Source organism: Rhodovulum bhavnagarense (assembly GCF_004343505.1).
In the GTDB taxonomy this organism is placed as follows: domain Bacteria; phylum Pseudomonadota; class Alphaproteobacteria; order Rhodobacterales; family Rhodobacteraceae; genus Rhodovulum; species Rhodovulum bhavnagarense.
Genome location: NZ_SLXU01000013.1, coordinates 1 through 55,783 on the forward strand (window position 1 = coordinate 1; position 55,783 = coordinate 55,783).

58 protein-coding genes (1 of these 58 cut by a window edge) are annotated in these 55,783 nt (G+C 65.0%); 34 read left to right on the plus strand and 24 right to left on the minus strand.

The genetic code is table 11. The features are described from left to right. Window positions 1–308 precede the first annotated feature (308 nt). From EV663_RS11785 to EV663_RS11810, 6 genes are all read left to right on the plus strand, one after another. Window positions 309–521: a hypothetical protein gene (locus EV663_RS11785; RefSeq protein WP_132952087.1), complete on the plus strand. Its 213-nt coding sequence runs from the start codon at window positions 309–311 to the stop codon at window positions 519–521. A gap of 110 nt (window positions 522–631) precedes the next feature. After that, window positions 632–2,002 carry a chromosomal replication initiator protein DnaA gene (dnaA, locus tag EV663_RS11790; RefSeq protein ID WP_132952089.1) on the plus strand — a complete coding sequence of 457 codons (1,371 nt, stop codon included), beginning with the start codon at window positions 632–634 and terminating at the stop codon, window positions 2,000–2,002. Between the two features lie 116 nt (window positions 2,003–2,118). Next, a complete protein-coding gene (gene dnaN, locus EV663_RS11795) occupies window positions 2,119–3,237 on the plus strand; it encodes a DNA polymerase III subunit beta (protein WP_132952091.1) in 1,119 nt (372 codons plus the stop codon). 76 nt (window positions 3,238–3,313) lie between these two features. Further along, the gene (recF, locus tag EV663_RS11800; RefSeq protein WP_132952093.1) at window positions 3,314–4,432 is read left to right on the plus strand and encodes a DNA replication/repair protein RecF; all 1,119 of its coding nucleotides are present in this window, start codon (window positions 3,314–3,316) and stop codon (window positions 4,430–4,432) included. Between the two features lie 81 nt (window positions 4,433–4,513). After that, on the plus strand, window positions 4,514–6,931 hold the full coding sequence (gyrB, locus tag EV663_RS11805) for a DNA topoisomerase (ATP-hydrolyzing) subunit B (RefSeq protein WP_132952095.1): 2,418 nt from the start codon (window positions 4,514–4,516) through the stop codon (window positions 6,929–6,931). 108 nt (window positions 6,932–7,039) lie between these two features. Beyond that, window positions 7,040–7,471 (plus strand): CBS domain-containing protein, encoded by a 432-nt coding sequence (locus EV663_RS11810; protein ID WP_165910189.1) that lies wholly within the window; start codon window positions 7,040–7,042, stop codon window positions 7,469–7,471. Between the two features lie 39 nt (window positions 7,472–7,510). Here the strand turns inward: EV663_RS11810 and EV663_RS11815 are convergent, their stop codons facing one another. From EV663_RS11815 to EV663_RS11825, 3 genes are all read right to left on the minus strand, one after another. Further along, the gene (locus tag EV663_RS11815; protein WP_132952099.1) at window positions 7,511–10,291 is read right to left on the minus strand and encodes a PAS domain-containing protein; all 2,781 of its coding nucleotides are present in this window, start codon (window positions 10,289–10,291) and stop codon (window positions 7,511–7,513) included. A 16-nt stretch (window positions 10,292–10,307) separates the two neighbouring features. Next, window positions 10,308–11,474: an FIST signal transduction protein gene (locus EV663_RS11820; RefSeq protein WP_132952101.1), complete on the minus strand. Its 1,167-nt coding sequence runs from the start codon at window positions 11,472–11,474 to the stop codon at window positions 10,308–10,310. A 99-nt stretch (window positions 11,475–11,573) separates the two neighbouring features. Beyond that, the gene (locus EV663_RS11825; protein ID WP_165910190.1) at window positions 11,574–11,987 is read right to left on the minus strand and encodes a globin domain-containing protein; all 414 of its coding nucleotides are present in this window, start codon (window positions 11,985–11,987) and stop codon (window positions 11,574–11,576) included. A 359-nt stretch (window positions 11,988–12,346) separates the two neighbouring features. Between EV663_RS11825 and EV663_RS11830 the strand changes: the two genes are divergently transcribed. Beyond that, entirely contained in the window at window positions 12,347–12,712 is a 366-nt protein-coding gene (locus tag EV663_RS11830) for a NifB/NifX family molybdenum-iron cluster-binding protein (protein ID WP_132952105.1), read from the plus strand. Window positions 12,713–12,751: 39 nt separating this feature from the next. Here the strand turns inward: EV663_RS11830 and fmt are convergent, their stop codons facing one another. From fmt to def (EV663_RS11845), 3 genes are read right to left on the minus strand one after another with little or no spacing between them, the layout of a single operon-like run. Continuing rightward, window positions 12,752–13,651, minus strand: coding sequence for a methionyl-tRNA formyltransferase (gene fmt / locus EV663_RS11835; RefSeq protein ID WP_132952107.1), 900 nt, complete (start codon window positions 13,649–13,651; stop codon window positions 12,752–12,754). Further along, entirely contained in the window at window positions 13,652–14,155 is a 504-nt protein-coding gene (def, locus tag EV663_RS11840; RefSeq protein WP_132952109.1) for a peptide deformylase, read from the minus strand. Further along, window positions 14,152–14,679 carry a peptide deformylase gene (gene def / locus EV663_RS11845; RefSeq protein ID WP_132952110.1) on the minus strand — a complete coding sequence of 176 codons (528 nt, stop codon included), beginning with the start codon at window positions 14,677–14,679 and terminating at the stop codon, window positions 14,152–14,154. The genes def (EV663_RS11840) and def (EV663_RS11845) overlap by 4 nt, the downstream gene beginning before the upstream one ends. Window positions 14,680–14,782: 103 nt before the next feature. On the opposite strand from def (EV663_RS11845), the gene EV663_RS11850 reads away from it, so the two are divergent. The 3 genes from EV663_RS11850 (at window position 14,783) to EV663_RS11860 (ending at window position 18,268) form a co-directional block, all read left to right on the plus strand. After that, window positions 14,783–15,952 carry a MalY/PatB family protein gene (locus EV663_RS11850; RefSeq protein WP_132952112.1) on the plus strand — a complete coding sequence of 390 codons (1,170 nt, stop codon included), beginning with the start codon at window positions 14,783–14,785 and terminating at the stop codon, window positions 15,950–15,952. An 84-nt stretch (window positions 15,953–16,036) separates the two neighbouring features. Beyond that, a complete protein-coding gene (locus EV663_RS11855; protein ID WP_132952114.1) occupies window positions 16,037–17,026 on the plus strand; it encodes a glutathione S-transferase family protein in 990 nt (329 codons plus the stop codon). A gap of 60 nt (window positions 17,027–17,086) precedes the next feature. Next, a complete protein-coding gene (locus EV663_RS11860) occupies window positions 17,087–18,268 on the plus strand; it encodes a lytic murein transglycosylase (RefSeq protein WP_132952116.1) in 1,182 nt (393 codons plus the stop codon). A gap of 43 nt (window positions 18,269–18,311) precedes the next feature. Here EV663_RS11860 and EV663_RS11865 read toward each other — a convergent pair whose 3' ends face one another. Then, window positions 18,312–21,770 carry a chromosome segregation SMC family protein gene (locus tag EV663_RS11865; protein WP_132952118.1) on the minus strand — a complete coding sequence of 1,153 codons (3,459 nt, stop codon included), beginning with the start codon at window positions 21,768–21,770 and terminating at the stop codon, window positions 18,312–18,314. A gap of 219 nt (window positions 21,771–21,989) precedes the next feature. Between EV663_RS11865 and EV663_RS11870 the strand changes: the two genes are divergently transcribed. Next, the gene (locus EV663_RS11870; protein WP_132952120.1) at window positions 21,990–22,436 is read left to right on the plus strand and encodes a GNAT family N-acetyltransferase; all 447 of its coding nucleotides are present in this window, start codon (window positions 21,990–21,992) and stop codon (window positions 22,434–22,436) included. Here EV663_RS11870 and EV663_RS11875 read toward each other — a convergent pair. Next, the gene (locus EV663_RS11875) at window positions 22,391–22,699 is read right to left on the minus strand and encodes a hypothetical protein (protein ID WP_132952122.1); all 309 of its coding nucleotides are present in this window, start codon (window positions 22,697–22,699) and stop codon (window positions 22,391–22,393) included. The genes EV663_RS11870 and EV663_RS11875 overlap by 46 nt on opposite strands. A 133-nt stretch (window positions 22,700–22,832) precedes the next feature. Between EV663_RS11875 and EV663_RS11880 the strand changes: the two genes are divergently transcribed. Further along, window positions 22,833–24,047: a TsoY family (seleno)protein gene (locus EV663_RS11880; protein ID WP_132952124.1), complete on the plus strand. Its 1,215-nt coding sequence runs from the start codon at window positions 22,833–22,835 to the stop codon at window positions 24,045–24,047. Between the two features lie 62 nt (window positions 24,048–24,109). Here the strand turns inward: EV663_RS11880 and EV663_RS11885 are convergent, their stop codons facing one another. Further along, on the minus strand, window positions 24,110–25,765 hold the full coding sequence (locus EV663_RS11885; RefSeq protein ID WP_132952126.1) for a thiamine pyrophosphate-binding protein: 1,656 nt from the start codon (window positions 25,763–25,765) through the stop codon (window positions 24,110–24,112). Window positions 25,766–25,883: 118 nt separating this feature from the next. Between EV663_RS11885 and EV663_RS11890 the strand changes: the two genes are divergently transcribed. Beyond that, window positions 25,884–26,426, plus strand: coding sequence for an NADPH-dependent FMN reductase (locus EV663_RS11890; protein WP_132952128.1), 543 nt, complete (start codon window positions 25,884–25,886; stop codon window positions 26,424–26,426). A 118-nt stretch (window positions 26,427–26,544) separates the two neighbouring features. Here EV663_RS11890 and rnhA read toward each other — a convergent pair whose 3' ends face one another. Genes rnhA through EV663_RS11920 form a run of 6 tightly spaced genes read right to left on the minus strand, consistent with a single transcriptional unit; the run spans window position 26,545 to window position 30,171 of the window. Further along, on the minus strand, window positions 26,545–26,997 hold the full coding sequence (gene rnhA / locus EV663_RS11895; RefSeq protein ID WP_132952130.1) for a ribonuclease HI: 453 nt from the start codon (window positions 26,995–26,997) through the stop codon (window positions 26,545–26,547). Between the two features lie 27 nt (window positions 26,998–27,024). Next, window positions 27,025–27,624, minus strand: coding sequence for a class I SAM-dependent methyltransferase (locus EV663_RS11900; RefSeq protein WP_132952132.1), 600 nt, complete (start codon window positions 27,622–27,624; stop codon window positions 27,025–27,027). Beyond that, window positions 27,621–28,094 (minus strand): DUF3429 domain-containing protein, encoded by a 474-nt coding sequence (locus EV663_RS11905; RefSeq protein WP_132952134.1) that lies wholly within the window; start codon window positions 28,092–28,094, stop codon window positions 27,621–27,623. Before EV663_RS11905 ends, EV663_RS11900 begins: the two co-directional genes overlap by 4 nt. A gap of 3 nt (window positions 28,095–28,097) precedes the next feature. After that, a complete protein-coding gene (ispH, locus tag EV663_RS11910) occupies window positions 28,098–29,048 on the minus strand; it encodes a 4-hydroxy-3-methylbut-2-enyl diphosphate reductase (RefSeq protein WP_132952136.1) in 951 nt (316 codons plus the stop codon). Window positions 29,049–29,108: 60 nt separating this feature from the next. After that, window positions 29,109–29,555: a YqaA family protein gene (locus tag EV663_RS11915; protein WP_132952138.1), complete on the minus strand. Its 447-nt coding sequence runs from the start codon at window positions 29,553–29,555 to the stop codon at window positions 29,109–29,111. 43 nt (window positions 29,556–29,598) lie between these two features. After that, the gene (locus tag EV663_RS11920) at window positions 29,599–30,171 is read right to left on the minus strand and encodes a LabA-like NYN domain-containing protein (RefSeq protein WP_132952140.1); all 573 of its coding nucleotides are present in this window, start codon (window positions 30,169–30,171) and stop codon (window positions 29,599–29,601) included. 125 nt (window positions 30,172–30,296) lie between these two features. Here EV663_RS11920 and folK point away from each other — a divergent pair, with 125 nt between their 5' ends. The 9 genes from folK (at window position 30,297) to era (ending at window position 37,946) form a co-directional block, all read left to right on the plus strand. Further along, window positions 30,297–30,935, plus strand: a complete 639-nt coding sequence (folK, locus tag EV663_RS11925) for a 2-amino-4-hydroxy-6-hydroxymethyldihydropteridine diphosphokinase (RefSeq protein WP_132952142.1) — start codon at window positions 30,297–30,299, stop codon at window positions 30,933–30,935. Between the two features lie 39 nt (window positions 30,936–30,974). Then, window positions 30,975–31,331, plus strand: coding sequence for a DNA-directed RNA polymerase subunit omega (rpoZ, locus tag EV663_RS11930; RefSeq protein ID WP_132952144.1), 357 nt, complete (start codon window positions 30,975–30,977; stop codon window positions 31,329–31,331). A gap of 25 nt (window positions 31,332–31,356) precedes the next feature. Beyond that, on the plus strand, window positions 31,357–33,477 hold the full coding sequence (locus EV663_RS11935; RefSeq protein ID WP_132952146.1) for a RelA/SpoT family protein: 2,121 nt from the start codon (window positions 31,357–31,359) through the stop codon (window positions 33,475–33,477). A 29-nt stretch (window positions 33,478–33,506) separates the two neighbouring features. Further along, complete coding sequence (locus tag EV663_RS11940) at window positions 33,507–34,151, plus strand: DUF2062 domain-containing protein (protein ID WP_132952148.1); 645 nt, start codon at window positions 33,507–33,509, stop codon at window positions 34,149–34,151. A gap of 22 nt (window positions 34,152–34,173) precedes the next feature. Further along, complete coding sequence (locus EV663_RS11945) at window positions 34,174–34,914, plus strand: pyridoxine 5'-phosphate synthase (RefSeq protein ID WP_132952150.1); 741 nt, start codon at window positions 34,174–34,176, stop codon at window positions 34,912–34,914. Between the two features lie 43 nt (window positions 34,915–34,957). Next, window positions 34,958–35,359, plus strand: a complete 402-nt coding sequence (acpS, locus tag EV663_RS11950) for a holo-ACP synthase (protein ID WP_132952152.1) — start codon at window positions 34,958–34,960, stop codon at window positions 35,357–35,359. A gap of 72 nt (window positions 35,360–35,431) precedes the next feature. Beyond that, complete coding sequence (gene lepB / locus EV663_RS11955; RefSeq protein ID WP_132952154.1) at window positions 35,432–36,220, plus strand: signal peptidase I; 789 nt, start codon at window positions 35,432–35,434, stop codon at window positions 36,218–36,220. Window positions 36,221–36,224: 4 nt separating this feature from the next. Further along, window positions 36,225–36,914, plus strand: a complete 690-nt coding sequence (gene rnc, locus EV663_RS11960; protein WP_132952156.1) for a ribonuclease III — start codon at window positions 36,225–36,227, stop codon at window positions 36,912–36,914. A 123-nt stretch (window positions 36,915–37,037) separates the two neighbouring features. Next, window positions 37,038–37,946, plus strand: a complete 909-nt coding sequence (gene era, locus EV663_RS11965; protein WP_132952157.1) for a GTPase Era — start codon at window positions 37,038–37,040, stop codon at window positions 37,944–37,946. Here era and EV663_RS11970 read toward each other — a convergent pair. Next, window positions 37,907–38,167 (minus strand): hypothetical protein, encoded by a 261-nt coding sequence (locus EV663_RS11970; RefSeq protein ID WP_132952159.1) that lies wholly within the window; start codon window positions 38,165–38,167, stop codon window positions 37,907–37,909. The genes era and EV663_RS11970 overlap by 40 nt on opposite strands. A gap of 72 nt (window positions 38,168–38,239) precedes the next feature. Here EV663_RS11970 and EV663_RS11975 point away from each other — a divergent pair, with 72 nt between their 5' ends. Together EV663_RS11975 and recO are read left to right on the plus strand one after the other, a co-directional pair. Then, complete coding sequence (locus tag EV663_RS11975; protein ID WP_132952161.1) at window positions 38,240–38,566, plus strand: DUF1491 family protein; 327 nt, start codon at window positions 38,240–38,242, stop codon at window positions 38,564–38,566. 53 nt (window positions 38,567–38,619) lie between these two features. Further along, entirely contained in the window at window positions 38,620–39,345 is a 726-nt protein-coding gene (recO, locus tag EV663_RS11980) for a DNA repair protein RecO (protein ID WP_132952236.1), read from the plus strand. 52 nt (window positions 39,346–39,397) lie between these two features. Here recO and EV663_RS11985 read toward each other — a convergent pair whose 3' ends face one another. Further along, the gene (locus EV663_RS11985) at window positions 39,398–41,083 is read right to left on the minus strand and encodes an acyl-CoA dehydrogenase family protein (RefSeq protein WP_132952163.1); all 1,686 of its coding nucleotides are present in this window, start codon (window positions 41,081–41,083) and stop codon (window positions 39,398–39,400) included. 169 nt (window positions 41,084–41,252) lie between these two features. Between EV663_RS11985 and EV663_RS11990 the strand changes: the two genes are divergently transcribed. Next, complete coding sequence (locus tag EV663_RS11990; RefSeq protein ID WP_132952165.1) at window positions 41,253–42,014, plus strand: sulfite exporter TauE/SafE family protein; 762 nt, start codon at window positions 41,253–41,255, stop codon at window positions 42,012–42,014. Window positions 42,015–42,074: 60 nt separating this feature from the next. Here EV663_RS11990 and EV663_RS11995 read toward each other — a convergent pair whose 3' ends face one another. Next, on the minus strand, window positions 42,075–43,412 hold the full coding sequence (locus tag EV663_RS11995) for an ammonium transporter (protein ID WP_132952167.1): 1,338 nt from the start codon (window positions 43,410–43,412) through the stop codon (window positions 42,075–42,077). Window positions 43,413–43,448: 36 nt separating this feature from the next. Beyond that, window positions 43,449–43,787: a P-II family nitrogen regulator gene (locus EV663_RS12000; protein ID WP_132952169.1), complete on the minus strand. Its 339-nt coding sequence runs from the start codon at window positions 43,785–43,787 to the stop codon at window positions 43,449–43,451. Window positions 43,788–44,051: 264 nt separating this feature from the next. On the opposite strand from EV663_RS12000, the gene EV663_RS12005 reads away from it, so the two are divergent. Next, window positions 44,052–46,187 (plus strand): transglycosylase domain-containing protein, encoded by a 2,136-nt coding sequence (locus tag EV663_RS12005; protein ID WP_132952238.1) that lies wholly within the window; start codon window positions 44,052–44,054, stop codon window positions 46,185–46,187. 20 nt (window positions 46,188–46,207) lie between these two features. Here the strand turns inward: EV663_RS12005 and EV663_RS12010 are convergent, their stop codons facing one another. Then, a complete protein-coding gene (locus tag EV663_RS12010) occupies window positions 46,208–46,813 on the minus strand; it encodes an MlaC/ttg2D family ABC transporter substrate-binding protein (RefSeq protein ID WP_132952171.1) in 606 nt (201 codons plus the stop codon). Further along, a complete protein-coding gene (locus tag EV663_RS12015; RefSeq protein ID WP_243697954.1) occupies window positions 46,803–47,588 on the minus strand; it encodes an MlaA family lipoprotein in 786 nt (261 codons plus the stop codon). The genes EV663_RS12010 and EV663_RS12015 overlap by 11 nt, the downstream gene beginning before the upstream one ends. Window positions 47,589–47,771: 183 nt before the next feature. Between EV663_RS12015 and EV663_RS12020 the strand changes: the two genes are divergently transcribed. The 4 genes from EV663_RS12020 to EV663_RS12035 are packed head-to-tail and all read left to right on the plus strand — an operon-like array spanning window position 47,772 to window position 50,523. After that, the gene (locus EV663_RS12020; RefSeq protein ID WP_132952175.1) at window positions 47,772–48,236 is read left to right on the plus strand and encodes a RidA family protein; all 465 of its coding nucleotides are present in this window, start codon (window positions 47,772–47,774) and stop codon (window positions 48,234–48,236) included. Continuing rightward, a complete protein-coding gene (locus EV663_RS12025) occupies window positions 48,233–49,000 on the plus strand; it encodes a glycerophosphodiester phosphodiesterase family protein (protein WP_132952177.1) in 768 nt (255 codons plus the stop codon). The genes EV663_RS12020 and EV663_RS12025 overlap by 4 nt, the downstream gene beginning before the upstream one ends. A gap of 30 nt (window positions 49,001–49,030) precedes the next feature. After that, window positions 49,031–50,233, plus strand: a complete 1,203-nt coding sequence (locus EV663_RS12030) for a GNAT family N-acetyltransferase (protein WP_132952240.1) — start codon at window positions 49,031–49,033, stop codon at window positions 50,231–50,233. Next, entirely contained in the window at window positions 50,230–50,523 is a 294-nt protein-coding gene (locus EV663_RS12035) for a 4a-hydroxytetrahydrobiopterin dehydratase (RefSeq protein ID WP_132952179.1), read from the plus strand. The genes EV663_RS12030 and EV663_RS12035 overlap by 4 nt, the downstream gene beginning before the upstream one ends. A 3-nt stretch (window positions 50,524–50,526) precedes the next feature. Here the strand turns inward: EV663_RS12035 and EV663_RS12040 are convergent, their stop codons facing one another. Continuing rightward, complete coding sequence (locus EV663_RS12040; RefSeq protein WP_132952181.1) at window positions 50,527–51,015, minus strand: peroxiredoxin; 489 nt, start codon at window positions 51,013–51,015, stop codon at window positions 50,527–50,529. A gap of 80 nt (window positions 51,016–51,095) precedes the next feature. On the opposite strand from EV663_RS12040, the gene EV663_RS12045 reads away from it, so the two are divergent. Continuing rightward, a complete protein-coding gene (locus EV663_RS12045; protein WP_132952183.1) occupies window positions 51,096–52,301 on the plus strand; it encodes an NAD(P)/FAD-dependent oxidoreductase in 1,206 nt (401 codons plus the stop codon). Continuing rightward, window positions 52,298–52,858, plus strand: coding sequence for a 16S rRNA (guanine(966)-N(2))-methyltransferase RsmD (gene rsmD / locus EV663_RS12050; protein ID WP_132952185.1), 561 nt, complete (start codon window positions 52,298–52,300; stop codon window positions 52,856–52,858). The genes EV663_RS12045 and rsmD overlap by 4 nt, the downstream gene beginning before the upstream one ends. Before the next feature lie 131 nt (window positions 52,859–52,989). Here the strand turns inward: rsmD and EV663_RS12055 are convergent, their stop codons facing one another. Beyond that, window positions 52,990–53,805 carry an LOG family protein gene (locus tag EV663_RS12055; protein WP_132952187.1) on the minus strand — a complete coding sequence of 272 codons (816 nt, stop codon included), beginning with the start codon at window positions 53,803–53,805 and terminating at the stop codon, window positions 52,990–52,992. 93 nt (window positions 53,806–53,898) lie between these two features. Between EV663_RS12055 and dapD the strand changes: the two genes are divergently transcribed. Beyond that, a complete protein-coding gene (gene dapD, locus EV663_RS12060; protein WP_132952189.1) occupies window positions 53,899–54,726 on the plus strand; it encodes a 2,3,4,5-tetrahydropyridine-2,6-dicarboxylate N-succinyltransferase in 828 nt (275 codons plus the stop codon). Then, complete coding sequence (locus tag EV663_RS12065) at window positions 54,719–55,051, plus strand: hypothetical protein (RefSeq protein ID WP_132952191.1); 333 nt, start codon at window positions 54,719–54,721, stop codon at window positions 55,049–55,051. Before dapD ends, EV663_RS12065 begins: the two co-directional genes overlap by 8 nt. Here the strand turns inward: EV663_RS12065 and EV663_RS12070 are convergent. Next, a protein-coding gene (locus EV663_RS12070) for a Hint domain-containing protein (RefSeq protein ID WP_132952193.1) crosses the window boundary here: on the minus strand, window positions 55,048–55,783 show its 3' portion. The gene runs 341 nt beyond the window's last position; the window shows 736 of its 1,077 coding nt (coding positions 342–1,077); its start codon lies beyond the right edge, outside the window; its stop codon occupies window positions 55,048–55,050. The two genes, EV663_RS12065 and EV663_RS12070, sit on opposite strands and share 4 nt — an antisense overlap.

Genomic DNA, 55,783 nt, shown 5'->3' on the forward strand with positions numbered 1-55,783 from the left:
GCGCATCAGCCCATGTGCCACGTTTTTTAACGGGGTCCAGCCCACCAATAAGCGATCGGCAACTGCCCTTCCGGTGCAACATAGCACAAGCTGTTGCTACCGCGCACAGGCGGGCTGCGGCCCGGAACGGTTTTTTAATACGTTTCTAACCCGCCTTTTCCTGCCTGCAACAGCCCGCCGAGATTCGATTTTGAAAAGCCTCGGTCAAGGCCGAAGTTCTGTTGCGCCACCCAAGAGCGGCGGTCTAGGTTCCTTGGGCGATTCAGTTCGACTTGGGGGGACCACGCGCCAGAAAGCACATTTCGGCCATGCTGTTGACCAGCGGCGACAAGACGCCGGTCGGCGGTTTTGGGGAAATGGCCGGTATTGCTTTCGACATGCAGGGCGGTATGCCCGGCAGGCGCCTCTTGGTCCGTGTTTCCGGTTCCGCACGCGAGTGTGGCAAAGCGAAAAACTTGCAAGCAGGGCACGCCGCTGGCGTCGCCGCTGGCGGTTGTCTCGTCTTTGATGGGCCGGTTTGACGGACCGGACGGGGCCCCGTGTCGGATCGGCGTGCGCAGGCTTAACGCGACGGCAGGTGCTGTCATGGCAGGGCTGCGTATCACACGGGATGTAACGAGAGCGGGCGGACATGACCGAAGAGACCTGGGGCCTCATTTGCGACGATCTTCGAAAAACGATCGGCCAGAATAATTTCGTGACCTGGATCGCGCCGCTCAGGTTCTCTGCGGTCAATGACGGCGTCGCTAGGTTCGATGTGCCCACCAGCTTTGTCGGCGACTGGGTGAACCGCAATTTCTCTGACAAGATTATCGACCAGATGTCGCGCAACGGCATCGAGGTCGACCGGCTGGAATTCTCGGTGGCGTCAGGCGGTTCTGCCCCGGCCGTCACTCATCGTGCCGCCGAAACTTCCACGAACGGGCCGCGCCGCGCGCCCGAGGCTGTGGCCGGCGACGATCTGCCCGGTGCCCCGCTCGACTCGCGCTTTACCTTCGACAGCTTTGTGACCGGCAAGCCCAACGAATTGGCCCATGCCGCCGCACGCCGTGTGGCAGAGGGGGGGACGGTTACTTTCAACCCGCTGTTTCTCTATGGTGGCGTAGGCCTGGGCAAGACACACCTGATGCACGCCATCGCCTGGGAATTGCGCGCGCGCGCGCCTGAAATGCGGGTCGTCTACTTGTCGGCCGAACAGTTCATGTACCGTTTCGTGCAGGCGCTGCGCGAAAGGGACATGATGGGATTCAAGGCGCTGTTCCGCTCGGTCGACGTGCTGATGGTGGACGATGTGCAGTTCATTGCCGGCAAGGACAGCACGCAAGAAGAATTCTTTCACACCTTTAACGCGCTGGTCGACCAGAACAAGCAGATCATCCTGTCTGGTGACCGTGCACCGGGCGAGATCGAGAACCTCGAAGAGCGGATCAGGAGCCGCCTGCAATGCGGGCTGATCGTCGATTTGCACCCGACCGATTACGAACTGCGCCTGGGTATCCTGCAACAGAAGGTCGAACTGTACCGCCAGCAATATCCGGGTCTCGTCCTGTCCGACGGGGTGCTGGAATTCCTTGCCCATCGCATCGTCAACAACGTCCGTGTTCTCGAGGGTGCGCTGACCCGGCTGTTCGCCTTTGCCTCGCTCGTGGGCCGCGAAATCACGCTTGAGCTGACCCAGGACTGCCTGGCGGACATCCTGCGCGCGAGTGATCGAAAGGTCACGATCGAGGTGATCCAGCGCCGTGTGAGCGAGCATTTCAACATGCGCCTGTCCGACATGATCGGCCCCAAGCGTCACCGCACGATCGCCCGGCCACGCCAGATCGCGATGTACCTGTCCAAGCAACTGACCTCGCGATCGCTGCCCGAGATCGGGCGCCATTTCGGCGGGCGTGACCACACCACGGTGATCCACGCCGTCAAGCGCATCGAGGAATTGCGTGCCGCCGATCCGCAGATCGCCGAGGATCTGGAACTGCTGCGCCGTATGCTGGAGGCCTGAGATCACCCGCTGCGGCCTTGACGCCCCTTTCAAAGTCCCGGACAGTTCAGAAAACGCTTGAGCCGGGAGGCGAAGCCGCTACGGTTCGCCTCCCGTTTGCCATGAGGAGCGAGGGCATGAAGATCAGCATCGAACGCGGCACCCTCTTGCGGGCTGTCGGTCAGGCGCAATCCGTGGTGGAACGACGCAACACCATACCGATCCTTGCCAATGTCCTGATCGAGGCCGAGGGCGATTGTGTCAGTTTCCGCGCGACAGACCTGGATATCGAGGTGGTCGACAAGGTGCCCGCGCAGGTCGAGAGGGCCGGCGCGACCACGGTGCCCGCGGTCACCCTGCATGAAATCGTGCGAAAACTGCCGGACGGGGCACTGGTGCAACTGACCGATGACAGCGCGTCCGGGCGGTTGACGGTGCAGGCCGGGCGGTCGCATTTCACGCTGGCCACCCTGCCCAGGGAGGATTTCCCGGTGATGGCCTCGTCGGAATATTCCTCGAATTTCTCTGCCCCAGCGCCTGTTTTGCGCCGCCTGTTCGACAAGTCTAAATTCGCGATCTCGACCGAGGAGACACGGTATTACCTGAATGGCGTCTACATGCACGTCGCGCAGGGCGAGAATGGCCAGGCTCTGCGCTGTGTGGCGACCGACGGTCACCGGCTGGCCCGGATCGATGCAGCCCTGCCGGAAGGCGCCGAAACCATGCCCGGCGTGATCGTGCCGCGCAAGACCGTGGGCGAGCTGCGCAAGCTGCTGGATGATGACGAGGCGCAGATCGCGGTATCGGTGTCGGAAACCAAGGTGCGCTTTGCCACGCCGGAAATCACCCTGACCTCCAAGGTGATCGACGGCACCTTCCCGGACTATACGCGGGTGATCCCGATGGGAAATACCCGGCGCCTGGAAGTGGACGCCGCAGAATTTGCCCGCGCCGTCGACCGTGTGGCAACCGTCAGTTCCGAACGTTCGCGCGCGGTCAAGCTGGCGCTGGACGAGGACCGGCTGACGCTGTCGGTCAATTCCCCCGATAGCGGGGCGGCCGAGGAAGAGCTGGCCGTGGCCTATGGTGACGATCGGCTGGAAATTGGGTTCAACGCGAAATACCTGCTGGAAATCGCAGGACAGGTGGACCGCGAGAACGCGGTGTTCCTGTTCAACTCGGCCGGCGACCCGACCCTGATGCGCGAGGGCGATGACAGTTCGGCGGTCTATGTCGTGATGCCGATGCGCGTGTGATCCGGGCATCGGCCAGGAACCCGGCTGTGCCGGGTGCCTCCGGCGGGGGTATTTTCACCAAGAAGAAGGGCAGGGCGTGGCAGAACTGGCCCTGACAGAGCTGTCTTTGTCGCAATTCCGGTCGCACCCGCGGACGAAGCTGGTGCTGGATGGTCGACCGGTGGCGATTTTCGGTCCGAACGGGGCGGGCAAGACCAACCTGTTGGAGGCGGTGTCGCTGTTTTCGCCGGGCCGCGGGTTGCGCCGGGCCGCAGCCGAGGAGATGGCGCGCGCCCCCGGCGGGCTGGGCTGGAAGGTGGCGGGTGTGCTGCGCTCGCTCCACCAGGTGCACGAGGTTGAGACCTGGGCTGAGCCGGGCGGCACGCGGCAGGTGCGCATCGACGGCAAGACCGCGGCGCAGGTAGCGCTGGGCCGGATTGCGCGAGTGCTGTGGCTGGTGCCCGCGATGGACCGGCTGTGGATCGAGGGGGCCGAGGGGCGACGGCGTTTCCTGGACCGGGTGACGCTGAGTTTCGAGCCGGGCCATGCCGAGGTGGTTCTGGCCTATGAAAAAGCCATGCGCGAGCGCAACCGCCTGTTGAAGGACGCGGTGCGCGATGCCCGTTGGTACGATGCGCTGGAATGGCGAATGGCCGCGGCGGGCGCGGTAATCGGGGAGAACCGGCGCGCGGCCCTGGCCCGTCTTGCCGCGGCGCAGGTGGGGGCCGAGACGGCCTTTCCACGCGCGAACCTGAGCCTGACTGGGCCCGACGGGAGCGATCCGGGGGAGCAGGAGGACCTGGTCGGGATTCTGGCGGCGGGCCGCGCGCGCGACATGGCTGCGGGCAGGACGCTGGCCGGGCCGCACCGGGTGGATCTGGACGCGGTCTTTGCGGCCAAGGGGGTGCCCGCGCGCCTGTGTTCGACTGGCGAGCAAAAGGCGCTGTTGATCGCGTTGATCCTGGCAAACGCCCGTGCCTTGGCACAGGATTTCGGGGCGCCGCCGCTGTTGTTGTTGGACGAGGTCGCGGCGCATCTGGATGCAGGCCGACGCGCCGCGCTTTATGACGAGATCTGTGCATTGGGGGCGCAGGCCTGGATGACCGGCACCGGGCGGGATCTGTTTTCGGGCCTTGGCGAGCGGGTGCAGCATGTCGAGGTCGTCGAGGAGGCGGGTGGATCGGTCTTGCGGCCGCTGGGGGCGTTTTCCGGTTGAGCCCACCAAATCTTGTGGTCCGGGCGTGACAACCCCCCCATGAAATCGTATAAAATCACAAAAATACGAAGGATCCCTCGCATGGCGGAAAACCCGCGGCAGCCCGAAGAATATGGTGCCGATTCCATCAAGGTTCTCAAGGGCCTGGAAGCGGTGCGCAAGCGTCCGGGCATGTATATCGGTGATACCGATGACGGCTCTGGCCTGCATCACATGGTCTACGAGGTCGTGGATAACGGTATCGACGAGGCATTGGCAGGTCATGCCGATGCGGTCAGCGTGACGATCCATGCCGATTCAAGCGTCTCTGTGAGTGACAACGGGCGCGGTATCCCGGTGGGCATTCACGAGGGCGAAGGCGTTTCCGCGGCCGAGGTCATCATGACTCAGCTGCATGCGGGCGGCAAGTTCGACCAGAATTCCTACAAGGTGTCGGGGGGCCTGCACGGGGTGGGCGTCAGCGTTGTCAACGCGTTGTCCGACTGGCTGGAACTGCGCATCTGGCGTGACGGCAAGGAGCATTACGCGCGTTTTGAGCGTGGCGACACGGTCGAGCATCTGCGGGTCGTGGGCGAGGCGGGCACCCGGACCGGGACCGAGGTGCGGTTCCTGGCCTCGCTGGAGACGTTTTCGAACCTCGATTACAGTTTCAAGACCCTCGAAAACCGGCTGCGCGAATTGGCCTTCCTGAATTCCGGCGTGCGGATCAGGCTGCGCGACGAACGCCCCGCTGAGCCGCTGGAGGCCGACATGGCCTACGAGGGCGGCGTGCGCGAATTCGTACGCTATCTCGACCGGCACAAGGCCTCGGTGATGGACGAACCGATCTTCATGACCGGCGAGCGGGACGGCATCGGTGTCGAGGTCGCGATGTGGTGGAACGACAGCTATCACGAAACGGTGCTGCCCTTTACCAACAACATCCCCCAGCGCGACGGCGGCACCCATATGGCGGGCTTTCGCGGGGCGCTGACACGCACGATCAACGGCTATGCCCAGTCCAGTGGCATCGCCAAGCGGGAGAAGGTGAACTTCACCGGTGACGACGCGCGCGAGGGACTGACCTGTGTGTTGTCGGTCAAGGTGCCGGACCCGAAATTTTCCAGCCAGACCAAGGACAAGCTGGTGTCGTCAGAGGTGCGCCCGGCGGTTGAAAGCTTGGTGAACGAGAAACTGGCCGAGTGGTTCGAGGAACATCCGCAAGAGGCCCGGCAGATCGTCGGCAAGATCATCGAGGCGGCGCTGGCGCGCGAGGCGGCGCGCAAGGCGCGCGAATTGACCCGGCGCAAGACCGCGATGGATGTCGCCAGCCTGCCCGGCAAGCTGGCCGATTGTCAGCAGAAAGACCCGGCGCTGTCGGAAATTTTCCTGGTCGAGGGCGACAGCGCGGGTGGCTCGGCCAAGCAGGGGCGCGAGCGGGCGAACCAGGCGGTTTTGCCGCTGCGTGGCAAGATCCTGAACGTGGAAAGGGCGCGGTTCGACCGGATGCTGTCCAGCCAGGAAATTGGCACGCTGATCACGGCACTCGGCACCGGCATCGGGCGCGACGAGTTCGACATCAAGAAGCTGCGCTATCACAAGATTGTCATCATGACGGATGCGGATGTCGATGGCGCGCATATCCGCACGCTTTTGTTGACGTTCTTTTTCCGGCAGATGCCAGAGATCATCGAGGGGGGGTATCTCTATATCGCGCAGCCGCCACTCTACAAGGTCAGCCGGGGCAAGTCCGAGGTCTATCTCAAGGACCAGGCCGCGCTGGAGGATTACCTGATCCAGATGGGGATAGAGGGCGCGGTCTTGCGGTTGGGCTCGGGCGAGGAAATCATCGGACAGGATCTGGCCCGCGTGGTCGATGAGGCCCGGCAGGTGCGGCGTATCCTGGGCGCGTTCCCGACCCACCACCCGGCCCATATCCTTGAACAGGCTGCGATTGCCGGCGCGTTCCGCGAGGGGAAGGTGGATGCCGACCTTCAGGGCACGGCCGATGCCGTGGCGACGCGGCTGGACCTCGTTTCGCTGGAATACGAACGCGGTTGGCAGGGGCGCCCGACGCAGGATCGTGGATTGAGGTTTTCCCGGATGGTGCGGGGCGTCGAAGAGGTGCGCACGCTGGATGGCCCCGTTTTACGCTCTGCCGAGGCGCGGCGCCTGGGGGGCATGAGCGGCCCGTTACAGGAAATCTATGGCAAACCTGCCGCGTTGGTCCGCAAGGATCGTGAACAGCCGATCTATTCGCCCTCTGACCTTCTGGGGGCGATCTTGGCCGAGGGCGAAAAGGGCCTCAGCCTGCAACGGTACAAGGGTCTAGGCGAGATGAACCCGAGCCAGTTGTGGGAAACCACGCTGGACCCGGCGGCGCGGACGCTTTTGCAGGTGCGCATCGAGGATCTGGCCGAGGCCGACGACATCTTTACAAAGTTGATGGGCGACGTCGTGGAACCCCGGCGCGAATTTATCCAGCAGAATGCGCTGAGCGTGGAGAACCTCGACTTTTAAGGAGGGAGCGTATCGCATCGGTGGCGGTGAAGCGCGGGCCTCGCGTTGTTGCGGGTCGCATGCGGGGCCACTATCCTTGCGAGCGTTTTGTCAGGCAAAGGCAGGATGATGAGTATCAAGACCATCGGCGCGATCTTGGCCGGGCGGCCGCTGAACCAAGTCGGCCCAGGGGCCTCTTTGCAAGAGGCCGCGACCATCATGGCCGGGCAGGGTGTCGGCGCGCTTGCCGTGCTTGACGGTGACCGCCTGGTTGGCATCGTGTCAGAGCGCGATATCGTATTTCGCGCCGTCGCGCGTGGCCTACCGATGGATGGCACGACGGTGGCACAGGTCATGACGTGCGATCCTGTCACGGTCGAGATCGACCATCCGATTTCCGACGCGCTTGCCGTCCGGCTTGGCGATGCATTCCGGCATCTTCCGGTCACCGATAACGGGCGCGTGGTGGGCCTTTTGTCCTACCGCGATATCCCGGCCGAATACCTGATGCTTTTCGAACGCTTCCGCGAAATGTCGACGGCGCGTGCGGACGAGGCCTGATTTATCGCCGGAACGCAGCAATCACCGGGACCAGCGCGCTCAGCGCTCCGTCTCGCAAGTCTCGGGGCAGGCGCGCAGCGCCGCCAGCGCGCCGGCCAGCGCACCCAGGTTGATGGGTTTCGCAAACAGCCCGCGCACACGGTCGCCCTCTATGCGCGGATCGGTCAGGCGCCGGGCCAATGCCGTCATCACGAAAACCGGGATATCGGGCGTATCACGGCCAAGCGCCTCTACCAGGTCACCGCCATTCATGCCCGGCATATCGTAATCGGTGATGATGGCAGTCCAGGCGCGCGGTTCTTGCAGGGCGATCTCGCAGGCGATGTCGGGCATGTCGCAAAACGCGACCTCTGCGCCTTGTCGTTCGAGAAAGGCCTGCAAAACCTCGCCGACATGGTGATCGTCGTCGACGATAAGGAATGTCATTCCGGAAAGGTCCCATTCGACCTGTTGCCCCTCGTCCTGCGGGCTGGGGCCGGTGGCGGTCTGAACCGGCCAGTAAACCGAAAAGACCGACCCCCGCCCCGGTGCAGAGGAGACGTCGACCGCACCGCCGGCCCCGCGGACCAGCAGCGCGACCATGGTCAGGCCCAATCCGGTGCCACGCGCACCCTTGGTCGAGAAATGCGGATCGAAGATGCGCGCGCAGGTTTCTTCGTCCATGCCGGAGCCGGTGTCGCGGACCGAGATGCAGGCATAGCGAATGCCCGCCGACAGGGTGCCGACCCGCAATGCGCGTGCGCGGGTGGGATCGATCGTGCTGACGGTCAGGGCAATGCGTCCTCCCCCTTTGGGCATCGCGTCGCGCGCATTCAGGATGAGGTTCACACAGATCTGGTTCAGCGTGCCGGCATCGCCGCGCAGCAACATCATCTCGTCGCCGATATCGACATCCAGCCCGACCGCGGGGGGCAGGCTGGACTGTGTCATCGCCGCGACATCGCCCAAGGCCATGCGCAACTCGAAAACGCCGCCCTCGCGTGGTTCGGCGCCGAGGTCCAGCAGGCGATTGACCAGCCGACCGGCCCGCTGTCCGGCCCGGATGATCCGCTCTGCATGGTCGCGGGCGTCCTGCCCGGCGTGGTTATCGCCGGTAATCAGCGTGGCCGAGCCCTGGATCGCCGATAGCAGGTTGTTGAAGTCATGCGCCACCCCCGCCGCGAGCTGTGTCAGCGCCTCTTGGCGCTGCGCGCGTAACAGCGCGCGCTGCAACTCTTCCTGGCGGCGCTCTTCGGCGAGGCGTTCGGTGATGTCGCGGATGATCAGAACCGCGCCCTCGTCCTCGCGCGGGGAATAGGTGATCTCGTGGGTCTGTGCGGCGGTGTCGGGCCCCAGCCGTTCCAGCCGGTAGGCGCCGGCAAAGCTCTCGTCGCGGATGCCATAGCTTTTGCGCCAGTCGCGCCCAAGGGCCATGTCGGGATGATCAAAGCCCAAAAGCCGCGCCGCGGCCTGGTTCAGGTAGAGGATGCGGTGAACATCATTGAGGATCACGATGCCGTCAAAGGCCGCGTCGACGGCGGCGGCGCGCTGGCGCAACAGCGCCTCGATGGTCTTGAGCCGCGAAATGTTGGTCGCCGTGACCACCAGCGCGCCGTCGGCGTCGAGCCGCGCGCGCAACAGATAGCTCTTGCCATTGGAAAGCGTGATTTCCTGGCCATGGTTGGCAACGGCAAGCGCGCCCAGTTCGGCGCAGTCTGGCAAGCTGTCAAAGCCGGGTCGCGGCGGCGTCTGAACAAGGTGACTGTCGCGGTTTTCGCCAAAGCTGGTGCCTACCGCCCAGTTCGGCCCCGGCGCCGGGAAAGCCTGTTGCAGGGCCTCGTTGGACAGCACCACCACCCCGTCGCGGTCAAGCATCAGGAACCCGCCCTGGGTCACTGCCAGCGCCTGCGTCATACGCTGGCGGATGCGGTCGCGCTCGATCTCGGCGGTGATGCGCCGGGTCACGTCATTCTGCGTTGCGACCAGGTGCCGGACTTGGCCATCGGGGCCATGCACCGGGTATAGCGTCAACTCGTTCCAGAACAATTCGCCGGACTTGCGAGCGTTATGCAGCAGGAATTTTCCTTCCTTGCGCTGCTCGACCGCCTCACGCAGCCGCTGCCGCTCGGTGGTGCCGGGCGGCTCTGCCGACAGGAAATTGCAGTTCCTGCCGACCAGTTCTTCGGCGTCATAGCCCGTGATCCGTTCGAAACCGGGATTGACGTAGATCAGCGGGGCATCCTCTTTCGTGGTGTCGGCAATGGCAAAACCAGCGGGCGACCCCTCGATCACCGCGGCCAGCAGGGCGTTTTCCTCGGCCAGGCGTTCGGTCGCCAACGCCCGGGCGAACAGGCCGGAATGGCGCTCGACCATGCGCACATGCTGGCGCGAAAACGCGCAGGCCGCCGGATGAAGGCAGATCACCGCCCGTTTCGGCCCTGTTTCCAGATCGGGCAGCGGCACCGACAGCACGCTGAGGTGATCGCGGCAGAACACCCTGTGGCCCGGCGCGTCAAGCGCGCGCATGTCTGCGATGTTGCGCGGGCGCGAGAACGGGTCAAAGGGCGGCTGCCATTCCAGCCCGTGTCGCGCGGGGTCAGTGCCGCGAATGATCCGGGCGGTCCCGGCCCCGCAATCCTCGACCAGCACCGCCCTTTCCGCACCGGTCGCGCGGGCCAGCGCCTCGAACAGGGCCGCGATCGACAGGCCGGGCGTTGGCGCGCTGGCATAGGCCTCGACCGCGGCCAGCAGGCCGACCGTTTCCTCATGTGCACGCCGTTCCCGATCCCGTAGGATCTGGAGTTCCAGAAGTGCTTCGCGAAGGCGTTCGTTTTCCAGCATGCGGGTGATCCCGCCCTTACTTTGTAAACAGGATACAGGATACCATCAGGTTACCGTGACGATTTCCGGTGTTCAGGATCGGGCCTTGTTCCCCGAATGTGAAGACCACGGAAAAGGCCACGCCCGGCAGGGCCTCGCGAACACCGGCGACGAGGTCATCGAGCCGGTCGCGCACGCCCAGCATGCAGCCACCGCAAAACACGATCATCGCCCCGGCGATGTCATCGGGCATCAGCCTGCCGGTTTCCAGCGCCAACCGCGCAACCCGGCCCGCGCGTTCGGTCAGGGCGCTGGCCGATCCGGTCATCAGCGTCAGGCGTTCGCCCTCTTCGATCCCGGCGAAAAGATGCAGCCCGCCCGCATCGTCGGCGGCGCTGGGATGGGCCAGCAGGAAATAGGGCACATCGGCAATCCGGTGGGTTTCGCGCCCCAGTGGCCAAAAGGTGGCCTCTGACAGGATCGAACAGGTCTGCCCCGGCGCGGCCTCGGTCAAAACCGCGCCGCCGGTCCATTCGGCATAGACCTCGGCGGCGGGGCGGCCGTCGATCTCGGCGATGCGGCGGCCGGTGACGCGGGTGACCACGCCGCTGTGTTCGGTCGGGGCATAGCCGTTCTGGTAGGCAAGCGAAATCTCGCCGGACGGGTAGAGAACCCCGATCGCCACGGCGCGGACCGAGGTCACACGATCCGCAAAGACCGACCATGCGCCGGCCACGCTGTTATCGGCGGCGCTGCCTCCGACGATGGGCGTGTCGGTGCCCACCACGTTTTCGATACCCTTCAGGATGCTTTCTTCCTGGCCGGGGGTGCCGTAGACCCAGACCATGTGCGGCCTCTCCCCGACGCGGTCGGCATTCGCGATGGCGGCCAATGTCGCGGCCTGTGCGGCGGCGGCCGGGTCGTCGCCAAGCTCGACGATGGCCGTTCCATAGGCGCCCTCGGCATCGGCGATTCCGAACAGAAATCCGGCCGCCGCACCGTTATGCGTCATCGTGCCGCAACACGAGGTTCCACCCATGACCCTGGTTCCGCGGTCGCAGGCCGCGTCCAGCAGGGGGGCGGGGTCCAGTCCTTCGTCCAGGTGGATGGTACAGAATTGCAGCGCGGTTGCCAGCGCGCGCAGATCCATTGCGATTTCCGAAATCTGATCTTGTGTATCGAATTCGCGAACGATGATTTTCATTTGTTCCCTTGCCGCCCAAATGCGGCTTCGCTCTGCCAAATGGCACTAAGGTCACCCATCATGCAAAGCCCATGCCGTTGTCGTGCGGCTGATACCTGGTCAGTCCTCATGGGCGGCGGCAATCATTTGTCTGGACAGCTCGCCGAAAATTCGTTGCCAGGCGGCGCGGTCCTGTGCGGAAAAATCACGGCCTAGCAAGTCGTCAAGCGCACAAACAAGTGCCTCGCCGACATGGCCATACTGATCGGGTGTCACGCCATAGCCCTTGTGACGCAGGGCCAGTTCGGACACCGCATCGGCAAGCCCCGCCGTGTTGTCGTGGCTATCGATGATGTAATCGAGGGTTTCCACCAGTTTATTGCCTTGTAGGCCCATGTCGGTGCTGAAAAGCGTTCGCGCCGAGGGGTCGAGTCTGAACAGGTGATCGTAAAAGGCCGCGGCGATGTTGCCGGGGATCGTTGCGGCGATTGCCCAGGTGCGGCGAACCCTGTTGATGTCGGATACCGATGTCACCGGCGTTTCTCCCGTGTCGCCATGGCCCCGAGTGCAATGGCGGCGATTGGCGCGCGGCCGTTCGCCTGGCGGATCGCCGACCACTGCGGCGCGCTATCGTTGTCCTTCATTTGCTGGGCGCGCGCAACATGTGATGATCGCATCCGCCGATCGGCGTGATCTCGTGACCCGGTCGTGGCAAGGGCGATATCGGCCGGGACAACCCCGATGAAAATGATCGGAAATAGTGACCAAGTCACAGACCGGCGCTCCGGTTTCATGTTCACCATACCGCAATCGGCCGCGCTTGCTGCGGCTTGCGATGGCGACCGGGCCGGTCCCACATGCCGCCGCAACAGGTCCAACCATCGGGAGCCCCCATGCGTATTGCCGTTGCCAGTCAGAATTTCCGCACCGTGACGTCCCATGTCGGCCGCACGCGCCGTTTTTTTGTTTTCGAGGCGGTTGCAGGACAGCCCGCGACCGAGATCGAACGGATCGACCTTCCCAAGGGTATGGCCTTGCATGATTTTTCGGGCACGGGGCACCATCCTCTTTACGATGTCGAGGCGATCATCGCCGGCAGCGTCGGGCGCGGTTTCGTCCAGCGCATGGGGGCGATGGGCATACGCGCAGTGGCCACGGCCGAGACCGACCCGGCAGAGGCCGCCCGCGCCCTTGTCGAAGACCGCCTTGCCCCGCCCGCGCCACACGATCACGACGATGCGGGGTGCTCGCACGATTGATCCCGGCGCCCGGCAATTGCCTTGCCTGCACCGCGCGCCCTATGTCACGCGCGCGGGCAACGTCAGGCCGCGCAGCAATTCGTCGGTTTCCATTGCGCGTTTGCCTTCGCGCTGGGCCTGCACGATCTCGACCGCGCCAGTTTCGCAGGCAATCACCAGCCCGCCCAGCACCTGCCCCGACGGGCCGTTTCCTTCGGTTACGCGGGCACGCAGCAGTTTCAGACGTTCGTCTCCTGCCACGCACCATGCGCCGGGAAAGGGCGAAAGGCCGTTGATGTGGTGTGCCACCTGATCGGCGGGGCGGTTCCAGTCGACCCGTGCCTCGGCCTTGTCGATCTTGGCGGCGTAGGTCACGCCGGCCTCGGGTTGCGGCTGCGGCGTCAGGTCGGGCAGGTGGGCCAGCGCCTGCACGATCAGCCGCGCGCCCATGGCCGACAGCCGGTCATGCAAGTCGCCCGTGGTTTCCTCGGCCCCGATCGGGGTGGCCTCGCGCATTAGCACGGGCCCGGTATCAAGCCCTGCCTCCATCCGCATGATGCAGATGCCGGTTTCCGCGTCGCCCGCCATGATCGCCCGGTGGATCGGCGCCGCCCCGCGCCAGCGCGGCAACAACGAGGCATGGATGTTCAGGCAGCCATGGCGCGGCGCGTCCAGCACCGGCCGCGGCAGGATCAGGCCATAGGCGACTACAACGGCGACATCCGCCTGTAGCGCGGCAAAGTCTGCCTGCGCCTCGGCCCCTTTCAGCGAAACGGGGTGGCGAATGGGCAGGCCCAGAACCTCTGCCCGCGCATGGACGGGGCTCGGGCGATCCTTCTTGCCGCGCCCGGCAGGGCGGGGGGGCTGGCAATAGACGCAGGCGATGTCGTGACCCGCATCCACCAGCGCATCCAGAACCGGCACGGAGAACTCGGGCGTGCCCATGAAGACGATGCGCATTCAGCGCCTCCGCTTTTCGTATTTCCTAAGCAGGCGGTCCCGTTTCAGCCGCGACAGGTTGTCGAAATACATCCGCCCGTTCAGATGGTCGACCTGGTGCTGCACCGAGGTCGCCCAAAGCAGGACGAAATCCTTCTCCTCTACCTCGCCACCCTCGTTCAGGAACCGCACCGTCACCGCGCGGGGGCGTTTCACGCTGGCCCAGACGCCGGGCAGGCAAGGGCTGGCCTCGTCATGCGTGCGCAGTTTTTCCGAGTAAGCGACGATTTCGGGGTTCGCCATGCGGATCGCCTGACCGCGTTCCTCGGAACAATCCACCACCGCCAGACGTTGCAGCACGCCGATCTGGTTGGCCGCCAGCCCAACGCCTTGGCCCGGCATGGCCTCCATCGTGTCGATCATGTCGTCCCAGATTGCGCGGATCTCGTCGGTGATAGTCTCGACCGGTGCGACCGCGGTGGCCAGCCGAGGGTCGGGCCATTGCAGAATGGGCCGGACACTCATGCCGTGTCCCGAGACCGCTCGCGCTTGAGTTTCTTCATCCGACGGGTGATGAGCTGTCGCTTGAGCGGCTTGAGATAGTCGATGAACAACGTACCGTTGAGATGGTCGATCTCGTGCTGCACGCAGGTCGCCCATAGACCCGACAGTCGGTCCTCGTGCGGATCGCCCGCGGGGTCGGTCCATTGCACGACAACCTCGGCGGGGCGGGTGACCTCGGCCCAGGTTTCGGGGATCGAAAGGCATCCCTCTTCGTGAATGTTGCGATCGTCCGATTCCCATACGATCTGCGGGTTGAACATGGCAAGCGGGCGGGGCGGGGCGCCCTCGTCCTTGGCGCAGTCCATGACGATCAGGCGATGCAGGATACCGATTTGTGGCGCGGCCAGCCCGATGCCCGGCGCGTCATACATGGTTTCCAGCATGTCCTCGGCGAGTTTCTGCATCGCCTCGTCGATATCAGAAACGGGGTCGGCCACAGTTTTCAGGCGCGGATCTGGATGGATCAGGATCGGTCTAATGCTCATGATCATGTGATTTAGGGGATGTGCGGGCCTTGCGCAATGCGGCGAAGTCTTGCGTCCGTGTTTCCAGCCGCTAGCTTGGCAGCGCAGCACCAAGGAGCGTTTGATGGACTTCGACCAGATCATAGACCGGCGCGGCACCCATTCCATGAAGTGGGACATGATGGAACAGGTCTATGGGGTGCCCGCCGACGACGGTATCGCGATGTGGGTGGCGGACATGGATTTCCACCCGCCCGAATGCGTCACGCAGGCCGTGCGTGCGATGGCCGATCACGGGATCTATGGTTATCACGGGGATGATGCCGCCTACAGGCAGGCAATCGGCTGGTGGATGTCCGAGCGCCATGGCTGGCAGGTCCGGCCAGACTGGATCTTTACCACCCATGGCCTGGTGAACGGAACCGGGCTGTGCATCGATGCGTTCACGGCGCCCGGCGATGGCGTGGTGCTGTTCACGCCGGTCTATCACGCCTTTGCCCGCGTGATCCGCGCAGCCGGGCGGCGGGTGATCGAATGCCCGCTGGTCAATCGCGATGGCCGTTACGAGATGGATTTCGATGCCTGGGACGACCTGGCCCACGGCGCGCGAATGGTGATCCTGTGCTCGCCGCATAATCCCGGTGGGCGCGTCTGGACGCGCGATGAGTTGCAGGGCGTGGCCGATTTCGCCCGCCGCCACGACCTGATCCTGGTTTCGGACGAGATACATCACGACCTGGTCTTTCCGGGAGCGCAACACATGGTGATGGACCTCGTGGACGAGAGCATCCGCGACCGACTGGTGATGATGACCTCATCCACCAAGACCTTTAACATCGCGGGCGCGCATGTCGGTAATGTCATCATCCCCGATGAAAGCCTGCGCGCGCGCTTTGCCGGCCGGATGGGGGCATTGGGGATTTCGCCAAATTCCTTTGGTGTCGCGATGGCGACGGCCGCCTATTCGCCCGAGGGCGCGGAATGGGTCGATGCGCTGATGGTCTATCTCGACGGCAACAGGCGGCTGTTCGATGCGGCCGTGAACGCCATTCCCGGCCTTTCCTCGATGCCGCTTGAGGCGACCTATCTTGCCTGGGTCGATTTCGCGGGCACCGGGATGATGGCGCGGGATTTTACCACCCGGGTCGAACAGGATGCCCGGATCGCTGTAAATCATGGCCCCAGCTTTGGCCTGGGGGGCGAAACCTTCCTGCGGTTCAACATAGCCACGCCCCGCGCCCGGATCGAAGAGGCGGTGACGCGGTTGCAACAGGCATTCGGCGACTTGCAATAGTGCGCACATGCAGAGGCCCTGCGCGGATCGCGCAGATGTCGGCTGGGCGTGAAGGTCTAGCTCTTTCCTGAAAGGGAGGGCAAAATGGGCCAATTGATCGAGGGTGTCTGGCATGACACCTGGTACGACACCGACAAGACCGGCGGGCGATTTGTCCGCTCCACCGCCGGGTTCCGCAACTGGGTCACGCCCGACGGCGCGCCGGGGCCAAGCGGCAAAGGCGGCTTTGCCGCGGAAAGCGGGCGCTACCACCTTTATGTCTCGCTGGCCTGTCCCTGGGCGCACCGGGCGCTGATCTTTCGCGCGATCAAGGGACTGATGCCGCATGTCGGCGTGTCGGTCGTTCATCCCGATATGCTATCTGAGGGCTGGACCTTTGCCACGACCTTTCCCGGCGCGACGGGCGACGATCTGTATGGGCTAAGGTTTTTACGCGAACTCTACACCAGGGTGGACCCCGTGATTTCGGGCCGGGTTACCGTGCCGGTTCTATGGGACAAGCGGCGCGAAACCATCGTGTCCAATGAATCGGCCGAGATCCTCCGCATGTTCAACTCGGCTTTCGACGGCCTTACCGGCAATCGCGACGATTACTGGCCCGCGCCCTTGCGTGCCGAGATCGAGGCCCTCAACGCCCGCATCTATGACACGGTCAACAACGGCGTCTACAAGGCCGGTTTCGCCACCAGCCAAGGGGCCTATGACGAGGCGGCAGAGGCGCTATTCGAGACGCTGGACTGGCTGGAGGATCTGCTGTCGCGCAACCGCTACCTGACGGGCGACCGGATCACCGAGGCCGACTGGCGGCTGTTCACCACGCTGGTGCGGTTCGACGCGGTTTATCACGGCCATTTCAAATGCAACCGTAACCGGCTGGTCGATTTTCCCAACCTCTGGGCCTATGCGCGCGACCTGTATCAATGGCCCGGCGTGGCCGCGACGGTCAGCTTTTCCCATATCGTGCGCCACTACCATTACAGCCACGACACGATCAATCCGTACCGCATCGTGCCGATCACGCCGCGCCCCGATTGGGAGGCCCCGCACGGTCGGGCACGGCAAGGTGCGGCGTGAACATTTGCCAGGGACGCGGGGGCTGTTAAGCTGAGCCCGATTTGTTTTTCGGAGCTTTCCATGCGTCTTTTCCCCTCTCTCGCGGCCTGCCTGTTTGCGGCTTGTGCCGCTGCCCCGCTTGCCGCGCAGGTGCCTTGCGGCGGCACCTTTTCCAGCTTCGTGCAGGGTCTCGAGGACGAGGCGGTGCGCCGTGGCCATGACCCCGCTCGGGCAAACAGGTTTTTCGCACAGGCCCGCCACGACCCAGCGGTGATCCAACGCGATCGGGCCCAAGGTTTTTTCCAGCGCGATTTCGCGGATTTCTCGCAACGCCTGATCAGCCAGTACCGGCTGGATCGGGGCCGTCAGAACGCCGTGAAATATGACCCGGTCTTCGACGTGATCGAACGGCGCTACGGGGTGTCGCGCGGGGTGCTGCTGGCCTTCTGGGCGCTGGAGACCGATTTCGGCGCGGTTCAGGGGGATTTCAACACGCTGAACGCGCTGGTCACCCTGTCCCATGACTGTCGCCGGCCCGGTCTGTTCCGCCCGCAGGTCTTTGCCGCGCTGACCCTGTTCGAACGGGGCGATTTCAGCACGTCGACCACCGGCGCCTGGGCGGGTGAGATCGGGCAGGTGCAGATGCTGCCCAGGGACATCCTGGAAAACGGCGTGGATGGCGATGGCGACGGGCATGTGCGGCTGAAGACCTCGGCGCCGGATGCGCTGATGTCGGGGGGGCGGATGCTGCAATCCCTGGGCTGGCGCGCAGGCGAGCCATGGTTGCAGGAAATCGTGCTGCCCGCAGGGCTGAACTGGGCCGATACCGGGTTGGATCATACCAAGCGGGTGTCGGACTGGGCAGCCCTTGGCGTGCGCGGGCGCAGCGGGCCGCTGGGGCCGGGCAACCTGCCTGCCTCGGTCCTGCTGCCGATGGGGCGCAACGGGCCGGCCTTCATTGCCTATCCGAATTTCAAGGTGTTCTTCGAGTGGAACAAGAGCCTGGTCTACGTCACCACCGCCGCCTACCTGGCGACCCGGCTGGAGGGCGCGCCGGTCTATGACATGCGCAACCCCGATCCGGGGCTCTCGGGCGGCGAGATGAAGCTGTTGCAGCAAAAGCTGGCCGCGCGTGGCCACGACGTAGGCGGGATCGATGGTATCCTCGGCGCAAAGACCCGGATCGCGGTCCAGAAGGAACAGCAAAGGCTGGGCATGCCCGCGGATTCCTGGCCGACGCGGACGCTGCTGAACCGGCTATAGGGGCGCGCTCGCAATACCTGTCGCCAGGCCTTGCCTCCCGCGCTCAGGCCACCATCTGTTCGGCCTTCTTGAGATCGACACTGACCAGTTGGCTGACGCCCTGTTCGCCCATGGTCACGCCGAACAGCCGGTCCATCCGGCTCATGGTCACGGCATGGTGGGTGATGATCAGGAACCGGGTGTCGGCCCGGCGGGTCATCTCGTCCAGCAAATCGCAAAACCGGGTGACATTGGCGTCGTCCAGCGGCGCGTCGACCTCGTCCAGCACGCAGATCGGCGCGGGGTTGGCCAGGAACACGCCAAAGATCAGCGCCAGCGCGGTCAGGGTCTGTTCGCCGCCCGAAAGCAACGACAGGGTGGACAGTTTCTTGCCCGGGGGCTGGCACATGATTTCAAGTCCCGCCTCAAGCGGGTCGTCGGATTCGACCAGCACCAGCTTGGCCTCGCCGCCGCCGAAAAGATGGGTGAACAGCATCGCGAAGTTTGAATTGACCTGTTCAAAGGCGGTCAGCAGCCGCTCGCGCCCCTCTTGGTTGAGGCTGGCAATGCCCGCGCGCAGGGTGCGTATCGCGGCCTCCAGGTCCTGTTTTTCCTTGCGCAGGTTATCATGCTCGATCTGGACCTCTCGCGCGTCTTCCTCGGCGCGCAGGTTGACCGCGCCCAGGCTGTCGCGCTGGCGTTTCAGGCGGATGACGTCATGTTCCACGGTTTCGGCATCGGGCATCGCGTCGGGATCGACGCCCAGCATGTCAAGCAACGCCCCGGGCGTCAGTTCGAGTTCCTCGACGATTCGGGCAGTGGCCTGGGCGGCGCTGTCACGGGCGGCCTCGGCGCGGGCTTCGGCGGCGGCGCGTGCCTCGCGCGCCTCGCTGGCCGCTTTCTCGTTATCGCGGGCGGCGCGATCTGCTTCGCGCAGGGCGGCTTCGGCCCCGGCCAGGGCATCGGCGGCGGCAGCGCGGCGGGCCTCGGCCTGTGACAGCGCATCCTCAAGTTCGGCCCGGCGGGCGGCAATCGCCTCGGGCGCCTGTCGCGCCTGCGCCAGCTCAGCCTGTGAGCCTTCCTTGCGCTGCGCCAGTTCGCCCAGGCGGGTTTCGGCGGTTTCCAGCCGGTGGCGCCAATTGCCCAATTCGATCGTGATCTCTTGCAGGCGTTTCTGGCGCGCGGTGCCCTCGCGCTTGCGCTCGTCATGGGCGGCACGGCGGGCCATCATCGTCATGCGCGCGGCCTCGACCGTGGTCTTGACATCCTCGACACGGGCGCGTGCGCTGTCCAGGTCGGCCAGCCCGGCAAGCGCGGTTTCGGCCTCGTGCAGGCGTCCCCGCGCGGCGGTGGCCTCGTCGTCATGCCGCCGTACCGCCAGCCTGGCAGTTTCAAGCTTGCTGGCGGCGATGCTGCTATCGGCTTCGGCGCGAGACAGGGCGCGCCCGGCCTCGGCAAGGTCACGATCGGCGGCGCGGCGGGCCTCGCGCGCGGTGCGATCTGCCTCGGCGGTCTCTGCCAGGCGCCGGGCTAGCGCCTCGTGGGTCTCGGCCGCGGTCTCGGCGCGGACGCGGGCCTCGTCATGGTCGCGTCGCAAGTCCGCCAGCCGGTTGATCTGTTGCAGACGCAGGGCGGCGGCGCTGGGTGCATCCTCGGCGCCTGCGCGAAAGCCGTCCCAGCGCCAGAGATCGCCTTCGACCGTCACCAGCCGCTGGCCGGGGGCCAGCGCAGCGTGTAGCCGGGTGCCGGTTTCCACATCGGGGACTAGGCCGATCTGGGCGATGCGACGCGCCAGCAGGTCGGGTGCGCAGACATGGTCGGCCAAGGGCGTGGCCCCGCTGGGCAGGGGTTGGTCGCGCTCGTAACCGGGCAGCGCGGTCCAGCCCGCGCCGCCCTCACCCTCTAGCCGAGGCGCGCGCAGATCGTCGGCCAGCGCGGCCCCCAACGCCTTTTCAAAGCCGGGATCGACGCCCAGCAGATCCAGAACTTGCCCGCCTTGCGCGGTGTCGCGCTCTACCAGGCGGGCGAGGGCTGTGCGCTCGGCCTCAAGCGCGCTGGCCTCGCCCTGGGCGGCGGCCTTGCGGGCACGGGCCTCGGCCTCTTGGGCCTGTGCCTCTGCGCGGGCCTCGTCGGCGGCAGCCAGCGCCGCCTCTGCCGCCTCGGCGGCTTCGGCCGCTGCCTCTTGCCGCGCGCTGGCCTCGGCCAGTTGATCGGCCACCTGCGCCAGCGCCGCCTCTGCCTGTTGGGTCGCGATGCGTGCGCGCTCGGCGTCCCGGCTGTTGCGCTCGACGGTTTTCGCGGCATCCTCGCGCAGGCGCTGGGCGGATTGGTGCCGGGCCGACAGCCGCGCCATATCCTCTGTCATCTGCGACAGCGCCTCTTCGCGATCGGACAGGACCGAGGCCGCCTCATGTGCCAGGTCTGCGGCTTCGGCCAGGGCGTCGTCATGCCCTTCATGTGCCTTTTCAAGCTGGTCGCGTTCCCATTCCAGCCGCTCGATCGTTTCCCCGGCATCCCGGTTCAGACCCGTCTCGCGGTCCATGTCGTGGGCCAGTTGGTGAACCCGGGCCGTCAGCCGTTCGATCGCATCGGCTGCGCGGGTCTCTTCCTCGCCCAGCGTGTCGCGCTGGACGCCCAGCCGATGCACGATTGCCGCGGCGATGGCCTCTTCCTCGCGCAGGGGGGGCAGGGCGGTTTCGGCCTCTTCGCGGATGCGGGCGGCCTCTCGCGCGCATCCCTCTGCCTGCGCGGCCTCTCGCGCGCGGTCGGTCATATGTGCCTCGGCGGTGGCACACGCGCGGTCGGCATCCTTCCAGCGGCGGTAAAGCAGCATCCCCTCGGCCTGGCGCAACTGTGCGCCGATCTCGCGATAGCGGGCGGCCTGTCTCGCCTGCCGGGCAAGCTGGGCCAACTGCCCGGCCAGTTGCTCGATCACGTCCTCGACGCGGGCAAGGTTCTGTTCGGCGCCTGTCAGCTTCAGTTCGGCCTCATGCCGGCGCTGGTATAACCCGGCGATTCCTGCGGCATCCTCCAGGACCCGGCGGCGGTTGCGCGGCTTGGCGTTAATGAGTTCGGAAATCTGCCCCTGCCGGACCAGCGCGGGCGATTGCGCGCCGGTCGAGGCATCGGCAAACAGCATCTGCACGTCGCGCGCACGCACATCCTTGCCGTTGACCTTGTAGGCGGACCCGGCATCGCGGGTGATCCGGCGCACGATTTCGAGGATGTCGGAATCGTTGAATCCCGACGGAGCCAGCCGGTCGCCATTGTCGATGCTCAGCCCGACCTCGGCGAAATTGCGCGCGGGGCGGGTGGCAGCCCCGGCAAAGATCACGTCTTCCATGCCGCCGCCGCGCATCGCGGTGGGGCGGTTTTCCCCCATCACCCAGCGCAGCGCCTCAAGCAGGTTGGACTTGCCACAACCATTCGGTCCGACCACGCCGGTCAGCCCCTCGGCGATCACCAGTTCGGTGGGGTCGACGAAACTCTTGAATCCGTTGAGTCTGAGCCGGGTAAAGCGCACGCCTGTCGGTTCCTTTGCCGTATCGCACCCAAATTTTCCGGCCCTGGTGGGGCAGAGTCAAGCACGGCCCCAACCATTTGATGTTTGGGGTCAAGTTATCCACGACATGTTGCGGCGCTTCAAAAGAGGTATCAAAAATACCGATTTTCCAGGTCTATGGTCTTGACCCTTGGGCGCGCTCGTAATGTGTTTGGCGAACAGTCACGGATGGGGCCTGCGATGTCTGTCACGATTCGGACCGAGAACCCGCTCTCAACGGATACAGCCTGTCTTGGTGTTGCGGCGGATCTTGCTGGCCGTGGTGTGCAATTTCTTGTCGCGCGCCAGGGTGAAAGGCCGGTCGGATGGTCGGCGCTGTTGGATCGGCTTGGCTATGGCGAGATCGAGGGCCCCGTGGTGCAGCCACAGGGCGAAGCGGGCGATGAGATCGGCCGTGCCTTGATCGCGGCACTTGAGGACAGCGCCCGCGATATCGGGCTGGGATGCCTTGCGCGGCGTAGCGCGGCAAACCGGGCCGACGAGATCGCCCTTTTCCAAAAGATGGGATTCACCGAACGCGGGCCGTTCGGCGGCTATACCGGTGATGCGGGCAGCGTATTCCTGGAAAAACGGATCGGGCTTTATTTCCGTGGCGTGGATACCGGGCCGCAACTCAGCCCGGCCTGAACCAGCGCGGGATCGCCCTTGAACGTGCCGGGGCGGATGGCACAACCCGTCCCCATTTCGATCGCACGATAGGCCCGTTCCATTATGCCGGGCCGACGTTCGGTATTGGTTCGAATCGCCTGTGCCGTGTCGAAATCATGCCAGACTGAAAAGTCCGATCCATCGACCGTCACCTTCACCGGCGCCCGCCCGGCAAGATGTGGTCCGGGCGAGGCGCACGCCGCCACCAGCGGCAGAAGTCCAAGACAGATAATGTGTTTCATGCCGCGATTTCTGCCCGGTGCGGTTAATGGCCGGTTAACGTCAGAGGGTGGCGTGACGAAAGAACCCATTTGCAATATTACAGATACCTGTTTATAACACATTCCAATTTGCGAATGTGAACAGGAGTCTACGATGCACGTTGACGTGTCGCGGCCCGCGGACCGCTATTCGCCGCTCTATTTCCTGGCCTCTCTGGGGGCGGGCGGCCTTTCCGTGACATTTTTCATGTATCTCTTTTTCTGGGTCGACCATCCCGCCCATCCCGTCCCGGTTTTCGAGGATGTGGCGCGGGTCTTCCTGGCGGGCGGGTTGCCGGTCCAGGGCATGATCGTCCTGGCCTACCTGGGCATCACGATCCTGGCCTTTGTGCATTACAAGCTGCTGATCTGGAATATCGTGCAGTATCGTCGGCTCAAGGGCACCCCGAAATGGCATGAACTGACAACGACCAATGCCGAGACGCAATTGCTGGCCATGCCGCTGACGCTGGCCATGGCGGTGAACGTCGGGTTCGTGCTGGGCCTCGCGCTGGTGCCGCGGCTGTGGAGCGTGGTCGAATATCTCTTCCCGCTGGCACTGATCGCCTTTGCGCTGGTCGGCTGGATCGCCTTTCGCCAACTCGGAGATTTCCTGGGCCGGGTGCTGACCCGGGGCGGGGTGTTCGACGTGACGGCGCATAATTCCTTTGCCCAGCTTCTGCCGACCTTTGCCCTTGCGATGGTCGCGGTCGGCTTTGCCGCCCCCGCCGCGATGAGCGAGGTGCCCCTGACCGCCGGCGTCAGCCTCATCGGATCTACCTTCTTCGGGGTGGCGGCGATGCTTTACGGCGTGGTCGCGGCGATCACCGGGTTCAACTCGATGCTGCATTACGGCACGTCGCGGGAATCGGGACCCACGCTGTTGGTGGTAATCCCGATCATGACGGTGCTTGGCATCATGTTCCTGCGCCAGGAACACGGGATGAGCCATACCTTCGATGCCGAAATCGCCGGGATCGAAACACTGGTCTTCCTGTCACGGCTGCTCGCGGTGCAGGTGGTTTTCCTTCTGCTTGGGCTGGTGGTGTTGAACCGCCAGGGCTATTGGGGGCAATACATCTTTGGCACGGAAAACTCGTCTGGCGCCTATGCGCTGGTCTGTCCCGGTGTCGCGCTGTCGGTGATGCTGCATTTCTGGCTGAATGCCGGGCTGGTCGGTGCCGGGCTGGTGACGAAATTCTCGCCCGGCTTCTGGGCTATTTCGGGGCTGGCCGTTTCCATCCAGTTCGTGATGGTTTGGTTCGTTTGGCATCTGAACCGACGCCATTTCGGCCATGCCCGGCGGGCAGAGCCGGTTCCGGCCGAGTAACCCGCGCTGCTTGCGATCAAGCTGGGCGGCCAGCGTGGCCGCCCAGTGCCGTTTATGATGGCTCAGCGCCGCTGGCCCATCGCCCGCGCCTCGGACAGGGTAAATCCGGTCGCCAGCGCCTCGCCATCCAGCCGCAACTCGATCACAAAGGGGCAACCTGCCGCCAGGGCGCGTTCCATGGCGGCGGGGAAATCGGCCTGGTCGGCCACAACGATGCCGTCACCCCCATAGGCGCGCGCCAGCGCCGGGTAATCGGGATTGGCCAGGTCGGTGCCGCTGACGCGCCCGGGATAGGTCCGTTCCTGATGCATGCGGATCGTGCCATAGCGCCCGTTATTGGCGACGATCACCACGACATTGGCACCGTGCTGCACGGCGGTCGACATCTCGTTCAGTGTCATCTGGAAACACCCATCCCCAGCCAGGCAGATCACCGGACGATCGGGATTTTCCAGCTTGGCCGAGATCGCGGCCGGAAACCCGTATCCCATCGACCCCGAGGTCGGCGCAAGTTGCGTGCCGTGCCCCTTGAACCGAAAATAGCGGTGAAGGAAGGCGGCATAGTTCCCCGCCCCGTTGGTCAGGATCGCATCCTCTGGCAGATGGGCCGACAGCCAGCTGATCACCTGCTCCATCTTGACCGTACCGGGCGTCTCTTTCGGGCGCTGCCATGCCTCGTAATCCGCACGCGCGGCGGCGGTCCAGTCGCCCCATGGTCCCGGTCGACCCGCCACATGCGAAAGCGCTGCCAGCATCGCGGGCGCGGGCAGGGCGATGCCCGGATCGGGGCGCCAGACCCGGCCCAGTTCGTCCGGGTCGGCATGGACATGAACGATCCGCGCCTTTTGCGCCGTGGGGTCCAGTAACGTGTAGCCGTCGGTCGCCGTATCCCCCAGCCGCGTACCTAGCGCCAGTACCAGGTCGGCCTGCCTCAGCCTTTGCCCCAGCGCCGGATTCATCCCCACGCCCAGGTCGCCCACGTAATGGGAATGGCGGTTATCCATGTGATCCTGCCGACGAAAGGTGACCGCAACCGGCAGGTCGAACCCTTCGGCAAAGCGCGCGAGGTCTGCCGCCGCCTTGTCAGACCAATGCGGCCCGCCCGCCACCACCAGCGGCCGTTGCGCCTGTTTCAGCGCATCCAGGACGCTCGAAACCTGCGCTTGCGTTGCCTCGGCGGGCAGCCGCGCAGGGACAGACAGATCGGCCATCTCGGACGCCGCACTCAGCATGTCCTCGGGCAGGGCCAGAACCACCGGCCCTGGTCGTCCCGAACAAGCGATGTCGAATGCCCGCGCGATGTATTCACCCAACCGCTCGGTCTGGTCGACCTCGGCCACCCATTTCACCAGCGGCCCGAAAAAGCGCCGGTAATCGACCTCCTGGAAAGCCTCTCGATCACGATGGTCTCGCGCGATCTGTCCCACGAAGGCCACCATCGGCGTAGAATCCTGCCGCGCGACGTGCAAGCCGCTGGCCGCGTTGGCGGCCCCCGGCCCCCGGGTGACCAAAACCACGCCCGGTTGCCCGGTCATCTTGCCATAGGCCTCGGCCATCATCGCCGCGCCCCCTTCGTGACGGCAGACGATATTGGGAATGCCCGCCTCGTACAGCCCGTCAAGGGCGGCGAGAAAACTCTCGCCGGGCACCGAGAACACGCGCTTTACCCCCCGCATCGCCAGTTGATCGGCCAGGATCTGTCCGCCATGCCGTGCCATGTCTTGCCTCCGTCCGCATCATTCGGTGCGCACCCTGCGCCAGACCTGTGCGCGGCGCAAGCTTGCGGCGACCGGCCCGCGCCATATCTTGACATCACACGGGACAGGAGACTGACAGATGGCCGATTACAGGCTTTTGGGAATTTCGGGATCGCTGCGCGCGGCCTCGTACAACACCTTGCTACTGCACGAGGCAGCACGCCTTTTCAACCCCGCCGAGTTCATGCTGGGCAACCTGCGCCTGCCGCTTTTCGACGAGGATCTCGAGGCCGCCCACGGCATTCCCGAGCCGGTGCAACGCCTGGCCGATCAGATTTTGGCGGCCGATGCGGTGGTGATCGCGGGGCCGGAATACAACAAATCGATCACCGGCGTGCTGAAAAACGCGCTGGACTGGGTCAGCCGCACGAAAGCCAACCCCTGGGCGGACAAGCCCGTGGCGATCGTCTCGGCCACGGCCGGGCGGGCCGGGGGCGAACTGACACAAACCGCGCTGCGGCTTTGCCTAGTGCCCTTCCGCCCGCGCATCGTGCCCGGCCCCGAGGTTCTGGTGGGCCAGGCTCAGGCCCAGTTCGACCCCGACGGGCGGCTTAACAACGACATCAACCGTGAGGCGCTGGCCGGGCTTATGACCGCGCTCAAGGCCGAGATCGGGCACTGATCCCGGTCTGCCCCGTGGCCGCGGCGCGCAAAAGCTGCCCCTGCATTGCGGCAGGGGTAGTTCCGTTGTCTTCTTCTTGGCGAAAATACCCTTGTCGGAACGCCGCCGCCCGCGCGCGCTATCGCTTGAAGGGCGCCATTCCCGCCCGCGCCAATTCGTCGGCGCGCTCGTTCTCGGGGTGACCGGCATGGCCCTTGACCCATTCCCAGCGCACCCTGTGGCGCGCCTGTGCCGCGTCCAGGCGCTGCCATAGCTCGGCATTCTTGACCGGCTTTTTCGCCGCGGTTTTCCAACCATTGCGTTTCCAGCCGTGAATCCAGCCGGTGACGCCATTTTTCACATAGGCGCTGTCGGTTACGACGGTGATGTCAGAGGGCCGGTTCAGGCTTTCCAGCGCGCTGATCGCGGCCATGAGTTCCATCCTGTTGTTTGTCGTCTCGGCCTCGCCGCCCGACAACTCGCGCTCCTTGACGACGCGCCCGCCCTCTTTCGCTTGCAAAAGCGTCCCCCAGCCGCCCGGGCCGGGGTTGCCGCTGCACGCGCCGTCGGTATAGGCGAAAAGTTCTGCCATTGGGGCCTCGTTCACGGGGGTCATGATTCAATCGCGGTGGGCGGTGACAAAGACGCTATGACCGGGCGTTCCGTCAAAGCCGGTGATCGCCGCGGTCTCTTCGGCCACGATCTTCAGCCGCGCGCTGACCAGAAGGCCGCGCAATTCCGGTGCGCTGACATAGGTGTATAGACGGCCCAGCCGGTCACGGGCCTCTCCGCTGCCCAGTTTCATCGCCACCAAAAGGTGCCCGCCCGGACGCAGCGCGCGGCGGATGGCGGTGAAATGGCCCGGCAGGGCCGCGCGCGGCGCGTGCAACAGGCTGAAATGCGCCCAGACGCCGTCATAGGCGGCGGTCTCGTCCAGCGCGTCGAACGGCGCAACACGCACCGGCAGGCCATGGCGCGCGCGGGCGACCTCGGCCATTTCGGGGCAGGCATCCATCGCGGTGACGTCAAGATCTTGTTGGCGCATCCGTGCTGCCGCCCAGCCCGGCCCACAACCCAGATCCAGCGCGCGCCCACCCTCGGGCAGGCGCGCGATGAAGGCGGCGAGCCGCCGGGCGGTTTCTTCGCCGTGGTGGATCTCGGAATAATCGGCGGCCTTCTCAGCATAGATGGCCAATGTCTGCGCGTCGGTCCCGTTCACAGCAGGGCGGCCGACAGGCAGGCCGCGACGATCGCGGTCAGCGGCACGCGCAGCATCATCCACCAGCGCGGCGCAAGTCGCAGTGCCCAATAGAGCGCGTCCAGAACCAAAAGCCCGCCATAGCCCCACAACAGCGCCACAACCGATCCCTCGGGGCCACCGCCCACCATGAAGAACGCCCAAAGCGCCGGCAGCACCGAAAGCGCGTAGGCGGGCCAGATCGTCCAGCCCCGCGCGCGGGTGGCAAAGCCCCAAAGCACGCCAGACATGAACGCCAGGATGATTGTGCCATAGAAATTCAGAACGTAGATACCACTGAAACGCGGGCCAAGCGCGCCCTGGCTGAACGTATCTAGAGCCGGAACCAGCGCAGTTGCCGCCCCCCAGAGAAACGGGATCAGCCCCGCAAGGCCAAGGACCAGCGCGGCGCGGGGCAAGCGTCCAGCGGGGGGTGTGGGTCGATCTGTCATGGCTCAGGCCAGTTCCCGCACGATGCGGGGCAGGCGGAACTGGATTTTTTCGTCGGCGGTCACGACCTCTTCGACGGTCAGGTCGAACCGTTCGCGGAAGGCGGCGACGACCTCGTCCACCAGCTGCTCGGGCGCGGAGGCCCCGGCGGTGATGCCCACGGCCGACACGCCTTCCAGCGCGCGCCAGTCGATCTCGGTCGCGCGCTGGATCAGCTGGGAATAGTCGCAGCCGGCGCGCGCGCCCACCTCGACCAGGCGTTTGGAGTTCGACGAGTTCGGCGCACCGATCACCAACAGCGCCTGCACCTTGGGGGCGATCTGTTTCACCGCGCCCTGACGGTTGGTGGTGGCGTAGCAGATGTCTTCCTTGTGCGGCCCCTCGATCGTCGGAAACCGTGCCTGCAACGCCTTGACCACCTCGGCGGTGTCGTCGATGGATAGCGTCGTCTGGGTGATGAAGGCCAGTTGCCCTGGGTCTCGGACCATCAGGTTCGCGACATCCTCCGGGGTTTCGACCAGCAGCACTTCGCCCTCGGGCAGTTGTCCCATGGTGCCGATCACCTCGGGGTGGCCCTTGTGGCCGATCATCACCATCTGTTTGCCGTTCTCGGCATGGCGGGCGGCCTCCAGGTGCACCTTGGACACCAGCGGGCATGTCGCGTCGACATAGGTCATGTTGCGCCGCTCGGCCTCGGCGGGCACGGATTTTGGCACGCCATGGGCGGAAAAGATCACCGGGCGGTCGATCGGGCAATCGTCAAGTTCCTCGACGAAAACCGCGCCCTTGTCGCGCAGCGTGTCGACCACGAACTTGTTATGCACGATCTCGTGGCGGACATAGACGGGCGGCCCCCATTTTTCCAATGCCATCTCGACGATCTTGATGGCGCGGTCGACACCGGCGCAGAACCCGCGCGGCGCGGCAAGATAGAGGGTGAGCGGCGATTTGGTCATGGCGTTTCTCCTGTCTGCCACAGAGGTAAACCCATGTGCGCGATGCGTCCAGTCCCCGCCCTAACCGGCCGCGGCGGCCGTCGCCCAGGCCAGCGCGGCATATCGACCTGTCTTGGCTATGGTGACCAGCGCCATGAACAACCAGACCGGCGTGCGCATCATGCCCGCGATCACGGTAAAGGCATCGCCGAAGGGCGCCCAGCTCAGCAGCAGGGTCCATACGCCCCAGCGCGCCCACCAGCCCTGCGCGCGGACCAGTTGGCCGCCGGTCACGGGGAACCAGCGCCGGGTGCGGAAATGTTCGATCCAGCGGCCCAGCACGTAATTGACCACAGCCCCCAGAACGTTGCCGATACTGGCAACGACGATCAGCCAGCCCGCGCCGATGCCGCCCGCCAATTGCAGCCCGACGAAAACCACCTCGGACTGGAACGGCAGGATGGTCGCCGCGCCAAAGGCGGCGGCGAACATCGTGGCAAGCTGGGCAAGGGTGGCCGCGCCTGTCATCTTGCAGGATCAGGCGCACAGACCGGCCGTGCCGGCAGCAGGCTCAGTCGATCTCGGTGTCGTGTTCGTCATGGTCATGGCGCGGTTCGCGCGGGGGACGGCCGATCACTTCCTTGAGTTCGTCAAGCTCGATGAAGTTGTCGGCCTGCCTGCGCAATTCGTCGGCAATCATCGGCGGCTGGCTGCGGATCGTTGACACGACCGACACCCGCACACCCTGGCGTTGCAGGCTTTCCACCAGCGGCCGATAGTCGCCATCGCCGGAAAACAGCACGACATGATCCACCCGCGGGGCCAGTTCCATGGCATCGACCGTCAGTTCGATATCCATGTTGCCCTTGACCTTTCGCCGTCCCTGGCTGTCGGTATATTCCTTCGCCGGCTTCGTCACCATGGTGAAGCCGTTGTAGTTCAGCCAGTCGACGAGCGGACGGATCGGCGAATAGTCGTCGTTTTCGAGGAGGGCAGTATAGTAGAACGCGCGCAACAGCTTGCCACGGCGCATGAATTCTTGCCGCAACAGCTTGTAGTCGATGTCGAAGCCCAGCGCCTTGGCGGCCGCATAAAGATTGGCGCCGTCGATAAACAGGGCCAAACGTTCGTCGCGGTAAAACATCTTTGTTCCTTCACCAATGAAAAATAGCGATGACCAATGACCCGGATGAGTGGTGGGACCGCGGGCAGGTTCCTGCCCGGTCCGGCCATCGGAAGACCGCGCGACGAATGTAAGGATAGCATCGGATGCCGCAACGGCGAAATCTTCATGAAACCTGTACAAAAGGACTGGTCGCGCTGGGCGGGAATGTCGATTTCGCCGGCTCGTCCCCCGCTCGCACCCTTGCGCGTGCGCTGGCGGTGCTGGATTGCCCCGAAATTCGAATCACCCGGATCAGCCGGTTTTACTCAACGCCCTGCATGCCGGCGGGTGCGGGCCCCGATTTCATCAACGCGGTGGCCGCGATCGAAACGACGCTGCCCGCGGCGGCCATGCTTGAGCGGCTGCACCGGGTCGAGGCGCGGTTCGGGCGCAGGCGACAGGCACGCTGGGCGGCGCGGACGCTTGACCTTGACCTGTTGGATCTTGGCGGTGCGATCTTGCCTGACCGCGCCACCCAGGACGCCTGGCGCGATCTGTCCGCCGCGGTGCAGGCCCGTCTTGCGCCGCCCCGCCTGATCCTGCCGCATCCTCGTCTGCAGGACCGCGCCTTTGTCCTGGTTCCGCTGGCCGAAATCGCCCCGGATTGGCACCATCCGATTCTCGGGCTGACCGCGAAACAGATGCTCGACGCGCTGCCGAGGGATGAAAAGCTGTCGATTTCTGCCGTATTGGGGCCGTGGGCGGGGCTTTCCGCCCTTGTCAAGGCTTTTGACAATCAATAAGAGTGTGATTTCCACCCTCCACCAGGAACGGAGTGCCCCATGGCCCGCGTGACGGTAGAAGATTGCGTTGACAAGGTTCCCAACCGGTTCGAACTGGTGATGCTGGCCGCCCATCGGGCGCGCGAAATCGCCGCCGGTGGCGTGCTGACCGTCGATCGCGACAACGACAAGAATCCCGTCGTCGCCCTGCGCGAGATCGCCGATGAAACCCAGTCGGCCCAGGATCTGCGCGAACGCATGATCGAGGCGCACCAGCACCAGATCGAGGTCGATGAGCCCGAAGAGGACTCGATGGCGCTGTTGATGGGCGGCGGCGAGCCGGACAAACCCTCGGATGACGACATGTCCGAAGAAAAATTGCTGCGTGCCTTGATGGAAGCGCAGGGGCCGCGCTGACACGCGCAAGAGGTTTGCGGACAGGATGATCGACGTCGAAGACCTGATTTCGCTTGTCCGCAATTACAATCCCCGGACTGATGCCGACCTGATCCGCCGCGCCTATGCCTATGGGCGCGAGATGCATTCGGGTCAGTATCGTCGGTCGGGGGAGGAATACTTTACCCATCCCGTGGCTGTGGCCGCCATCCTGACCGAACAGCGGCTGGATGATGCGACCATCGTGACCGCACTGTTGCACGACACGGTCGAGGATACGAAATCCACGTTTTCCGAGGTCGAGCAACTGTTCGGCCGCGAGATCGCCGAGCTGGTGGACGGCGTCACCAAGCTGACCAATCTTCAGCTTTCATCGACCCGCTCCAAGCAGGCAGAGAATTTCCGCAAGCTGTTCATGGCGATGTCCAAGGACTTGCGGGTGATCCTGGTGAAACTGGCCGACCGGCTGCACAACATGCGCACGATCAAGTCGCTGCCGCATGAAAAACAGGTCCGCAAAAGCCACGAGACGATGGATATATACGCCCCGCTTGCCGGGCGGATGGGCATGCAGTGGATGCGCGAGGAACTGGAGGATCTGGCCTTTCGCGTGCTCAACCCCGAGGCGCGCAGCTCGATCATCCGCCGCTTCATCACGCTGCAACGCGAATCCGGCGACGTGATTCAACAGATCACCCAGGACATCCGAAAGGAGTTGGACCGCGAAGGAGTCGAGGCGGACGTGTTCGGCCGCGCCAAGAAACCTTACTCGATCTGGCGCAAGATGGAGGAAAAGGAACAGGGCTTTTCGCGACTGTCCGATATTTACGGTTTCCGCGTGATCACCGAGAGCGAAGGCGATTGCTATCGTGTGCTGGGGGCCATCCACCAGCGTTGGCGCGCGGTTCCGGGCCGGTTCAAGGACTATATCAGCCAGCCTAAATCGAACGGCTACCGCTCGATCCAGACCACCGTGTCGGGGCGCGACGGCAAACGCGTCGAGGTCCAGATCCGCACCCGCCAGATGCACGAGGTGGCCGAGGCCGGCGTTGCGGCGCACTGGTCCTATCGCGATGGCGTGCGGGCGGGGAACCCTTTCGCCGTGGACCCGGCGAAATGGCTGGCCTCGCTGACTGAGCGGTTCGAGAATGCCGAGGATCACGACGAGTTTCTCGAACACGTCAAGCTCGAGATGTATTCCGACCAGGTCTTCTGTTTTACGCCGAAGGGGGATGTGGTCAAACTGCCCCGTGGTGCGACACCGCTGGATTACGCCTATTCGATCCATACGCGGATCGGTGATTCCTGTGTTGGCGCCAAGGTCGATGGCATCCGTGTGCCGCTCTGGACCCGGCTGAAAAACGGTCAGTCGGTGGAAATCATCACCGCCGAGGGCCAGCGCCCCCAGGCCACCTGGATCGACATCGTGGTGACGGGCCGTGCCAAGGCCGCGATCCGCAAGTCGCTGCGCGAAGAGGACCGGGGGCGCTATATCAAGCTGGGCCGTGAACTGGCCCGTGTCGCGTTCGAGCATGTCGGCAAGAAGGCCACCGACAAGGCGCTGAGAACCGCGGCGAAAAGCTTTGGTTTGCCCGACGGCGCGGAACTTCTGGCGCGGTTGGGCAGCGCCGAGTTGCGCGCGCAGGACGTTGTCGAGGCGCTTTATCCCGACCTGGCCAATCCCGGCGGTGACGAGATAGAGCCGTCGCGTGCGGTGGTCGGCCTGTCGCCGGAACAATCCTTTGCCCGCGCGCCTTGTTGTCAGCCGGTGCCGGGCGAACGGATCGTGGGGATTGCCTATCGCGGACGGGGCGTTGTCGTTCATGCCATCGATTGCCCTGCCCTCGCGAAATTCGAGGATCAGCCAGACCGCTGGATCGATATCCACTGGCATTCGGGCAAGCATCCCGTGGCCCACACCGTCGGTCTTTTCGTCACGATGCGCAATGACGCGGGCGTGCTGGGCCGTATCTGCACCTTGATTGGCGAGCAGAAGGCCAATATTTCCGACATGGAATTCATCGACAAGAAACCGGATTTTTATCGTCTGCTGATCCAGGTCGATCTGCGCGATGTGGAACATCTTCATACCGTGATGACCGCCCTTGAGGCCGAGAATGACGTGGCCGAGATCGAACGATACCGTGATCCCGAGCGCGCTCTTTAGGGGCGGGCCCGACGCGAAGGAACAAAGGCTTGGTCTTCAAGCGCCGGGATAAACGCAGTATCGGCCAGATTGTGCTGGACAGTCTCTATCCGCGTGGCGGTTGGGGGCGGGCTATCCATTACATCACCCATCGTGTCCGGCGATTGCCCGACAGCCCGCACCGTATCGCGCGCGGCATCTTTGCGGGGGTGTTCGTCTGTTTTACGCCCTTCTTCGGGTTGCATTTCATCCTGGCGGCGCTGCTTGCGCGGTTGTTGCAAGGCAACCTGGTTGCCGCGCTGCTGGCCACGCTGGTGGGAAACCCGCTGACCTATGTTCCGATCGGGGTGGTGTCGCTCAAGACCGGTCATTTCCTGATGGGGACCGAGTTCGACGAGACGATGGAAACCACCCTTCTGGGCAAGTTCGCAGGCGCGGGTGCCGATCTCTGGGATAACCTGCTTGCGGTCTTTACCAAGGCGGATGCCGATTGGGCAAAACTCTCGCAGTTTTACCACGAGGTGTTCCTGCCCTATCTGGTGGGCGGGATCGGTCCGGGCCTGATCGCGGGTATCGCGGCCTATCATCTCGGTATGCCGCTGATCGCGGTCTACCAGCACCGCCGCAAGGGGCGGCTGAAACAAAAACTGGCGGGGCTGCGCAAGCCGGCCGCCAAGGCAGAGGACCGGCGCTGAGGCCGGCAGAAAGGGCAAGCCGATGGGTAAACTCCGGCTGGGCGTCAATATCGACCACGTCGCCACCGTGCGCAACGCGCGCGGCTCGGCCTATCCCGACCCGCTGCGTGCGGCGAAACTGGCCGAAGAGGCCGGCGCCGACGGCATCACCGCGCATCTGCGCGAGGACAGGCGGCATATCTCGGATGCCGATATCGACGGGCTGATGGCGGCGCTGTCGGTGCCGCTGAACCTGGAAATGGCGGCCACCCCGGAAATGCAGGCCATCGCCCTGCGCCACCGCCCGCACGCCGTCTGCCTGGTGCCGGAAAAACGCGAGGAACGCACGACCGAGGGCGGGTTGGACGTTGCCCGGGATGAAACCCGGCTGGCCGATTTCATCGCGCCGCTGCGCGAGGCGGGCTGCCGGGTGTCGCTGTTCATCGGGGCCGACCCCGCACAGGTCGAGGCCAGCGCGCGCATCGGCGCGGCCGTGGTCGAGTTGCATACCGGCGCCTATTGCGATTTCCACGCCGAGGGCCGCCTTGCCGCCCGTGACGAGGAACTGGAACGCCTGCGCGACATGGCCGCCCTTGCCCATTCGCTTGGGCTGGAAGTGCATGCAGGTCATGGCCTGACCTATGACACGGTGCAGCCGGTCGCGGCCTTTCCAGAGGTTGTGGAACTGAATATCGGCCATTTCCTGATCGGCGAGGCGATCTTTCGCGGCCTTGTCCCGGCAATTGCCGAGATGCGGCGCCTGATGGATACGGCGCGGGGCTAAGGCGGATGCGACAAGGGCCGCGCATTGCGGAACGGACCGCGTCATGATCCTGGGCATCGGCACCGATCTGGCCAATATCGACCGGGTGGCGGCGACGCTCGACCGGTTCGGCGATCGTTTCCGTAACCGCGTCTTTACCGAGGTGGAACGGGCCAAGGCCGAGCGCCGCGCCGATGTGGCGGGCACCTATGCGAAACGCTGGGCGGCGAAAGAGGCCTGTTCCAAGGCGCTGGGAACCGGGTTGCGCATGGGAATCGCGTGGCGGGACATGGCCGTAGACAATCTTGAGACCGGCCAACCCGTCATGCGGGTCACCGGCTGGGCGGCCGAGCGGCTGGCGCGGATGACGCCGCCGGGGCATGACGCGATCATTCACGTCACGCTGACCGATGATCACCCCTGGGCGCAGGCCTTTGTCGTGATCGAGGCGCGACCCCTCGGCTGAGGCGTCGCCTTGACAGGCCCGCGCGCCCCACGCAAGAAGCGGCAACCCCAATTTTTCACGACAGGACAGCCAATGGCAGCCAAGGGCGAAAAGCAAGACGGCCTGTGGGAGACGGTCAAGACGATCTTCTGGGCGCTGGTGATCGCGGGCGTTTTCCGCACGCTGTTCTTTCAACCGTTCTGGATCCCCTCGGGCAGCATGAAAGACACGTTGCTCGTCGGCGATTTCCTGTTCGTCAACAAGATGGCCTATGGCTATTCGCGCTATTCCTGCCCGTTCGGTCTTTGCCCGTTTTCCGGTCGCATCCTCGATTCCGAACCCCGGCGGGGCGATGTCGTGGTGTTCCGTCACCCAGTCAACGGATCGGATTTCATCAAACGTGTTGTCGGCTTGCCGGGCGACACGGTCCAGATGAAGAACGGGGTTCTGCATATCAATGGCGCAGCGGTGCAGGTCACGGCCGACGGCCAGTTTTCGGAAACCTATTCAAGGCAGGGTCCGATGGGCCATTATCCCCGCTGTGAAAACGCCCCGGTGGGCGAGGGGGGCACCTGTACCAAGTCGCGTTTCATCGAAACGCTGCCCGGCGGCGAGTCGCATGCCATCCTCAACATCACAGACGGCGTGTTTTCCGACAATACGCCGGTCTTTGCCGTGCCCGAGGGGCATTATTTCACGATGGGCGACAACCGTGACAACAGCCAGGACAGTCGCTATGCGCAGTCCAATGGCGGTGTGGGCTTCGTGCCGGCCGAGAACCTGATCGGGCGGGCCGACCGGGTGATGTTCTCGTCCGCAGGACGATCCTTGTTCTTTGTCTGGACCTGGCGGTCGGACCGGTTCTTCAAGGCGATCGAGTGAGCGCGTGAAACTGTCTGCCGACCTTTCCGCCTTTGCAGACCGGCTGGGCCACGCGTTCAGGCGGCCCGAGCTGCTGATCCGTGCGTTGACGCATTCCTCTTTGTCCAGCTCCACACGCCCAGATAACCAGCGGCTGGAATTCCTGGGCGACCGGGTGCTGGGACTGGTGATGGCAGAGGCCCTTTTGTCGGCCGACCAGGCCGCGTCCGAGGGTCAGCTTGCCCCGCGCTTCAACGCGCTGGTCCGGCGCGAGACCTGCGCCGCTGTCGCGCGCGACCTGGGGCTCGGCGAGGTTCTGAAACTGGGCCGGTCCGAGATGATGTCTGGCGGACGGCGCAAGGAGGCGCTGTTGGCCGACGCGATGGAGGCGGTGATCGCCGCAGTGTATATCGACGGCGGTTTCGAGGCCGCGCGCGGACTGGTGCTGCGCCATTGGGGCGGCCGGATCGGCGCGGTCGAGGCGGATTCGCGCGACGCAAAGACCGCGTTGCAGGAATGGGCGCAGGCGCGTGGCCTGAACCCGCCGCGCTATGTCGAACTGGCGCGCGAGGGCCCCGACCACGCGCCCCGCTTTACCATCGCAGCCCGGCTGGAAACCGGGCAAGAGGCGCAGGCCGAGGCCGGGGCCAAGCGCCAAGCCGAACAGGCTGCGGCCCATGCCTTGCTCTCGCGGCTGGTGCAGGACGAGACGTGAGGCGCAAACGTGCGCGGCTTCCGGTTGTGCCTGCGCCGCCTGCGGGGTGGCCTTGCGGCTTTGCGCTGGCGAAACCGGTCGAAATCGGCTAGCAGCGCTGCTTGAACACAAGGAGCGGTCCGAATGACCACACGCGCCGGATTCGTCGCCCTGATCGGAGAGCCTAACGCGGGCAAGTCCACCCTGCTCAACCGCATGGTGGGTGCCAAGGTGTCGATCGTCACCCACAAGGTGCAGACCACACGCGCCCGTATCCGCGGCGTGGCGATGGAAGGGGATGCCCAGATCGTTTTCGTCGACACGCCGGGCCTGTTCCGCCCGCGCCGCCGGCTGGATCGCGCCATGGTGGCCGCCGCATGGGGCGGGGCCGCGGATGCCGACGTGATCGTCCTGCTGGTCGAGGCCCATCGTGGCCGAACAGGGGGCGTGGATACCATCCTTGAGGCCCTGCGCGATCGAGTGACGGACAATCAGCGCGTGGCGCTGGCCATCAACAAGATCGATCGCGTCAAGGCCGAGGCCCTGCTGGCGCTGTCGGCCGATCTGAACGCGGCCTACCCTTTCGAGCGGACCTTCATGATTTCTGCGGAAAAGGGGCACGGGGTGGACGATCTGCGCGAATGGCTGGCCGGCGCGCTGCCCGAGGGGCCGTGGCTATATCCCGAGGACCAGATCGCCGACCTGCCTCTGCGGATGATCGCGGCAGAGGTGACGCGCGAAAAGCTGACCCTGCGCCTGCACCAGGAACTGCCCTACCAGTTGACCGTCGAGACCGAGAAATGGGAGGATCGCCGTGACGGGTCCACCCGGATCGACCAGATCATCTATGTCACCCGCGAGGGCCACAAGGGGATCGTGCTGGGCCATAAGGGTGAGACGGTAAAATCCGTCAGCCAGGCGGCGCGGGCGGACCTGTCCGAGTTCCTGGGCCGTCCGGTGCACCTGTTTCTCCAGGTCAAGGTGAGGCCGAACTGGCTGGACGAGGCGGAACGCTATTCCGAAATGGGGCTGGATTTCCGCGAGGGCGATTGATCCCTTTCGCGGAATAGTCGCGTTTCCAGGTAGCGCAGGATCGCGAAATAGGCCACGGCGCAGACCCCGATATTGAAGATCAGCATCAGCGCCACGAAGATTCCCTTTCGGGAGAAGCCGGCAAAGACGATGATGTCCAGCACGATGGCGGCGATGATCACGGGCTTGGAAAAGGGCGGCAGAACGCGGCGGGGCTTGTCGGGGGCGGTGTCGTCGGACATGCGTGGCTTTCTCTTGGCTTGTTGTTGCCATGTTAGCATCCCCGGCGCCGGGCACCAGCGGTGCGGTGCCCCATGCGACTAACCGCCGAGTTCTGGGTCCAGGCCTACATGGCGCGGCTGCGGCTGGTCGATATTCCGGCCTTCGTCGTAGTCCATGGCGACGACACTGCCGGTGCGGTCCTGGTCAAGCTGAACACGCTGGACGGACAGGCGCGGGCGTTCCAGCGCAGCTTTGACCTGGCGGCCGGCGATCGCGTCTGGATCGTCTTGGCCGAGGGGGAGGAGGCCGAGGTCGATGCCGCGATCGCCCGGCAGCGCGGGTTCGATCCCGATCTGTGGGTGGTGGAGGTCGAGGATCGCGCGGGGCGCCACCTGCTCGATCAACCCGGACTTGCGTGACTTTGCCGGCAGGATCTGGGTATTTTTCCCAAGAAGAAGCAGGGGGCGCGATGATCGAGTGGCAGGATGAAGGCGCGGTCCTGGCCATGCGTCCGCATGGCGAAAGTTCGGCCATCGTCGAGATGTTCACCGCCCGTCACGGTCGCCACCTGGGCGTGGTGCGGGGCGGCGTGGGCCGACGGATGGCGCCGGTGTTGCAGCCGGGCACCCAGCTGGCCGTGACCTGGCGCGCGCGGCTGGCGGATCACATGGGCAGTTTCACGGTCGAGCCCTTGCGCGGGCGGGCGGGTGCGTTGATGGGGGATCGCGCGGCGCTGGCCGGGCTGAACGCGGTGACTGCGCTGTTGTCCTTTGCCCTGCCCGAGCGCGAGGCGCATCCGGCGCTTTACACCCGTTCGATCACGATGCTGGATCTGCTGGCCCATGGCGATGCCTGGCCTCTGGCCTATCTGCGCTGGGAACTGGCGCTGCTGGAGGAGATGGGGTTCGGGCTGGACCTCACGCGCTGCGCGGTTACCGGGGATCGCGACGATCTGGTCTATGTTTCGCCGAACTCCGGCCGCGCGGTCAGTGCCGAGGGCGCGGGCGACTGGGCAGACCGGCTGTTGCCGTTGCCGCCCTGTCTTTTGGGGCAGGGGCCGGTCCGGGGACAGGAGGTTGCCGAAGGGTTGCGCACAACCGGGTATTTCCTTGAGAAATGGCTCGCGCCGGCGCTGGGAGAGAGGCCCCTGCCCGCGGCGCGGGGGCGACTGGTGGAGGTGCTGGCGCGGGTCCTGTGAACGCGAACGCCCCGGCGCAAGGGCCGGGGCGTCAGTTCGGTTCGTTCAAGTCTTACCCGAGGACACGGCGTGCAATAACTTGCGCCTGGATCTCGGCGGCCCCCTCGAAGATGTTCAGGATGCGGGCGTCACACAGGATGCGGCTGATCGTGTATTCCAGCGCGAAGCCGTTGCCGCCGTGGATCTGCAGCCCGTTATCGGCGCAGGCCCAGGCCACGCGGGCGCCCAGAAGTTTCGCCATCCCGGCCTCAAGGTCGCAGCGGCGGTCGTTGTCCTTTTCCCAGGCCGAGAAATAGGTCAGCTGGCGGGCCACCATGATTTCTACCGCCATCATCGCCAGCTTGTCGGCCACGCGAGGGAAGTTGATCAGCGCCTTGCCGAACTGCTTGCGGTCCTGGGCGTATTGCATCGCCACGTCCAGCGCCGATTGCGCCACGCCGATGGCGCGCGCCGCGGTCTGGATGCGGGCCGATTCGAAGGTCTGCATCAGCTGCTTGAAGCCCTGGCCCTCGACGCCGCCCAGAAGGTTCTCGCCCTTGACCTTGAACTTGTCGAAGCCGAGCTCGTATTCCTTCATGCCGCGATAGCCCAGCACCTCGATTTCGCCACCTGTCATGCCGGGGGTCGGGAACGGATCCTCGTCGGTGCCCGGCGTCTTTTCGGCCAGGAACATCGACAGGCCCTTGTAATCGCTGGTCTCGGGATCGGTGCGCGCCAGCAGCGTCATCACATGGGTGCGCGCGGCATGGGTGATCCAGGTCTTGTTGCCGGTCACCTCGTAATCGTCGCCGACCTTTACCGCGCGGGTGCGCAGCGAACCCAGGTCAGAGCCGGTATTGGGTTCGGTGAACACCGCGGTGGGCAGGATTTCCGCGCTGGCGAGTTTCGGCAGCCAGTGTTGTTTCTGCTCTTCGGTGCCGCCGCAGAGGATCAGTTCGGCGGCGATTTCGGACCGGGTGCCCAGGCTGCCCACGCCGATATAGCCGCGCGAGAGTTCCTCGGACACCACGCACATCGACGCCTTGGACAGGCCGAACCCGCCATATTCCTCGGGGATGGTCAGGCCGAAGACGCCCAGTTCGGCCATCTCCTCGATGATCTCCATCGGGATCAGCTCATCCTTGAGGTGCCATTCATGGGCGTTGGGTTCCACCCGGTCCTGGCTGAACCGGCGGAACTGGTCGCGGATCATTTCCAGTTCGTCATCCAGGCCGGTGGCGCCGACGGTGGAATTCGCGGCCTGTTCCTGCATCAGTTCGACCAGTCGCGCGCGCGCGCGCGCAGAATTGCCGCATTGGCAAAGCGCCGTCACCGCGGCGTCCCCGGCCAGCGCGGCCTGGGCCTCGGCCGAGACGCCGATATCCTGAAGGCGGACGATTTCGCCCTGGCTCATCGGGATGCCGCCCTGGATTTGCAGAAGGTATTCGGCAAAGGCGATCTGGTGGATCAAATGTTCGATCTCGCCGAACTTTCCATCTGCGTTCAACCGCATGGCCCAGGATTGCATCTGGGTGAGGGCCTGGGCGTAGGTGGCCAGCCATGCCAGGCCGTGCGCCGCACCCTGGTGGGCCTCGACCAACCTGCCCGAGATGCGCCCATCCTCGGTCACGAGGGCGCGAACCGCCTCTCGTGCGTCATCCAGAACGGCATTCACCGGGGCAAGCGCGGCCTCGGTCTTGTCCAGCAGATCGGGGAAGAGGGCGTTCGACGCGGGCATATCCTGACCGTCATGGGGCATGAATCGTCTCCTTCTTGCGGCTTGGGGTGGCATAAGATCTTTGCAGATGCAGCGCAACAAAAATTCAAATAGACACTGTAGTTTGAAGCATAATGTCGCCCTCTTTTTTGCACTGCGGCGCGCCGGGCTCCACGATATAGCCGGGGGTCAGGAAAGGGAAACGCCTATCATGATTTTCGGGATCGATCTTCAGCTTTTCATCGCCGCCGTGGCGGTGGCCTTGTTCGCGGGCGTCGTGAAGGGTGCGGTGGGCTTTGCGCTGCCGCTGATCCTGATTTCGGGGCTGTCCGCCTTCCTGCCGGCAGAGCTGGCGCTGGCGGGGCTGATCATGTCGACGCTGCTTCTGAACATCGCGCAGGCGTTCCGGCAGGGGGTGGCGGCGGCGTGGGGTTCGGTTCGGAAATACCGGCTGCTGATCGGCTGTGTCGTGGCGGCGATCGCGGCCAGCGCACCGCTGGTCACCGTGTTGCCTGACCGCGCGATGTATCTTTTGCTGGGGGTGCCGATCGCGGCCTTCACCATCAGCCAGCTCATGGGGCGGCAACTGATCCTGCACGCCCGCCAGCGCGCCCCGGCCGAGGTCGCGATGGGGCTGGTCGGGGGCTTTTTCGGCGGGATCGCCGGGGTCTGGGGGCCGCCGGTGATCGCCTATCTTCTCAGCTTCAACACCGACAAGATCGAAATGGTCCGGGTGCAGGGCGTGGTCTTCCTGATCGGCGCGGCCATGCTGATGCTGGCGCATCTGGGATCGGGCGTTCTGAACGCGCAGACGTTGCCGTTTTCCGCAGCACTGGTTCTGCCCGCGGGGCTGGGCATGTGGCTGGGGTTCCGGTTGCAGGACCGGCTGAACCCCGACCGTTTCCGCCGCCTGACGCTGGTCGTGCTGACCATCGCCGCGCTGAACCTGGTGCGCCGGGGTCTGATGGGCTGATCAGCAACGAAAAGGCCCGGGCGCGAACGCCCGGGCCTGTCTTGCCTGCATGGACTGACCTCAGCCTTTGGCGAATTCGGGATAGGCTTCCATCCCCAGTTCGCCGATATCCAGGCCCTGGACCTCTTCCTCTTCGCTGACGCGGATACCCATGACCGCCTTGAGGATGAACCACACCAGGCCCGAGACCACGAAGACGAAGGCGCCCACGATCACGATCGAGATCAACTGGCCAAACAGCGAGGCATCGCCGTTGGTCAGCACGACCGCGATGGTGCCCCAGATACCGGCGAACAGGTGCACCGGGATTGCGCCGACCACGTCGTCGATCTTGAGCTTGTCGAGGAACGGCACCGCGAAGACCACGATCACGCCGCCGATGGCGCCGATCACGGTCGCCATGCCCAGGGACGGCGTCAGCGGTTCGGCCGTGATCGACACCAGGCCCGCCAGCGCGCCGTTCAGGACCATGGTCAGGTCCGGCTTGCGATACAGAACCTTGGTCAGGATCAGCGCCGCCAGCGCGCCGCCGGCAGCGGCGGTGTTGGTGTTGGCCATGATCCGGCTGATGTCGGCGACGTTGCCGGCGGTGTCCATGTAGAGCTGCGAGCCGCCGTTGAAGCCGAACCAGCCCATCCACAGGATGAACGTGCCCAGCGTGGCCAGCGGCAGGTTGGCGCCCGGCATCGGGTGAACCGAACCGCCCTTGCCGTACTTGCCGATGCGCGGCCCCAGGATCAACGCGCCTGCAAGCGCGGCCCAGCCCCCGACGGAGTGCACGACCGTCGAACCGGCGAAGTCGAGGAAGCCGAAATTGGCGTCAAGGAACCCGCCACCCCATTTCCACGAGGCCTGGATCGGGTAGATCAGCCCGGTCAGCACCACGACGAAGATCAGGAAGGGCCACAGCTTGATGCGTTCCGCCAGCGCGCCCGACACGATCGAGGCGGTGGTGGCGCAGAACATCAGCTGGAAGAAGAAGTCCGAGCCGACCGAGGCATAGGTCAGGTCGGTTTCGGTATCGGCCAGCCCGACCGGTTCCAGCGATGTCCAGCCAAATGCGCCCAGCACGTTGGTGATCGTCCATCCATCGCCCGGATACATCAGGTTGTAGCCGATCAGGTAATACATGATCGCCGCGATCGAGAACAGCGCGACGTTCTTCATCAACTGCATCGCGGTGTTCTTCTGGCGCACCAGCCCGGCCTCGAGCATGGTGAAGCCCGCGGCCATCCACATCACCAGGAACCCGGTGACGAGGAACATGAAGGTGGTAAAGATATAACCGATCTCCGCGTTTGGCGGCGTCATGTCCACCTCGGCGGCCTCCTGGGCAAAACCCAGCGCGGGCAAGGCCACCAGGCCCGCCGCGAGGGGAAGAAGTTTCGTCAGTTTCATGTCTCTTGGTCCTCTGTCTGGGGTCGTCGCGGGGGATCAGATGGCGTCTTCGTCGGTTTCGCCGGTGCGCACGCGCACCGCCTGGTTCACGTCGAGGACAAAGATCTTGCCGTCGCCGATCTTGTCGGTCTTGGCGGTCTTGGCGATGGTCTCGACCACCTGGTCGGCCATCGCGGCGGGAACGACGATCTCTAGCTTGACCTTTGGCACGAAATTCACGGCATATTCCGCGCCACGGTAGATTTCGGTGTGCCCGGACTGCGAGCCAAAGCCCTTGATCTCGGTCACCATCATGCCGCGCACGCCGATGGCGGTCAGGGCTTCCCTCACCTCCTCCAGCTTGAACGGCTTGATTGCAGCAATGATGAGTTTCACGTCTCAACCCTCTTCCGGTTTTGGCAGGTGCCCCTGCGGGATCTCACAGGGAAAGAAAGCGGGGCAGGGTGGAGATGACTCAAGGAATCGCGGCGGCAATGCCGTGCGATCACGTCATTATTTGCACAAAATTTGCACAAATAATGTGATATGATGAAATCTTGTGCGAATTGGGAAATCGAATCGTGATACGAGGGAAACTCCACAATCGTGTTCTACCGGGATAAGGTGGGACAAAGACCACAAGAGGCGGCGGGCAACGAGATGAGCAGCAAGGGCCGGAAACGACCCCCACTGGCGGCAGAGAAACGCCATGCGAAAAAGACCAGGACACCGGTCCGCCGCAAACCGGCGGCCACGCGGCGCAAGCCCGCCCGCCGGGGCAATCCCGTGGCCGGGTTTTTCCGCGCGCTCATCGGTTGGACCCTTGGCCTGATATGGAAAGTGTTCTCGCGCCTTGCGTTGGCCGGGGCGATCGTGCTCGGGCTGGCGGTCTATTATTTTCACGCCAAGCTGCCCGAGATGACCGCGCTTCTGGACGGCCGCACGCGAGGGTCGGTCACCTTGCTGGATCGCGATGGACAGGTTTTCGCCTGGCGCGGCGAACAGTTCGGCGGCCAGATCACTGCAGACACCGTGGCCCCGGTTCTCAAGAACGCGGTGATCGCCACCGAGGACAAGCGGTTCTATCGTCATTTCGGCATCAGCCCGCGCGGCGTTGCCGGCGCGATCAGGATCAACCTGTCCGAGGGGCGCGGGCCGTTGTCGGGCCATGGCGGGTCAACCATCACGCAGCAGACCGCGAAACTCTTGTGTCTGGGCGTGGCCTTTGATCCCGATATCTGGAAAAGCGAGGCCGAATACGAGGCCGACTGCCGCCGCACGACGCTGGCGCGCAAGATCAAGGAGGCGGTCTTTGCCCTTGCGATGGAGGTGAAATACACCAAGGACGAGATCCTGACGATCTATCTCAATCGCGCCTATCTGGGCGCGGGCGCACGGGGGTTCGAGGCCGCGGCGCAACGCTATTTCGGCAAATCGGCCAACCAGGTGAACGTTTCAGAGGCGGCGATGCTGGCGGGGTTGCTAAAGGCGCCGACGACCTATGCGCCGACCAACAACCTTAAACGGGCTCAGGACCGGGCCAACCTGATCCTGGGCCTGATGCAGGACCAGGGCTATCTCGGGCCGAAAGACGCCGCGATCGCGCGGGCCAATCCCGCGCGCCTGTCAGAGGCGGCAGAGGCCCGTGCAGGCGGGTATTTCGCCGATTGGCTGATGGGTGCAGGCCCCGATTTCCTGACACGCGACACGACCGAGGATGTCGTGATCAGAACCACGTTCGACCCGCAGATCCAGGCCGCGGCCGAAGAAGCGGTGCGCTTTGTGTTCCAGGAAAAGGTGCGCGACGGGTCCAAGGCCGAAACCGCGGTGGTGGTGATGTCGGCTGACGGCGCGGTGCGCGCGATGGTGGGCGGGCGCAAGACCGCGATCGGCGGGTTCAACCGGGCCACCATGGCACTGCGCCAGACCGGATCGGCGTTCAAGCCGTTCGTCTATGCCGCGGCGCTGGACCTGGGCTATGGCCCGAACGCGACGGTGGTGGACGAACCGCTGACCATCAACGTGCCGGGTTCGGGCCCCTATTCGCCGGAAAACTACGACCGAAAATTCCACGGCCGGGTGACGCTGACCGATGCATTGCGCCATTCCTACAACATCCCCGCGGTCAAGGTGTCCGAATCGGTGGGGCGCGCGAACGTGCGCCGAATCGCCGCCGATTTCGGGCTGGAAAGCGATCTGGCGCTGGGCCCGGCACTGGCGCTGGGGGCCTCGGAATCGACGCTTATCGACATGACGGGCGCCTATGCGGGCATCCTGAACGGAGGGTCGAGCGTGACGCCTTACGGCCTGGTGGAACTGCGTCTCAAGGGTGACAGCGACCCCTTGATGGGGCAGGTCGGCGGTATGGGCGAACGGGTGATTTCGCGCGATGCTGCGCAGGGCCTCGTCTACATGATGCACCAGGTGATCGAGGCGGGCACGGGCCAGCGCGCGAAACTGCCCGGCTGGCAGGCCGCCGGAAAGACAGGCACCACCTCGGCGGCGCGCGACGCTTGGTTCATCGGGTTCACCGCCGATTACGTCGCGGGGGTCTGGATGGGCTATGACGACAACACGCCGCTGAAAGGTGTTACCGGCGGCGGTCTGCCCGCCGAGATATGGCATGAAACGATGATGCGGGTTCATGCCGGACTTTCGCCCCGGCCATTGCCGATGCGGGTGCCCGCGGCCGGGCCGGGTGATCCCCGCCAGGATGCCGGCCCCCGGCCCGATCGCGACAACGTTGCCGAGGGCATCCTGAACGAGTTGCTGGGCCTTTTCCGCGGCGGGAACTGATCCCGCCGCCGGTTCCTGTGTCAGCCGGCGCGTTGAAGATCGGCGATCAGCCGGTCCAGATCGCCCTGCCGCTGGTCCAGCATGGCGCCTATCTCGGTGCGTTCGCTGGCCAGCATGTTCACGCCTTCGATGAAAACGTTGAAAAACAGGTCGCGCCCCGAGCGGTCGGAAACCAGGAAGATGACCTCGATCGGGGCCTCGCCACGCAGGTAGGCCGTGGTCTTGACCTCGTGAAAGTTCTTGTAGGGGCGGGCTTGCTCGACCTTGAGGCTGCCGCCGATGAATTCGCGAAAGCGCCGTCCGTATTTGCGCGAGATATATCCGCGAAACGCCGTGGTGAAGGCCGATAACTGTGCCGGGCTGGCGCTGCGCGCGGCCACGCCCAGCGCCGAGCGCGCGATGATCGGTACGTCGGAATAGCGCACGAAAATTCGTTCGAATTCCTGCAACATCCGGGCCTCGGAGCGGCCCGAGTTGATGACCGCGTTGATATCCGCAACGACCTGGTCGATCAGGGCGGTGGCCTCGGGCGTGGTCAGGGCGCGGGCGGGGGGGGCAACCGTCAGGGCGGCCCCGGCCGCAAGACCGGACATCAGAAAATGGCGGCGGGTGGCATCACTGCGCATCTGTTGCCTCCAGAGGGGTGGCATAGGCATCTGCATATGGGGTGGCGTAGGGATCGTCATAAGGGTCGAAATAGTCGGGCATCGCGTCGCGGCCCAATTCGTGACGACGTTTTTGCAGGTATCCGATCCGCAGTTGGGCGTAACTGTCGGCGCTGTCATACAGCACTTCGTCGATCGTGCCCGAATAGGTAAAGCGCTTGTTCAGCCCGGCGCCGACGCTGGTGCCGCGCCCGATCCAGCGCTCGTCGGGACCCAGTGCCGAGCCCAGCGGATCAAGCGCCATGTCCACGATCAGCCCCACCGTGTCGCGTTCCGTCGAGGGGCCGAGGAAGGGCAGTTCGACATAGGCGCCTTCGGGAAAGCCCCAGACATGCAGCGTTTCGCCGAAATCGGTCTCGACCTCGGGCGCACCCATGCGCGTTGCCGGGTCGAACAGCCCGCCAATCCCGATCGTCGTGTTGACAAGGAACCGCACACCGTTTTCCACCGCGTCGCCCGGGCGCAGTTGCAGCAGGCTATTGGCCATCTTGCCCGGCAGAGACAGGTTGCCGGCAAAATTTCCGATCCCCTCGCGCAGCGGGCCGGGAACGGCCCGGCCATAGCCCGAGGCGAGCGGACGCACGATGCCGCGATCAACGTCCTTGTTGAAGTCGTGAACGGCACGGTTGCGCGCCTCGTAAGGGTCGTTGAACTCGTTTGTGCCGTCATGCGGGGTGCAGGCGGCCAGCGCCACCATGCCCGCGACGGCGAGAATGGAATATCTCGAATGCCGCACGCCGTGGGTCCTAACCGGGAAAAAGACATCATCGATGACCGATTGCGCGCAAGGGAACCATGCTGGGCGGCGGATCACAAGTGCCACCCGCATCTCGAGGTACAAAGCGTTGCATTTTGATGTTTCGCGGGCAGGCGCGCGGGGGTAGCTTTTGTTCGACGCGTCAATCCCACGGAGTACGACATGCAAGCAACCTTCGAGGCCCGCCTCGCCACGTTGGGCGTGACCCTGCCAGATGCCCCCGCCCCCGCGGCCAATTACGTGCCTTACGTGATCGCGGGCGACCTGGTCCATGTATCGGGCCAGGTCGCCATGGTTGATGGCAAGTTCATCACCGGCAAGCTGGGCGCCGACATGGACGTCGCGGCCGGGGCCGCCGCCGCGCGGGCCTGTGCGATCAGTCTTCTGGCGCAGGTCAAGGCGGCCTGCGGCGGCGATCTGGACCGGCTGGTACGGGTGGTGAAGCTGACCGGCTTTGTCAACTCGACCCCCGATTTCGGAGACCAGCCCCGCGTCATCAACGGCGCCTCGGATTTCCTGGTCGAGGCATTGGGCGATGCCGGGCGGCACGCACGCTCGGCGGTCAGCGCGGCCGCGCTGCCCTTTGGTGTCGCGGTGGAAATCGAGGGTATCTTCGAAATCCGATGAGCGTACTACCGCCATCCTTCTTGCACGCCCCGATCGCCCATCGCGCCTTGCACGACCACGGGGTCGGTCGCCCCGAGAATTCGATCGAGGCAGTTCGCGCCGCGATCGCCGGCGGATTCGGCATCGAAATCGATATCCAGCCGTCCGCCGATGGCGTGCCTATGGTGTTTCATGATTACGACCTGTCCCGCCTGACGGGCGAGACAGGGCCGGTCTCGGCGCAGGGCGCGCGCGTGCTTGGCACGATGGTCTTGCGGGGCGGCGCGACGGGTATTCCCACGCTGGAACATGTGCTGGATGAGGTCGCGGGCCGCGTGCCCCTGCTGATCGAGATCAAGGATCAGGATGGCGCGATGGGCCGCGGTGTGGGGCGGCTGGAACGCGCGGTTGCGCGGTTGCTTGCGCGATATTCGGGCGATGTGGCGGTGATGTCGTTCAATCCCCATGCTGTCGCCGTTCTTGCCGAGGCCGCGCCGGATATCCCGCGCGGCCTGATCACCTGCGCGTTCGAACCGGGCGATTGGCCCACGCTGCACGCCCCGGTGCGCGACGTGCTGCGCGACATACCCGATTACGACAGGCTCGGGGCCTGTTTCATCTCGCATCGCTGGACCGATCTGGCCCGGCCTCGGGTGCGTGCGCTGCGCCAGGCGGGTGCCGCGATCTTGTGCTGGACCGTGAAAAGCGTCGGCGATGAACGGATCGCGCGATCCGTCGCCCACAACATTACCTTCGAGGGCTATGCCGCCGCGCACCCCGCTTGACCTGCTTGCGGCGTGACCCATTTCCAGCCCATGCAGGATGCGGGCAAGATACCCGACCCGGTCGAGGTCGATGTGCTGTCCTCGCTGTCGCAGATCGCGGCGGAGGACTGGGATGGCTGCGCCTGTCCAGAGGCCGCCGATGGGGGCCGCCCCGACGATCCGTTCACCACACACCGCTTTCTCAAGGCGCTTGAGGATAGCGGCTCTGTCGGGCCCGGCACCGGATGGGGGCCACATTACCTGGTGGCGCGCCAGAACGGCGTTCCGATCGGGGTTGCCCCGCTTTATGCCAAGTCTCACAGCCAGGGCGAATACATCTTCGATCACAACTGGGCCGATGCCTATATCCGGGCCGGCGGGCGGTATTATCCGAAATTGCAGGTCGCCGTGCCCTTCACACCGGCGACCGGGCGGCGCCTGCTGGCCCGACCGGGACATGAAACGGTGGCGCAGGCGGCGCTGGTGCAGGGGGCGGTGCAACTGGCGGCCGAAAACGGGCTGTCCTCGCTGCATGTCACCTTCTGCACCGGGGACGAGGCCCGCGCGGGTGTGCAGATGGGCCTGATGCACCGCATCACCCAGCAGTTTCACTGGGAAAACCGCGGCTATGCCGATTTCGACGCCTTCCTGGCCGATCTGTCCTCGCGCAAGCGCAAGACGATCCGCAAGGAGCGCCGCACCGCGCAGGCGTTCGGTGGCACGATCCGCCAGGTCAGCGGGGCCGACATCACCCGCGATCACTGGGCGGCCTTCTGGCGCTTTTACCAGGACACCGGGATGCGCAAATGGGGCACGCCCTATCTGACCCGCGCCTTCTTCGACATCGCGCAGGAGGTTCTGCGCGACGACGCGCTTCTGGTCGTGGCAGAGCGGGGCGGCACGCCGGTGGCCGGTGCGCTGAACTTCATCGGGCGGCAGCGGCTATACGGCCGGTACTGGGGCTGTGTCGAGGATCACCCCTGCCTGCATTTCGAATGCTGCTATTACCAGGCCATTGACCATGCCATCACGCACGGGCTGGACACGGTCGAGGCCGGCGCCCAAGGCACGCACAAACTGGCGCGCGGCTACCTGCCGGTTCAGACCCATTCCCTGCACTGGATCGCCGATCCCGGCCTGCGCGGCGCCATCGATCGCTATCTCCGGGCCGAGCGGGACGCGGTGGACGAGGAAATCGAGGTGCTGACCGATTACGGCCCCTTCCGAAAGGCGCATCCGGAGGAACATGAATGACCGACAGACTGACCGACGCCGAACGCGAAACCGACCTTGCACCGCTGCTGGACAAGGGCTGGGCGATGGACCCGCGGGGCGATGCGATCAAGCGGACCTTCGTGTTCGACGATTTCGTTCACGCTTTCGGTTTCATGGCCCGCGTGGCCCTGGTTGCTGAAAAGATGAATCACCACCCCGAATGGACCAATGTCTACGCCACGGTAGAGGTGCGGCTGACCACCCATGATGCCGGCGGGCTGACGATGCAGGACATCGTGCTTGCCCGCCGGATGGAGGTGCTGGCCTGATCCTTACAGCGCGTCCAGCAACGCTTCACCGGCCGAGACATCGCACGCGCCCGGATTGTCCTCGACATTGAGAATGCGAACCTCGCCATCCTCCACCAGCATCGAGTAGCGTTGCGAGCGGTCGATCAGGCCCACCGGCGGCGCGGTGAAATCCAGCCCCAGCGCCGTGGTAAAGCTGGCATCGGGATCGCCCAGCATGGTGATGCCGGCGGCCGTGGCCCCGGTCGCCGCGCCCCAGGCGCCCATCACGAAAGGGTCGTTGACCGACACGCAGATCACCTCGTCCACGCCCTTGGCGCGCAACTCGTCATGGGCGCGGATGAAGCTGGGTACATGGGCGGAATGGCAGGTCGGCGTGAACGCGCCGGGCACGGCGAAGATCACGACCTTGCGGCCCTTGATCCGTTCGCCAAGGTTCACCTGTTCCGGCCCATCGGCCCCCATATGCACAAGCGTCGCGTCGGGCAGCCTGTCACCGGTCGAAATCGTCATGGGTCTCTCCCTCTTGATTGCCATTTCTTCCCCGCGTCAGGTAGTTTGCGCGGGACGTCAGGCCAGCGGAGAGACTGCAAATGTCCCATATCGTCATCATCGGGGCCGGGCAGGCCGGGGCGGCACTGGCCGCCAAGCTGCGGGCGCTGGGCCATGCCGGGCCGATCACCATGATCGGCGAGGAATCCGTGCCCCCCTATCAGCGCCCGCCGCTGTCCAAGAAATACCTGCTGGGCGAGATGCCGCTGGAGCGGCTCTTTCTGCGGCCCGAATCCTTTTATGCCGAGAACGGGATCGAGTTGCGGCTGTCCGATACCGCCGTGGCCATCGACCGGGCCGACCGCAAGGTGATCGCGGGCGGCGCGGCGATCCCCTATGACCAGCTTGCGCTGACCACCGGCGCGGTGGCGCGCCGCCTGCCGGGGGCCATCGGGGGCGAGTTGGCCGGGGTGCATGTGGTGCGGACGCTGGCCGATGTCGATACCATGGCGCCCGATTTCGCGCCGGGCCGCCGGGTGCTGGTGCTGGGCGGCGGCTATGTCGGGCTGGAGGCCGCGGCGGTCGCCGCGCAGCGGGGCATGCAGGTCACGCTGCTGCAGCATTCCGACCGGGTGCTGCGCCGGATCGCCTGCCCCGAAACCTCGGCCTATTTCGCCCGGCTGCACCGCGATCACGGGGTGGACCTGCGCGAGAATACCCAGATCGCCGCCCTGCGCGGCGGGACATGGGTGGAACAGGCCGATCTGTCCGACGGCACCTCGATGGAGGTGGACACGGTGATCGTCGGCATCGGCGTGACGCCGGCCACCAGCCTGGCGGAGGCCGCCGGTCTGGCCATCGAGAACGGAATCGCCGTGGACGAGATGGGCCGCACCACTGACCCGCGGATCTGGGCGGCGGGCGATTGCACCAGTTTTCCCTTCCGGGGCGCGCGCATCCGGCTGGAAAGCGTGCAGAACGCCATCGACCAGGCCGAGGCCGTCGCCGCCAACATGCTGGGGTCGGAGGCACCTTATGTGCCGGTCCCGTGGTTCTGGTCGGACCAGTATGACGTGAAACTGCAGATCGCGGGGCTGAACACCGGGTACGATCGCGTGGTGGTCCGCAAGGGCGACCGCGATCTGACCGTCAGCCACTGGTATTTCCGCGGCGCGAACCTGCTGGCCGTGGACGCGATGAACGATCCGCGCGCCTACATGACCGCCAAGCGCCTGATCGAGGCCGGTCGCTCGCCCGACCCCGGCATGGTGGTCTCGGGCGACCTCAAGTCGCTGATGGCCGCGTGAGGATCATCGCGGGGCGCAACAGGGGGCTGAGCCTGGCCTCGGTCGGCAAGGGCGACAAGGGCGCGCATCTGCGCCCCACCACCGACCGGGTGCGCGAAAGCCTGTTCAACCTGATCCTGAACGGCCCCTATGGCGATCCGGTGACGGGTGCGCGGGTGCTCGACCTGTTCGCGGGCACCGGCGCGCTGGGGCTTGAGGCGCTGTCGCGCGGCGCGGCGCAGGTGACATTCGTCGAGAACGGGGCAAAGGCCGCCGCGTTGATCCGCGAGAATGTCGCGAAATGCCGGGCCGGGTCCGAGACGCGGCTGATCCGCCGCGATGCCACCCGGCTTGGGGCACATGACGGGGCACCCTTTGACCTGGTCTTCCTTGATCCGCCCTATGGCAAGGGGCTGGGCGAACGCGCGCTGGTCGCGGCGCTTGCGGGTGGCTGGATCGCACGCGGTGCATTGATCCTTTGGGAAGAGGGCGCCGCCGTCACGCCGCCCGAGGGTCTGCGCCTGCTCGATAGCCGCCGCTATGGCGACACCCGCATCGCGATCCTTGCCCGCGACTAGTGCATAAGGGTCTCGGGGGGCACGGCGGTACCCGGCACACCGGTCACTCTTTCGGCAGGACGAGCTGTTCTTCTTCTTGGTAAAAATACCCTTTGAAAGGTTGATGCCGCCGCGCCGGGCGGGGGGATGGGTCACGTAGGGGGGCGCCAGGCCTCGATCGCCGCCACTGCCTCCGCGGCGGTTTCCACGTAGGTGAACAGCTCCAGGTCCTCGCGCGCGATGGTGCCCGCTTCGGCCAGCGCCTCCCAGTTGATGATCTTTTCCCAGAACGCGCGCCCGAACAGCAGGAAGGGCACCGGGTCCATCCGCTTGGTCTGGATCAGGGTCAGCGCCTCGAACATCTCGTCCAGCGTTCCGAACCCGCCGGGAAAGATCGCGACCGCCGCCGCCCGCATCAGGAAATGCATCTTTCTGATGCCGAAATAGTGAAAGTTGAAACACAGCTCGGGCGTGATGAAATCGTTGGGGCGTTGTTCATGCGGCAGCACGATATTCAACCCGATCGACACGCCGCCCGCCTCTGCCGCGCCGCGATTGCCCGCCTCCATCACGCCGGGGCCGCCGCCGGTGACGATGACATAGTCCAGGCCTTCGGTTTTCTGGCCCTTCAGCGTCATGAGCCGTGCGAATTCGCGCGCCTCGTCGTAATATAGGCTCAGTTCGGCCAGGGTCTGGGTTTGGGCCTTGTGGCTTTGTTCCGGTTCGGGGATCCGGGCGCCGCCGAACAGGACGATGGTGCTTTCGACCCCGTATTCCTGCATCGCCAGATCCGGCTTTGTCAGCTCGAGCTGTAGACGCACACCGCGCATCTCGTCGCGGCACAGGAAATCGGGATCGGCAAAAGCCAGGCGATAGGCGGGCGACAGGGTCTGCGGCGTTTCGGGTGTTTGCCACTGCCGTTCCACATCGGTCCGTGCATCGGGAAAGCTGCGTTTGACGTTGTCCATCCTGCCCTCGCTTTCGTCGAGATTGCGCCCTTGCCCCTCAGCGTCTATAGCCTCGGGCGCAATCGGACCAGTCACCATCCCCGGAGGAGCCCAATGTCCAACGCCCAGCTCGAAGCCGCCATCGAAGCCGCGTGGGAAGCGCGCGACACCATCACGCCCTCGACCGGCGGCGAGACCCGCGAGGCGATCGAGACCACGCTGGCCGCGCTGGACGCGGGCGCCCTGCGGGTGGCCGAGCGCCAGGAGAACGGCGACTGGCATGTGAACCAGTGGGCGAAAAAGGCGGTGCTGCTGGGCTTTCGCCTGAAGGACATGGAACAGCAGGATGGCGGCCCGCAGGGTGGCCACTGGTGGGACAAGGTCGATTCGAAATTCAAGGGCTGGGGCGATGCGGAATGGCGCGAGGCCGGGTTCCGCGCGGTACCCAACTGCGTGGTGCGGCGGTCTGCCTATATCGCGCCGGGCGTGGTGCTGATGCCCAGTTTCGTCAACCTCGGCGCCTATGTGGACGAGGGCACGATGGTCGACACCTGGGCGACCGTGGGCAGCTGCGCGCAGATCGGCAAGAACGTGCACCTGTCGGGCGGCGTGGGCATCGGCGGCGTGCTGGAGCCGATGCAGGCCGGCCCGACCATCATCGAGGACAACTGCTTTATCGGGGCGCGCTCCGAGGTGGTCGAGGGCTGCATCGTGCGCGAGGGCTCGGTCCTTGGTATGGGTGTGTTCATCGGCAAGTCGACCAAGATCGTCGACCGCGAAACCGGTAATGTCATGTATGGCGAGGTTCCGCCCTATTCGGTGGTGGTCGCCGGGTCCATGCCCTCGAAGGGCGGCGTGAACCTTTATTGCGCTGTGATCGTGAAACGGGTGGATGCACAGACGCGTTCGAAAACCGGTATCAACGAGTTACTGCGTGACTGACAAGCCCCGCAAAGCCCATTTTGTCTATACGCTTCTGGTGCAGGTCGGCCGCAAGGCCGATGACGGCCTGCCCGAGGGTGCGACCGGCGCGGGGCTGATTTGTTATGCCTCGGGCGTGGACGAGGCCGAGGCGGTACGCGAAACGGTGGCGGTGCTGAAACAGGCGGGGCTTGCGCCGCTTGAGGTCACCGGCCATGGCACCGCCGCGGAACGCCGGGCCGAAGGCCACGAGATCGACGCCGAGGAAGAGGCTCTAATGGCTCGCGCATTGGCCGAGAACGCGGTCATCGTCGCCCAGATGGAGCCGTTCTTTGATGCCGATTAGCGGCTGAGCAGCGCAGAACGCAGTGTCGCGGCCTCGAACTCCCGAAGCAGGCGGCGGGCCGGGATGTCATGCAGCGGCAGCGCCTCGGCAGGCAGGGCGTGAAGGCAACTCGTCGCCAGCACCCGCGGGCTTTTGCGGATTTGCCCCACGAACAGGCTCTCGATCGGACAGCCGGCGGCCTCGACGATTTCGTGCCGGTCCAGCAGAACCTGGTGATAGCGTAGCACGCATAATCCGCGTCGGCGAAGCGCGTGCGGGCCGGGGCATAGCCACTGTGCCTCGATCAACACCTCGTCGGCGCCGAACAGGTATTCGACATCGGCCCCACCGATCACCAGGCGCTGTTCTGGCGCGACGATGATATCCTGCGCCAGCCCCAGGTATGGCGCCAGGAGTTGCACCGGGGCCGCCCCGCCCAGCGCCGGCACCTCGTGCCCACCTGCCCAGCGCACCGGTACCGAACCGTTGTCGCGGGTTTTCACCAGGTCGCCGGGGCGCAGTGTCTCGATCGGGGCGGGTCCGGTCGGGGTCAGGACCGGCGTGCCGGCGGCGATGCTGGGGCGCAGGCCCACCGGTTCCAGCGTATCGGCAATGGCCACGCAGTCGATCCCGCCATGCAGCCGCACGCCCCCTGCACCGTTACAAAGCAGGGCAATATCTTCCTGTATCAGCGGCAGGGGATCGGGGAATTCCTTTTGCACCAGGATACCCTCGGCGGCCTCCTCCAGCGAA

Coding starts and splice junctions, on each gene's coding strand:
- EV663_RS11785 (WP_132952087.1), top strand. CDS start 309: ATGCTGTTGACCAGCGGCGACAAGACGCCGGTCGGCGGTTTTGGGGAA.
- dnaA (WP_132952089.1), top strand. CDS start 632: ATGACCGAAGAGACCTGGGGCCTCATTTGCGACGATCTTCGAAAAACG.
- dnaN (WP_132952091.1), top strand. CDS start 2,119: ATGAAGATCAGCATCGAACGCGGCACCCTCTTGCGGGCTGTCGGTCAG.
- gyrB (WP_132952095.1), top strand. CDS start 4,514: ATGGCGGAAAACCCGCGGCAGCCCGAAGAATATGGTGCCGATTCCATC.
- EV663_RS11810 (WP_165910189.1), top strand. CDS start 7,040: ATGAGTATCAAGACCATCGGCGCGATCTTGGCCGGGCGGCCGCTGAAC.
- EV663_RS11815 (WP_132952099.1), bottom strand. CDS start 10,291: ATGCTGGAAAACGAACGCCTTCGCGAAGCACTTCTGGAACTCCAGATC.
- EV663_RS11820 (WP_132952101.1), bottom strand. CDS start 11,474: ATGAAAATCATCGTTCGCGAATTCGATACACAAGATCAGATTTCGGAA.
- EV663_RS11830 (WP_132952105.1), top strand. CDS start 12,347: ATGCGTATTGCCGTTGCCAGTCAGAATTTCCGCACCGTGACGTCCCAT.
- fmt (WP_132952107.1), bottom strand. CDS start 13,651: ATGCGCATCGTCTTCATGGGCACGCCCGAGTTCTCCGTGCCGGTTCTG.
- def (WP_132952109.1), bottom strand. CDS start 14,155: ATGAGTGTCCGGCCCATTCTGCAATGGCCCGACCCTCGGCTGGCCACC.
- def (WP_132952110.1), bottom strand. CDS start 14,679: ATGAGCATTAGACCGATCCTGATCCATCCAGATCCGCGCCTGAAAACT.
- EV663_RS11850 (WP_132952112.1), top strand. CDS start 14,783: ATGGACTTCGACCAGATCATAGACCGGCGCGGCACCCATTCCATGAAG.
- EV663_RS11855 (WP_132952114.1), top strand. CDS start 16,037: ATGGGCCAATTGATCGAGGGTGTCTGGCATGACACCTGGTACGACACC.
- EV663_RS11860 (WP_132952116.1), top strand. CDS start 17,087: ATGCGTCTTTTCCCCTCTCTCGCGGCCTGCCTGTTTGCGGCTTGTGCC.
- EV663_RS11870 (WP_132952120.1), top strand. CDS start 21,990: ATGTCTGTCACGATTCGGACCGAGAACCCGCTCTCAACGGATACAGCC.
- EV663_RS11875 (WP_132952122.1), bottom strand. CDS start 22,699: ATGAAACACATTATCTGTCTTGGACTTCTGCCGCTGGTGGCGGCGTGC.
- EV663_RS11880 (WP_132952124.1), top strand. CDS start 22,833: ATGCACGTTGACGTGTCGCGGCCCGCGGACCGCTATTCGCCGCTCTAT.
- EV663_RS11885 (WP_132952126.1), bottom strand. CDS start 25,765: ATGGCACGGCATGGCGGACAGATCCTGGCCGATCAACTGGCGATGCGG.
- EV663_RS11890 (WP_132952128.1), top strand. CDS start 25,884: ATGGCCGATTACAGGCTTTTGGGAATTTCGGGATCGCTGCGCGCGGCC.
- rnhA (WP_132952130.1), bottom strand. CDS start 26,997: ATGGCAGAACTTTTCGCCTATACCGACGGCGCGTGCAGCGGCAACCCC.
- EV663_RS11905 (WP_132952134.1), bottom strand. CDS start 28,094: ATGACAGATCGACCCACACCCCCCGCTGGACGCTTGCCCCGCGCCGCG.
- ispH (WP_132952136.1), bottom strand. CDS start 29,048: ATGACCAAATCGCCGCTCACCCTCTATCTTGCCGCGCCGCGCGGGTTC.
- EV663_RS11915 (WP_132952138.1), bottom strand. CDS start 29,555: ATGACAGGCGCGGCCACCCTTGCCCAGCTTGCCACGATGTTCGCCGCC.
- EV663_RS11920 (WP_132952140.1), bottom strand. CDS start 30,171: ATGTTTTACCGCGACGAACGTTTGGCCCTGTTTATCGACGGCGCCAAT.
- folK (WP_132952142.1), top strand. CDS start 30,297: ATGCCGCAACGGCGAAATCTTCATGAAACCTGTACAAAAGGACTGGTC.
- rpoZ (WP_132952144.1), top strand. CDS start 30,975: ATGGCCCGCGTGACGGTAGAAGATTGCGTTGACAAGGTTCCCAACCGG.
- EV663_RS11935 (WP_132952146.1), top strand. CDS start 31,357: ATGATCGACGTCGAAGACCTGATTTCGCTTGTCCGCAATTACAATCCC.
- EV663_RS11945 (WP_132952150.1), top strand. CDS start 34,174: ATGGGTAAACTCCGGCTGGGCGTCAATATCGACCACGTCGCCACCGTG.
- acpS (WP_132952152.1), top strand. CDS start 34,958: ATGATCCTGGGCATCGGCACCGATCTGGCCAATATCGACCGGGTGGCG.
- lepB (WP_132952154.1), top strand. CDS start 35,432: ATGGCAGCCAAGGGCGAAAAGCAAGACGGCCTGTGGGAGACGGTCAAG.
- era (WP_132952157.1), top strand. CDS start 37,038: ATGACCACACGCGCCGGATTCGTCGCCCTGATCGGAGAGCCTAACGCG.
- EV663_RS11970 (WP_132952159.1), bottom strand. CDS start 38,167: ATGTCCGACGACACCGCCCCCGACAAGCCCCGCCGCGTTCTGCCGCCC.
- EV663_RS11975 (WP_132952161.1), top strand. CDS start 38,240: ATGCGACTAACCGCCGAGTTCTGGGTCCAGGCCTACATGGCGCGGCTG.
- EV663_RS11985 (WP_132952163.1), bottom strand. CDS start 41,083: ATGCCCCATGACGGTCAGGATATGCCCGCGTCGAACGCCCTCTTCCCC.
- EV663_RS11990 (WP_132952165.1), top strand. CDS start 41,253: ATGATTTTCGGGATCGATCTTCAGCTTTTCATCGCCGCCGTGGCGGTG.
- EV663_RS11995 (WP_132952167.1), bottom strand. CDS start 43,412: ATGAAACTGACGAAACTTCTTCCCCTCGCGGCGGGCCTGGTGGCCTTG.
- EV663_RS12005 (WP_132952238.1), top strand. CDS start 44,052: ATGAGCAGCAAGGGCCGGAAACGACCCCCACTGGCGGCAGAGAAACGC.
- EV663_RS12010 (WP_132952171.1), bottom strand. CDS start 46,813: ATGCGCAGTGATGCCACCCGCCGCCATTTTCTGATGTCCGGTCTTGCG.
- EV663_RS12020 (WP_132952175.1), top strand. CDS start 47,772: ATGCAAGCAACCTTCGAGGCCCGCCTCGCCACGTTGGGCGTGACCCTG.
- EV663_RS12025 (WP_132952177.1), top strand. CDS start 48,233: ATGAGCGTACTACCGCCATCCTTCTTGCACGCCCCGATCGCCCATCGC.
- EV663_RS12030 (WP_132952240.1), top strand. CDS start 49,031: ATGCAGGATGCGGGCAAGATACCCGACCCGGTCGAGGTCGATGTGCTG.
- EV663_RS12035 (WP_132952179.1), top strand. CDS start 50,230: ATGACCGACAGACTGACCGACGCCGAACGCGAAACCGACCTTGCACCG.
- EV663_RS12040 (WP_132952181.1), bottom strand. CDS start 51,015: ATGACGATTTCGACCGGTGACAGGCTGCCCGACGCGACGCTTGTGCAT.
- EV663_RS12045 (WP_132952183.1), top strand. CDS start 51,096: ATGTCCCATATCGTCATCATCGGGGCCGGGCAGGCCGGGGCGGCACTG.
- EV663_RS12055 (WP_132952187.1), bottom strand. CDS start 53,805: ATGGACAACGTCAAACGCAGCTTTCCCGATGCACGGACCGATGTGGAA.
- dapD (WP_132952189.1), top strand. CDS start 53,899: ATGTCCAACGCCCAGCTCGAAGCCGCCATCGAAGCCGCGTGGGAAGCG.